Source organism: Pseudomonas sp. GZD-209 (genome assembly GCF_049310485.1).
Taxonomy (GTDB): Bacteria; Pseudomonadota; Gammaproteobacteria; order Pseudomonadales; family Pseudomonadaceae; genus Aquipseudomonas; species Aquipseudomonas sichuanensis.
The window spans coordinates 1-42,519 of record NZ_JBMOWQ010000231.1 but is presented as its reverse complement, the minus strand read 5'-3'; the positions used below and the strand labels follow the sequence as shown (position 1 = coordinate 42,519).

The window sequence follows — 42,519 nt, the reverse complement described above, 5'->3', positions numbered from 1 at the left end:
CTGGGAAGCCAACCGCGCCCGCGAGAAAGCCAATGGCAAGCTGCAGAACAGCCGCCAGAGCCTGTACGACCTGGACAGCGAACAGCTGCTTGGCAGCGGCAAGAACGAATACAAGCAGCTGATCGAAGCGCGCCTGGGGCTGAACTTCGAACAGTTCACCCGCGCGGTAATGCTGGCCCAGAGCGAGTTCGGCGCCTTCCTCAAGGCCGACGACAAAGAGCGCAGCGAGCTGCTGGAAAAGCTCACCAACACGGCGATCTACACCCGCCTCGGCCAGCGCGCCTTCAGCAAGGCGCGGGAAACCGGCGAACGCCACAACGACCTGAAGAAGCAGGCCGAGCACCTGCTGCCGATGGCAAGCGACGCCCGCGCCCTGCTCGACCAGCAACTGGAGCAGGCCCAGCAGCAGTTCAAGGCCGACCAGGCCCGCCAGCGCCAGCTGGAACAGCAGCGCGTCTGGTTCGACGAACAACGCCAGCTGCAAGCCCAGCACGGCGAAGCCCATGCAGCCTTGCAAGCCGCCGAGCACAACTGGCAACAACTGGCCGAACCACGCCTCGACCTGCAGCGCCTGGAACGCCTTGCACCGCAGCGTCACCAGTTCCATCGCCAGCAGGATCTGGCCGGGCAGTTGGCGCCGCTGGCCGTGGCGATTGCCGAACAGCAGCGCCAACAAGGCGAACTGCATAGCCGCACCAGCGAACTCGAGCAGGCACTGGAAACGGCGCGCCAGGCCCTGGCCCAGCATCAGGCCCAGCACAGCGATAACGCCCCGCGCCTGCGCCAGGCATTCGCCGCCCAGGGCGACCTGGCCCGCCTCGACAAAGAGCTGGGCGAACAACGCGCAGCCTGCCAGCAGGCTGCGCAGGAAGTCAGCGACGCTGAGCAACACCTGCAGCAGTTGCAGGAAAACCAGCTGCGCAGCCAGCAGCAACTGGCGCAGATCGATGCGGCACTGACCGACAGTGAACACCTGGGTAGCCTGGCCAACGCCTGGCAGGCCTATCTGCCGCAATTGAAGCAAGTGATGCTGATCGGCGGCCGGCTGGCCAAGGGCCGCGAGGAGCTGCCCGGCCTGCAGGCCCAGGTGAGCCAGGCCAATGCCCAGCTGCAAACCCAGCGCGACAACTTCGAGATGCTGTTCCGCGAAGCCGGGGCCGAACCCCATGCACTGGCCGAGCAGATCGACCTGCTCGGCGGCATGCTCCAGGACAACCGCAAGCAGCAGCGCGCCGTCGAGGAACTTGCCCGCCTGCATGGCCGTGAGCTGGAACTGCGCCAGGCGATCGACGCCCTGCGCGATCGCCAGCAGCAGGCCATGCAGCAGCGCCAGCAACTGATCGGCGCAGGCACCGCGGCCAAGAGCGAGCTGGAAAGCGCCGAGCAGGCCCTGACACTGACCCGCCAGTTGCTTGATCGCCAGCGCCTGGCGCGCAACACCAGCGTCGAAGAACTGCGCGCCCAGCTGCGCGATGGCGAGCCGTGCCCGGTATGCGGCAGCGCCGAGCACCCGTTCCACCAGCCAGAAGCCTTGTTGCACAGCCTGGGCCGCCACGACCAGGCCGAGGAGGAGGCAGCGCAGAAACACGTCGAACACCTCAACGCCAGGCTGGTGGAACTGCGTACCGAGTTGGGCGTGGTCAACGCCCAGCTCAAGGATTATCAACAGCAACAGCTCACGCTGGGCGAACAGCTACAGCCGTTGCTCGAGCAGGTTCAGGCCCATGCCCTGTGGCCGGCGCTCGCGCCCCAGGATGACAAGGCTCGCAGCGCCTGGCTCGACAGCCAGTTGCGCCGCCTGGGCGACGAGATCGACCGCGACGAGAAACGCCAGGGCGCCCTGCTCGCCTTGCAAAAGGACGCCGCTCGCCTCACCCAGCAGCTACAGGCTGCCAGCGAGGCCCAGCAGCAGGCCCAGCGCCACCTCGACCAGCAACACCAAGCCCTGGCTGCCGACCAGCAGCAGCTGGAGCAGGGCCTGAACGACCTGGCCAGCGTGCTGCCCCAGGACATTCTCCAGGCCCTGCGCGACGACCCGGCCCAGGCTTTCCTCGGCCTTGACCAGCAGATTGCCCTGCGCCGCCAGCAACTCGACCAGCGCAAGGACGAACAGGAAGAACAACAGGCCCGCCAGCAGCAGCTGGACAAGCTGCGCGACCAGCAACAGGCCCGGCAGCACAATCAGCAGCAACTGCTGGAGAAAATCGCCGCACTGGACGCACAGCGCCAGCAGGCCCAGGCCACCCTTGGCGAGCTGCTCGGCGAGCAGGCCAGTGCCGAAGCCTGGCAGCAACATATGGAAGCGCAGCTGGAACAGGCTCGCGCCGCCGACGCCGACACTGCCCAGCGCTTGCAGGCATTGCGTACCCAGGGCGTGCAACTGGCCGCTGAACTCAACGCCAACAGCCAGCGCCAGCAGGCCCTGGAGCACGAGCACCAGCAACTGCAGGGCGCAATCGCCCAATGGCGCAGCAGTCACCCCGAACTGGACGACGCCGGCCTCGACCGCCTGCTGGCCATCGACGACGCCCAGCTCGGTGAGCTGCGCCAACAGTTGCAGGCGGCGGAAAAAGCCATCGAGCAAGGCCGGGTGCTGTTGCAGGAGCGCGAGCAGCGCCTGCAGCAACATGCTGCCCAAGCCCAAGGCGAACTGCCGGTCGAAGCGCTGGAGCAGAGCCTCGCCGAGCTGCAACAGCAGTTGGTCGCCCAGGAGCAGCAATGCGCCGAACTGCGCGCCCAGCAGGCCGACGATCAACGCCGCCAGCAGGCACACCAGGCCCTGGCCGAGCAGATCGACCAGGCCTATCAGCAGTGGCAACGCTGGGCACGCCTGAGCGCCTTGATAGGCTCCGCCTCGGGCGATGTGTTCCGCAAGATCGCCCAAGGCTACAACCTCGACCTGCTGCTGCATCACGCCAACAGCCAGCTGCGTCAGCTGGCCCGGCGCTATCGCCTCAAGCGCGGCGGCAGTGCCCTGGGCCTGCTGGTGCTGGACACCGAGATGGGTGACGAACTGCGTTCGGTGCATTCGCTGTCGGGCGGCGAAACCTTCCTGGTCTCGCTGGCACTGGCCCTGGGCCTGGCCTCGATGGCTTCCAGTACCTTGCGCATCGAATCGCTGTTCATCGACGAGGGCTTCGGCAGCCTCGACCCCGAGTCGCTGCAACTGGCCATGGATGCCCTCGACGGCCTGCAAGCCCAGGGCCGCAAGGTGGCGGTGATCTCCCACGTACAGGAAATGCACGAGCGCATCCCGGTGCAGATCCAGGTGCGTCGCCAAGGTAACGGCCTGAGCGATGTCGAGGTGAGCGGGTGATCCTCTACTCGTTCCGCCGCTGCCCCTGGGCCATGCGTGCGCGCCTGGCCCTGCGCTATGCGCAGTGCCCGGTGGCGATTGTCGAGGTGGCGATGAAGAACAAGCCGGCCGAGCTGCTGGCACTGTCGCCCAAAGGCACGGTGCCGGTGCTCGATACCGGCGATGGGGTGCTGGAAGAGAGCCTGGATATCATGCGCTGGGCCCTTGCCCGGCATGACCCCGAGGACTGGCGTCTGCTGGCCGACCCAGCGGCGGCACAACGGGCCGATGCGCTGATCGCGCGTAACGACAGCACGTTCAAGGCCCAGGTGAACCTGTACAAATATGCCGAGCGCTACCCCGAGCATTCCCGGGAGCATTACCGGCAACAGGCCGAGGCGTGGCTGGTGGAGCTGGAAAGCCTGCTCGAAGGCAGGCCCTACCTGCTGGCCGAGCACCCGAGCCTGGCCGATGCCGCTTTGCTGCCCTTGATGCGCCAGTTTGCCGGGGTCGAACCTGAGTGGTTCGCCGAGGCGGCTTATCCGCGGGTGCGGAGCTGGTTGCAGGGCTGGCTGGAATCGGACCTGTTCAAGGCCATCATGGCCAGGTAAGGCACCTCAAAGCGCCAGGATCGGCGCCGACATCAGCAACAGCACTACCGCCGTGATACGCCACATCATGCTCTGCCCCTTGGAGAGTCAAAAATTTAGCGTCAAATTAAATCACATGGCGTTGTGCTATTACCAATGGCTTTACACACTCAATTGGAGTGCTTGCTCAGGGCGGCGTGGAAATGCGCGCTCTGTTGCAGGTATTTGTCGGTGTAGCTGTGGGTAGTGGACGGCTTGCTGCTGTGTTCGGCCTGCGCGTGTGCTGGCAGCACGACCGAGGCGGAGATGGCGGAAGCGGCGATGAGCGAGAAGAGATTGAAGTTCATGTGGGCGGACCTCGACTTCGGTGGTTTGACGTTGGCCCGTCGGGGCCTTGGGTCAAAACTTACGCCGATGGGGGCGCCTGCTGAAATTCATTGCGGCAGTAGCGAATATCACTTGGATCGATAGTAGCCTGCTCCCACCTGACCGCGCCGAACTCAAGACCTGCACTCTACCTGTGGGAGCGGCGGTTCGCCGCTGCGATTTACCCGCGAAGATGAACCTAGGTGCCTGGCACGGGCTTTGCCCGTGTTCGCGGGTAAACCCGCTCCCACAGAAATCGCGCAGCTGTTTGAATGGCGAGCAAGACAGTTGCCCCCACAAGCAAGACTTATCACTCGAGGAACTTGAGGTCCGACGGCGCCGGCTGGTCGAACTTCTGTACGGTCTGGCCCAGGGTGCCCTTGCGCGGATCGCGGTGCATGACCACGATCTGGTTGCTCTTCTGGTTGGCTACCAGCAGGAAGTCGCCACTGGGGTCGAGGGTGAACTCCCGGGGATGATCGCCCTCCACCGAGCGGCGCTGCAGCAGGGTCAGCTGGCCGTCGTTCTTGCCCACCTCATACACCACGATCTCATTGGCCGTGCCACGGTTGCTGACGTAAAGGAAACGGCCGTCCGCCGACAAGTGCAGCCCGCCGGCGGCTTTGGCGGCGGGGTCCTTGAGGTCGGTCAGCGGCAAGCGCTGGCGCTCGGTGAGCGCGCCATCCTGGGCATCGAAAACCACCACTTCGGCGCTCATTTCCAGGGTCAGGTAGGCGTGCTTGCCCTTGGCGTCGAACAGCAGATGCCGCGGCCCGCTGCCCGGCGGCAGGTCGACCGCTGGCGGGATCGCCGGGCTCAGCGGGTGTTCGGGGCTGGCGCCGTCGTAGCGGTAGATGAACACCTTGTCCGCGCCCAGGTCGCAGGCGTACAGGTGGCGACCATCGGGCGACAGCACCAGCGAATGCACATGGGCACCGGCCTGGCGCTCGGGGTTGACCTTGCTCGGCGCATGCCGCGCCTGCTGCACCACCGCTTTGAGCTTGCCGTCCTTCGCCACCGGGATCACCACCAGGCTGCCGCCGGGGTTGGGGGCGACGGCGTAGTTGGCAACAAACAGGTAGCGCTGGTCGTGGCTGAGGCTGGCGTGGGTCGGCTCGTCGCCCTGGCTGGGTACCTGGTTCAGCGGTTTGATCTCGCCCTTGCTGCTCAGCGAAAAGCTGCTGGCATGGCCTTGCGCAGTCTCGTTGACCGCGAACAGCAAGCGCTGGTCGGCGGACAGCACCAGCCATGACGGGCTGACCGCCTTGACCACTTGCTGGGGCTTGGCATCGATGTGGCCGTTGCGCTCGTCAAAACCGTAGCGGTAGATGCCCTGGCTGGGGCCATCGGTGTAGCTGCCCACCAGCAAGGTGGCGGCGTTGGCATTGATTGCAAGGGTCATGAGGCTAGCGGTCAGCAGGCTCGTCCACGTCCGATTCATCGTCTTCTTCATCCGGGGCTCTGAAAGCACTCATACAGACTAGACGATGCTCGCCCTCGGCAGAGGCCAGCTGCCAGTCGTCGCCCGCGCCAGTGGCCGCGGCGACTTGCTCGGGGGTGAAGGTCCAGCGGCGCAGCTGGCGGCCGTCCATGCACTCGATCACAAGGCCGGTTTCGTCGAAGGTGAAGTCGAAGGCGTGCAGGCCGTCGATCAGCAGCATGTCGCAGGCTGCGAGGGTGGTGGCGAGGGTAGTCATGGGGTCACCAGGGCAGAAAAGGTGGCCATTATATCCTCCGGAGCCACCGCACAGGCTGTCGGCTTGCCAGCCATCAACTGCCACGCCGAACGTGGGAGCGGGCTTGCCCCGCGATGACGTCAGCCTGGGCATCATCACCGCCTGACCGACCGCCATCGCGGGGCAAGCCCGCTCCCACATACGTCAATGGGCGAAGATCGACCCGCCCTCCTTGCCCGCCAGCTTCTCCGGCTTGATCAGGAACCGCGCCAGCGCCGGCAGCAGCCACAGTGCACCGAACATGTTCCACAGCAGCATGAAGGTCAGCATGAGGCCCATGTCGGCCTGGAACTTGATGGCCGAGAAGATCCAGGTGCACACGCCGATGGCCAGGCACAGGCCGGTGAACAGCACCGCCTTGCCGGTGGAGCGCAGCGTCTGGTAGTAGGCCTCCTGCAGTGGCAGGCCTGCGCGCAGGAAGCTTTCCAGACGGCTGTAGATGTAGATGCCGTAGTCCACGCCGATCCCCACACCCAGCGCAACCACCGGCAGCGTGGCGACCTTCACGCCAATGCCCATGAACGCCATCAGCGCGTTGCCCAGCACCGAGGTGAGCACCAGCGGCAGCACGATGCACAGGGTGGCGGCGAAGGAGCGGAAGGTGATCATGCACATCACCGCCACGCACAGGTAGACCAGGATCAGGATGGTCAGCTCGGCCGACTTGATCACTTCGTTGGTCGCTGCCTCGATACCGGCGTTACCCGCCGCCAGGAGGAACTGCAGGCCGTCCTTGTTGTGGCTGTCGGCAAAGGCCTTGGCCGCGGCGGTGACCCGCTCCAGGGTTTCGGCCTTGTGGTCGTTGAGGAACACCAGCACCGGTGCCAGCGAGCAGTCGCCGTTGTACAGGCCGTCGGCACGGGCGATGGAGTTGTTGAGGATGCCCGGGTTGCGCGACAGCGTCTCCCACTTCAGGCTGCCCTCGTTCATGCCCTTGATGACCTGTTTGGACACGGTCACCAGGGAGATGGTCGATTGCACGCCCGGGGTGTTGTCCATGGTCCACATCAACTCGTCGATGGGCGCCATGGTCGAGTGGATCGAGCAGCTCTCGGCCGGGGTCTTGACCATGATCACCAGCACGTCGGAACTGGTCGAGTAGTTGCTGATGATGAAGCGGTTGTCCTGGTTGTAGCGCGAGTCGGGGCGCAGTTCCGGGGCACCCTGGTCGAGGTCGCCGATCTTCAGGTTCTGGCTGTACCAGAGGCCGCCGGCGAAGGCCAGCAGTGCCAGCACGATGGACACCGGCGCCACCTTGGGGCTGGCGAAGTTGGCCAGCAGGCGCCAGAACGGATGCTCGCGGGTAGCGTCCTTCTTGCTGCGGGCAATGGCCTTCTGGCTGATGCCGACATAGCTGATGGCCACGGGCAGCAGGATCAGGTTGGTGAAGACGATCACCGCCACGCCGATCGAGGCGCCGATGGCCAGCTCGCGAATCACCCCGATATCGATGATCAGCAGGGTGATGAAGCCCACGGCGTCGGCCAGGATGGCGATCATCCCCGGCAGGAACAACTGGCGGAAAGTACGCCGGGCTGCGGTCAGGGCATTGTCGGCGTCACTGGACTGCAAGGCGATGCCGTTGATCTTCTGCACCCCGTGGGAGATGCCGATGGCGAAGATCAGGAACGGCACGAGCATCGAATACGGATCGAGCCCGAAGCCCACCGCATGCATAAGCCCCAACTGCCAGACCACCGCCACCAGGGTGGTGATCAGCACGGCGATGGTGCTGCGGATGCACCAGGTGAACCAGTACAGCAGCGCCCAGGTGATCACCAGCGCGATGCCGAAGAACATCGCCACCATCACCAGGCCGTCGATCAGGTCACCGACCTTCTTGGCGAAGCCGACGATGTGGATCTTGACGTTGGGGTTCTGCGCCTGGAACTTGTCGCGGATCTTTTCTTCCAGCTGATGGGAGAACTGCTGGTAGTCGAGCTTGACCTGCTTGCCCGGGTCCTGGGGGTCGGGGAAGCTCTCCAGCAACGGAATGTCGACGATGCTGGACTTGAAGTTGTTGGCCACCAGGCGCCCGACCTGGCCCGACTTGAGCACGTTGTCGCGCAGGGTGTCGAGGCTGCCCTGCGAGCCGTTGTAGGTATTGGGGATCACCTCGCCGCCGGAGAAGCCCTCTTCGGTGACTTCGCTCCAGCGCACGCTGGGGCTCCACAACGACTTGAGGCCGGCGCGGTCGACGCCGGGGATGTAGAACACCTCGTCATGGATCTGCCGCAGCGTTTCCATGTAGTCCTTGTCGAAGATGTCGCCGTTGACCGCCTCGACCGAGATGCGCACGGTGTTGCCGAGGTTGGCCAGGTCGTTGCGGTGCTCCATCATCTGCTCGATGAAGGGGTGCTGCAGCGGGATCATCTTTTCGAAACTGGTGGACGGGCGGATCTGCGTGGCCTGCCAGAACAGGAACAGGCTCACCAGCACGCAGATGGCGATGACCATGGGGCGGTTGTTGAAGATCAGGCGTTCCAGCAGGGTGGCCTTGTCCTTGTGCTGCATGTCGAAGCTCTCCCGGCTGGTCATGGGCGCACCTCCTGGGTGCCGTCGGCCGATGCCAGGTGCACACCGCCCTGCCCTACCAGCAGCAGGCCGCCGCCGGCGAGGCCGCTGACCCCGGCCAAAGCGACGCGGTCGGCGCGGTTGCGCACGCTGAAGCTCTGCCCGTCGTCGTGGCTGCGCAGCACGCTGCCGCCGTTACCGACCAGTACCACGCTGCCGTCCTCGAGAAGCGTAGCGCTTGCCAGGCCGAATTCGAGCGGGCCACGCTCGGCCCGAAGCTCGATCGGCTGCCAGCTGTCCCCGAAATCGGTGGAACGGAACAAGTTGCCGCGCAGGCCGTAGGCCAGCAGGGTGTTGGGCTGGGCGGTACCGATCACGCCGAACAACGAGCCCTCGTAGGGGCTTTCGACTTTCGACCAGCTCTGGCCGTTGTCGCTGGAGCGGAACATGCTGCCCTGCTCGCCAACGATGAACAGGCCGGCGCCTTTCACCAAGGTGATGGCGTTGAGGTGCAATTGATCGGGGTTGTCCAGGCGCTCGCCGACGTCTTGCCAGTGCTGGCCACCGTCGAGGGTTTCGAGCACCGAGCCATAGGCGCCAACGGCAAAACCCTGTTGCGGGTCGAGCATGCGCACATCGAGCAGCGGGGCTTCGCGGGAGCGGTCTTCGAACTGCTTGCTCCAGGTCGCGCCGCCGTCGCTGCTGGCGAGGATCTGCGCATCATGGCCAACGGCCCAGCCGCGCTTGTCATCGAGGAAGAACACGGCGGTGAGCAGTTGCCGGGTGGGTACCCGGGCCTGAGTCCAGGTCTTGCCCTGGTCGTCGGAGAACAGGATATGGCCGCGATCGCCGACCACCACCAGGCGCTTGCCTGCGTGGGTGGCACCGATCAACAGGCTCTGGCTGGCCTTGGCCGACTCGACCGAGTATTCCTCGGCGGCTACCGCCGCATCGACGCTGCCCGCCCATGCCGCCAGTGCCAGCGCCAGCATCGCGCTGGCCGCCAATGGCCAGGCGCCGTACCGGCCCCGTGCCGTGATCCGCTCTCTCATGACTGCCCCTTTTGTGTTCTTGTGCTGGGTCAATCTATTGCCAGGTGCCGAGAAACCCTGTTCCAGAGCCCTGGAATAGCTTCGGGCCATCCTATCGGGGTAATCCGACAGAAAACAACGAGCGGGACGTTATGTTTTGTTAACCGGCAAAAACATCGCGGGGCAAGCCCGCTCCCACGCCGATCACCGTGGGAGCGGGCTTGCCCCGCGATAGAGCAGAACCAGGATTACGCCAGGCTCTTGCTCACCACCTCATACACATCACTGGACAGCGCGCCCGAAGCCAGAATCCGCTCCAGCTCACCCTTCATCAACGCCTGACGTTTATCGTCATACTTGCGCCAGCGGGTCAGCGGCGCCAATTGGCGCGAAGCGATCTGCGGGTTCAGTGCATTGAGTTCGATCACCAGGTCCGCCAGGAAGCGATAGCCCGAACCGTCAGCGGCATGGAAGTTGACCAGGTTCTGCCCGGCGAAAGCACCGACCAGTGCCCGCACCTTGTTCGGGTTCTTCAGGGTGAAGGCCGGGTGCTGCATCAGCGCCTTGACCCGCGCCAGCCCGCCCGGCAAGGCACTTGCCGCCTGCACGCTGAACCACTGGTCCATGACCAGCGGGTTGTCCTTGAAGTGCTCGGCGAAGGTTTCCAGGGCCTTGGCCCGCTCAGCCTCGAACGGCGAGTTGACCAGCACTGCCAGGGCGGTGAGGCGCTCGGTCATGTTGTCGCACTGTTCGAACTGCTCCAGGGTCGCTTCCACAACCTGCGGCTTGCCGCTCAACATCAGGTACGACAACGCAATGTTCTGCAGGCTGCGGCGCGCGAAGTGCTCGGCAGAGGCGACGTAAGGGGTCTTGCGCGACACTTCGCGGTTGGCCTGGTAACGGGCCCACAGGGCGTCGAACAACTGCGCGGCGATCTGCTGGCGGGCAAACTCGCGGGCAGCGTGGATGGCGTCCACATCGGCCACCTGGCTGATCTCGGTGAGGTAGGCCTCGCCCGGCAGCGAGAGCATCTCGGCGACCATGGCAGGGTCCAGCGACTCATTGCCGACCACAGTGCCCAGCGCGCTGATCAAGCGCTGATCAAGCGTGAGCGCTTCGCCACGCTGGTGCTGGCCGATCAGTTCCTGCAGCACCTGTACCGCCAACTGCTGCCCCGCTTCCCAGCGGTTGAAGCCGTCGCTGTCGTGCTGCATGAGGAACATCAGCTGGTCGCGGTCGTAGGGGAAGCTCAGCTTGACCGGGGCGCTGAAGCCACGCAGCAACGAGGGCAGCGGCTGGCTGGCGATACCTTCGAAGGTGAAGGTCTGCTCGGCTTCGGTCACCGACAGCACGCGGCTGGTGCCGCTGGCGGCGCTTTCGCCGGCCAGGCGCAGCGGCAGGTCATTGCCTTCGGCGTCCAGCAGGCCCAGTGCCACCGGGATCACGAACGGCAACTTCTCGACCTTGTCCGGGGTCGGCGGGCAGCTCTGGCGGAAGGTCAGGCTGTAGCGCTGCGCAGCGGCATCGTAAGCCTCGCTGACTTCCAGGCGCGGGGTGCCGGCCTGGCTGTACCAGCGCTTGAACTGGCTCAGGTCGACGCCGTTGGCGTCTTCCATGGCCTTGATGAAGTCGTCGGTGGTCACCGCCTGGCCGTCATGGCGCTCGAAATACAGGTCGCTGCCTTTGCGGAAGCCCTCGGCCCCCAGCAGGGTGTGGACCATGCCGACCACCTCGGCGCCCTTCTCGTACACCGTCAGGGTGTAGAAGTTGGAGATCTCGATGAAGCTGTCCGGGCGGATCGGGTGGGCCATGGGGCCGGCGTCTTCGGCGAACTGATGGGTGCGCAGGTAGGCGACGTCCTCGATGCGCTTGACCGTGCGCGAGTTCATGTCGGCGCTGAACTCGGCATCACGGTACACCGTGAAGCCTTCCTTGAGCGACAGCTGGAACCAGTCGCGGCAGGTCACGCGGTTGCCCGACCAGTTGTGGAAGTACTCGTGGGCGACCACGCCTTCGACGCGCTGGTGGGCGGCGTCGGTGGCGGTCTCGGCACGGGCCAGCACACAGCTGGAGTTGAAGATGTTCAGGCCCTTGTTTTCCATGGCGCCCATGTTGAAGTCGTTGACCGCGACGATCATGAAGATGTCCAGGTCGTATTCACGGCCGTAGACCTCTTCGTCCCAGCGCATGGACTTCTTCAGGCTGACCATGGCGTGGTCGCACTTGTCGAGGTTCTCTTCCTCGACATAGATACGCAGGGTCACGTCACGGCCGGACTGACGGGTGAATTCACTCTCGACACACCACAAGTCACCCGCCACCAGGGCGAACAGGTACGCCGGCTTCTTGAACGGGTCTTCCCAGGTGGCCCAGTGGCGGCCGTCTTCGGCCGGTCCGCTGCCGACCGGGTTGCCGTTGGACAGCAGCACCGGGTAGCGATGCTGCTCGGCGATCACCGTGGTGGTGAAGACGCTCATCACGTCCGGGCGGTCGAGGTAGTAGGTGATCTTGCGGAAGCCCTCGGCCTCGCACTGGGTGCAGAACATCTTGCCGGACTTGTACAGGCCTTCCAGCGCGGTGTTGCTTTCCGGGTGGATCTTCACGCTGGTGTCGAGGGTGAAGCGCTCGGTTTTCGGCTGCAGGGTCAGGCTGCTGTCGTCGACTTGGTAGTCGCCCGCTTGCAGTTCCTGGTCATCCAGCGAGGCGCGCAGCAACTCCAGCTGCTGGCCGTCGAGCACCAGTGGCGGCAAGCCCGCGCCACGCGCGGGGTTGCGGTGCATGACCAGTTGCGCGTGCACCAGCGTGTGGTCCTCGAACAGCTCGAAGGTCAGGTGCGTCTCGTCGATCAGGTACTCGGGGGCCTGATAGTCCTTGAGGTAGATCACTTGCGGTTGTTCGGTACGCATGGTGACGATCCTTTACTGGAGCACGGCCAGTTGATAGGCCGTGTACTTGCGAATGTTGATCACGCCGGTGTCGAAGATCAGGTACTGGCCCTTGATGCCCAGCAGCGTGCCTTCCACGACCGGGTCCTTGTCGAGGTTGAAGCTGACGATCTTTTTCGGGTAAGCCTCGACCGGGTAGCGCATCTGCACCACCTCGGCGTCGGGCAGCGGCTGGATGGCCTGCAGGCCAAAGCGCTCCTGCAGCCCACGGATACCGTCGGCGCAGGCGTCGAAAATCTGTTCGCGGATGGCCACCAGGTCGAGCACCTCGGCATCGCCCTTGAGCAATGCACGCCAGTTGGTGCGGTCCGGCACCTGGCTGCGCAGGATATCTTCGACCAGCCCGGACTGTTGCCGGGTGGCCACGCGCATGATCGGCAGCGCCTGGCTGGCGCCCTGGTCGAGCCAGCGGGTGGGCAGCTGGGTGGCACGGGTGATGCCGACCTTGATGCCCGACGAGTTGGCCAGGTACACCACGTGGTCGGTCATGCAGAACTGCTCGCCCCACGACGGCTCACGGCAGGTGCCGGCGTCGTAGTGGCAGCGTTCCGGGGCCATGATGCACACGTCGCACTGAGCCAGCTTGGTCATGCAGGGGTAGCAGTAACCCTGGCTGAAGCTGGTCTTGGTGCGCTTGCCGCAGTGGGTGCAGTGGATGGCGCCGAGGTACTCCAGGCGGATCGACTGACCGATCAGCGGGTTCACCGGCACCTGGGTGTCGTCCAGGCGGAAACTGTATTGAACGACCGGTGCTTCCAGACGCACCGCCATCTTGCTCAAAGAGCCACGAGCGAGTTCGATCAATGTACCGAGTCCGACTTGAACAGGATGTTGGCGATCGGCGCGGACTTCGATGCGCACTCTTGCGGGCCCATGTAGCCGGTGCGCTGGTCTTCGGGCAGGTTCTGGATTTCCCAGGCGATCACGGCCTGCAGCGACAGTTCTTTCTGCTCGGCGGTGAGCTTGCGGCCATCGGACCATTTGCCGATTTCGACGGCCGTTTTCAGGCTTTCGTAGATCTCGGGGGTGATGTTTTCGATCATTTGCGCGAACGTGGACATGGTGTCTCCTCAGTCAGGCGGACAGTTTACGCCGGGCGAGCCATCCACCCAAGAGGCCGGTCAGGCAACCGATGAGCAACCCGCCGACATGGGCGGCATTGGCGATCTGGCCGAAGCCGAGCTGGCCGACCACACCGCTCAGGCACACCAGCAGCCAGATCAGCATCATCGCCAGCACGCCCCGGGGCAGGCTGAACTGCGGGTTGGGCGCCAGCTTCTGGTACAGCCAGACATGCCCGAGCAAGCCGTACAGCACGCCGGACAAGCCACCGAACAGGCTCGGCCCGCTGGTGAAGTGCTGGGCCAGGTTGGACACCAGGCTGAACAACAGGGTCAAAGACAGCAGCATCCACGGGCCCTGGCGCAGTTCGATGCGTTTACCCAGCTCCCAGTACCACATCCCGTTCATCGCCAGGTGCAGTACGCCGAAGTGCAGCAGCATGGGCGATACCAGGCGCCACCACTGGCCTTCGCCGAGTGCCTGCAGCAGCGGGGTGAAATACAGGTATTCGCCCTGCACCTGGAACGGCAGGAAGGTGAACCAGGCGATGGTGGTCAGGTTGTCGCCCAGGCCGGTCAGGCCGGCGACCACCAGGCACAGGAACAGCACGCTGGCGGTGACCTTGCAGGCGATGGCCTGTTCTTTCAAGGAGGGCGCAGGCGCAGGCAAGCTGCCTTGCGCAGGCTCCGGGATGGCTTGCAGGTCGGCATTGCCGTCGGGGTAGCGCGTGTACAGCTCGCGAACATCCTCGGCAATGGCCGGCGGCACCCACAGCACCTGCTCCCCGCCCTCCTCGACCACCCGGTGCGGCACCTGCAGGCGCCGCAGCAGGGCGACGAAACCGCTGAGGTCGACCGCCAGCGGCAGGCGCAGCACTTCGATCACGTTCATTGATTGGCCTGTGGGCGTTCGACGTCGACCCAGACGAACTTGTGCGGGTCGATGCGGGTTTCGTCATCCAGCCGGTACGCGGCCAGCTTGCCGTACAGCACGGCACTGTAGTCCAGGCAGGCCAGGTTGCCGCGGATCGGCGCCGGGCGGCCGCTGCGCCAGTAGTGGCCAACGAACAGCAGCGGTTCATCCTCGGTGTAGCGCAACAGGGCGTTCTTCTGGTGATGGCTGAGCGGCGCACGCGCCACCTCATCGGGCAACGCGTCGGGCTGGAAGACGATATCGCCGTAGGTCTGCGGGTCCTCTTCCCAGAACTTGGTGCGGAAGAAGGCGCGGGTCAGGCCATCGCCGCCAGTCAGCGTCAGGCCGTCCGGCAGGCGCATGTCGGTGCCGCGCAGCAGGCGATTGCACACGGTAGCGGCGAAGCTGCCGGACACTGCCGAGGCCTGCACGAAGTGCTCGTCGATGCAGCCGTTGGGGTACTGCTTACGCAGCGGTTCGATCAACTGCGGGTCCCAGCAGGCGTGCACCAGGCGGAAACGCCCGGCGTCGACGAACAGCGGCAGCTCGTAGAACCACTGGATGAAGTCATGCCAGTCGCCGGGGTGCTGGGCGAACTGGGTGAGGGTTTCGTCGATCAGCCGGGCATGCCGTGGCGTGTGCTCGCGCACGTAGGCCTTGCCACTGCCCGGCAGGGCCGGCGTGACCCAGCCCAGGGCGTTGTATTCGTGGTTGCCCATGATGCAGAAGGCCTGGCCGGCCTCGACCATGTCGTGGACGATGTGCAGCGCTTCGCGAATGCGCGGGCCGCGGTCGACGATATCGCCGAGGAACAGCGCCTGGCGCCGTGGGTGCCGCCAGACACCGCCGATGCGTTTGTAACCGAGGGCGTCGAGCAGGCGCTCGAGGGTGAGCGCACAACCGTGCACGTCACCGATGATGTCGAAACTGCGCGCCGGATCGAGCATCAGTCGTCCCTGCCCCCCAGGCGGCTGCCCCAGCCAAGCTTGGTGCGGCAGACCTCGTAGTAGTTGTGGTCGAGCGGATGGATCAGGCGCAGCTTCTGCGGCTTCTTGCTCACCGTGATGGTGTCGCCGGGGGCGCAGGTGAAGTGGTTCTGGCCATCACAGGAGACCTGCGGGTAGATCTGCAGGTCGTTGGACACCACGATCTTCAGCTCGCTGTTGCCATCCACCACGATCGGCCGGCCCGACAGCGTGTGCGGGTACATCGGCACGATGACGATGGCGTCGAGCTTGGGGTGCATGATCGGCCCGCCGGCGGACAGCGCATAGGCCGTGGAACCGGTGGGGGTGGCGACGATTAGGCCGTCGGCCTTCTGGCTGCAGACGAACTGGCCGTCGATGTAGATCTCGAACTCGATCATCCGCGTCGATTTGCCCGGGTGCAGCACCACGTCGTTGAGCGCATCGCCCTGGCCGATGGCCTCGTGGTGGCGGCGTACCTCGGCCTGCAGCAGGAAGCGGTTCTCTACCAGGTAGTGGCCGTCGAGCACTTCGGCGACTTTCTGCTCCAGCTCATCTGGGCGGATATCGGTGAGGAAACCCAGGTTGCCGCGGTTGATGCCCAGCACCGGGATGTTGTGCCGGGCCAGGGCGCGGGCGGCACCAAGCAGGCTGCCGTCGCCACCGACCACGATGACCAGGTCGCACACCTCGCCCAGCAGCTTGCGGGTGGAGGTTTGCAGGCCGTGGCCGGGCAGCACTTCGGCGATGGTGTCCTCGAGGATCACGTGCAGGTGGCGCTCGAGGAGGAATTTTTTCAGTCGGCGAATGGTGTCGAGCACCTGGGAGCTGCCAAGGCGTCCGATGATACCGATATTGCGAAATTGCTCCATGGTGCTCCTGCAAGGCTCTGCGGCGGGGTGACTATGCCGGGATTATGGGCGAAAGCACCGGGCAGCGGCAAACCGGCTATGCTCGCGGGATGATGCCCTTCGCCGACCTCGCCCCCCTGCCCCGCCAGTTGCGCCACCCCGCGGTGCGCGACCTGGCCTGGACGATCCTGTCGCCGCCCCTGCTGCAAGACACCCCGCAGCCACAGCGCCACCCGCTCCACGCCAGCGCCTGGGCCGACGACCCGGCGCGCCTGGCCGACTGTCTGCGCGCACTCGACCAGGCCCCGGCGCCGTTGCTCGAAGGGCTGGCACGCCTGAGCAGCCGTCGGCTGGGGCTGTACTACGAAGCGCTGTGGCAGTTCGCCTTGCGCCAGGCGCCGGGCATCGAGCTGCTGGCGGCCAACCTGGCGATCCGCGATGGCGGGCACACCCTCGGCGAGCTGGACATCCTGCTGCGCGACCGCGAAGGCGATCATCACCTGGAGCTGGCAATCAAGCTTTACCTGGGGCCCAGTACGGGTGAGGGCAGCGATCCGGCCGACTGGCTTGGGCCTGGCTGTCATGACCGGCTGGGACAGAAACTGGCGCACCTGGCGCACCACCAGTTGCCCATGTCGAGTGGCCCGCACAGTCGTCAGGTGCTCGACGCGCTGGGCGTGGACAAGCTGCAGGCACACCTGTGGCTGGGCGGTTATCTGTTCTATCCCTTGGCAGGCCCGGCAGCCCGACCGCCCACCGGCAGCAACCCCGAACACCTGCGCGGCGGCTGGCTGCATCGGCGAGACTGGGCCAACGACCCGGCGCAGCGCTGGCAGCCCCTGCCCCGCAATGCCTGGCTGGCACCGGCACGCCTGGCGCCAGGTGACTGTTTGAGTGCAGCGCAATTCCAGGCGTGGCTGGGGGAGCTGGATGCCCACGCACCCGCGCAACTGCTGGCCAGAATGGCGCAGCAGGCAGACGGGGCCTGGGAAGAGGTCGAGCGGGTATTCCTGGTGGCCGATAGCTGGCCACACCTGCCTGGGTGATGAGCCCAGGCCCCTTCAGCGGCTAACCCGTGAAGAGGCCCGGCAGGCGCGAGGGAAGATCAGGAAGCCTCGGCCACAGGCTCAGGCGCCGGGCAATGTGCCTGGGCATCCTGCGGCCACAGCACCTTGCCTTTGCCATCCACTACCTGCTCCGCACCGCACGGCAGACGGTTGGTGTCGAACACCACGGTGCCGTCCAGGCGGTACAGGGCACGCAGGGTTCGCACGGCGTCGTCGCCATTGCCCTCGACCCGGTAGCCGAAGATCGCACCCTTTGCTTCGTCAACCTGCAGGTCTTGCCATTTGGCCGGCACCAGCAGCTTGCCGTCGAGGTCGTACAGCGCCCGCGAAGCGTCCGAAGTGCTGCCCTCGGAAGCCACCAGGTAATGCCCGCCCGCCGACAGCTTGAGCATCACGAACTGCTCAGGCTTGATCAGCACCTTGCCCTGCTCGTCCATCAGGCCCACGGTGGCGGTCTCGCTCGGCATGCCGAGGAACGTCACGGTCTTGCGCGGCGACTTCAGTTCGGTGAAGGCAAAGCGCTTGGGGGTGATCACGCCGATCTGCTGGTAGGTGGGCTGGACCAGCACTTTGCCCTGGTCCAGGTCGATGGTGCCGTAGGTCGCCAGGAAGGCATTCTGCAGCTTGCCGATATGGTTGAAGCCCGGGCGATGGCCGCTCATGCCCATCAGGCCCAGGCCTGCGTCACCGACCGAATCGTATTCGGGCTGGATCAGCCACTTGCCGTCGTGGCCGATCATGCCGGCCTTGCCACGATCTTCCTCGGTGCGTGGCACCTGCACCATGGCGCCGGTCTTGCCGAAGGTTTCGCAGCTCTGGTATTGCGCCTCGATGATCACCTTGCCTTGGTAGTCGAGGTAACCACAGGGTTTGTCGTAACCATCGCGATAACCCACCAGGCCAGCGCCCGGGGTGCCCATCCAGTATTTACCGAGCGGGATCACCAGATCGCCTGCGGCATTGGCCAGGCCGACACCGGTTTGCCCTTCGCGGGAGACCACCAGGAAACCATCCGCCGCGCTGGTAATGGTGTCGAAATCAAGCTTGCGCAGCACCTTGGTCTGCAGGTTGTAGCCCCAGTTTTCACTGCCTTTCTGGGCGAGCACCCAGTTGCCGCGTTTGGCGAAATCGTCGCGCACGTACATCGAGTCGAACACCGCTTCGCTGACCTTCTCGCCCTTTGGCGTAAGGATGCCGCGCCGCTCATCCAGCTCAACGACGATGAAGTCATTCTCGCCACCGACATAGATGCTATCGAACGCGGCCGGCAGGACTTCCTTGCCCTGCTCGTCCATCACCCCGGACTTGCCATCGCGCACGAAGCCGAACAGGCCCGGCGTCAAGGGGAAGACCTCATCGGTGAGCTCGGCGCGCAGCACCTGCTTGCCGTCGCCACTGGCCAGGTTCCAGTAGTCGCCTTTGCCGAAGATGAAGGCATTGGTGAAGGGCTGGGTGTAGATCAGGTCGTAGTCGTTGTCGGGGCCAACGCGGAAGGCGCCATTTTGATCCAGTACCGCGCACTGGTCGTTGACGCACAGCGGAATGGTCATCTGAGCAACCGGCGGCGTCTTGACGGGCGGGGCTTGCTCACAACCGGCAAGCAGCAGGGAAAGGGAAGCGAACAGCGCCGCCCGAGGGGCGGTAATCAGGGGTTTCATTGAACACATCATCCTTGTGCGATAGAAAACAGGCGCAGGCCCATGGCCACCGCCTGGTTCGCTATGTCGGCTGCGCTTGATAGATCTGAAGCAAGCCGTTTTTCACGCCAGCGATTAAAGTTGAGGGCAGGCGCCAATCAAGAGCGCCCCTCCAGACCTGATGACGAGGATCCACCATGGTTTCATCCACCCCCGCAGCCCATTACTCGCGGCTGTCGATCACCCTGCACTGGCTGATGCTGGTACTGCTGGCCGCCGTCTACGCCTGCATCGAGCTGCGCGGCCTGTTCCCCAAGGGCAGCGCCGAACGCGATGTGATGAAGGACCTGCACTTCATGCTTGGCCTGAGTGTGTTCGTGCTGGTGTGGCTGCGCCTGGCCCTGCGCCTGTCGCGCCCCACCCCAGCGATCGTGCCCAAGCCACCGGCCTGGCAGACCGGGTTGTCGCACCTGGTGCACCTGCTGCTGTACCTGATGATGATCGGCCTGCCGCTGGCCGGCTGGGCGATCCTCAGCGCCGCCGACAAGCCGATCCCCTTCTATGGCCTGGAGCTGCCGGCCATCGTCGCGCCGGACCCGGACCTGGCCAAGTTCATCAAAGGCTGGCATGAACGCATCGGCAGCTGGGGCTACTGGCTGATCGGCCTGCACGCGCTGGCCGGGCTGTATCACCACTACGTGCGCCGCGACAACACCCTGCTGCGCATGCTGCCCTACAAGTAACCGCGTCGCCCCTGCAGGCCACCGCTGTGCAGGAATACCAGGCGGGTGCCGGGCCTGAAGCGCCCGGCCGCCACCTGGTCACGCAGGGCCAGCAGCGCCTTGCCGGTGTACAAGGCTTCCAGCGGTATGCCCGCCTGCCGTTCGCTATCGGCGACGAACGCCAGCAGCTCGTCGTCGATCCGGGCAAAGCCGCCACGGCTGGCTTCATGCAGCGTGTATCCGTACGGACCCGCCAGGGCCGCCACGGTTTGCGGCACGCCATGATCCAGGGGCACGGCCAGGGCGCCATGCACCGCATGCCTGCCCTGCTCCGCCAGCACCAGCCCCGCCAGGGTGGTGCCGGTACCGGCGGCCAGCCACCAGGCGTCGTAATCCTGCCAACCCAGCGCGGCCAGTTGTGCCCGGCACTGCTCGACGATCAGCGCGCAGCCCTGGGCACCGGCGGGGCCGCCGCCGCCTTCGGGGATGCAGTGCCAGCCTGGATAACGGGCCTGCCAGGGCTGCCAGAAACCCGCCTGGTGCCGGTCTCGGTAACCTGCGTAACCCAGCCAGTGCAACTGCATGCCCAGCGCCCGAAGGTCGCGCACGGTCGGCGTGTCCTGCTCATGGCCACGCAGCAGCCCGGCGGTGGCGAAGCCGAAGCGTTTGCCGGCAGCGGCCAGGGCATGCAGGTGGTTGGAGTGGTTGCCGCCCAGGCTGATCAGGCCCGGTGATCCGGCTTGCCGGGCTTCGAGCAGGTGGTGGCGCAGCTTGAACCATTTGTTGCCGCTGATCAGGGGGTCGATCAGGTCAAGGCGCAGGACGGCGGCCTCCAGACCTGCATGCTGGAGCCAGGGCAGGTCGAGGCGTTGCAGGGGGGCTTGGGGCAGGGAGAATTCGGGCATGGCGCGAGTTTATCAGTAGCCCGGACAAACGCATCGCGGGGCAAGCCCGCTCCCACGATAGCCCGCGGGAGCGGGCTGGCCCCGCGATTGCGATGGATCAGAGCTCGGCGGCCAACCTCGACCCCTGGTTGATCGCGCGCTTGGCATCCAGCTCGGCAGCCACGTCCGCGCCACCGATCAGGTGCACCGACTGCCCCGCTGCCAACAACCCTTCATGCAACTCGCGCAGCGGGTCTTGCCCTGCGCAGACGACGATATTGTCCACCGCCAGCAACTGCGGCTCGCCTTCACCGACGCGCACATGCAAGCCGGCATCGTCCACGCTCAGGTACTCGACGCTGTTGAGCATCTGCACCTGCTTGTTCTTCAGCCCCGTGCGGTGGATCCAGCCGGTGGTCTTGCCCAGGCCGTCACCGACCTTGGTTTTCTTGCGCTGCAGCAGGTACACCTGACGCGCCGGGGCATGCGGTTCGGCCTTGATACCGGCCACGCCGCCACGGGCCTGCAACTGGCCGTCGATGCCCCACTCCTTCCAGAACGCCTCGCGGTCCTGGCTGGTGGCCACGCCCTTGTGCACCAGGTACTCGGACACATCGAAACCAATGCCGCCGGCGCCGATCACCGCCACCCGCTCGCCCACCGGCTTGCGCTCCAGCAGCACGTCCAGGTAACTGAGCACCTTGGCGTTGTCGATGCCAGGGATGGCCGGGGTGCGCGGTGCGATGCCGGTGGCCAGGATGATTTCGTCGAAACCGCCCTCGACCAGCGCCGCCACATCGACCCGCGTATCGAGCCGCAGGTCGACGCCGGTGCTCTTCACCTTGTTACGGAAGTAGCGCAGGGTCTCGAAGAACTCCTCCTTGCCCGGCACACGCTTGGCCACATTGAACTGCCCGCCGATTTCACTGGCGGCATCGAACAGGGTCACCTGGTGGCCACGCTCGGCAGCCACGGTGGCGGCAGCCAGGCCCGCAGGGCCGGCGCCGACCACGGCGATGCGCTTGACGTTGAGCACTGGCAGGTAGTTGAGTTCGGTCTCGTGGCACGCACGCGGGTTGACCAGGCAACTGGTCAGTTTGCCGCCGAAGGTGTGGTCCAGGCAGGCCTGGTTGCAGCCGATGCAGGTGTTGATCTCGTCGCCGCGGCCTTGGGCGGCCTTGTTGACGAAGTCCGGGTCGGCCAGGAACGGCCGGGCCATCGACACCATGTCGGCATCGCCTTCGGCCAGCACGGCCTCGGCAACCTCAGGGGTGTTGATGCGGTTGGTGGTGATCAGCGGAATGCTCACCGCGCCGCGCAGCTTGGCGGTGACCTTGCTGAATGCCGCGCGCGGCACTTTGGTGGCGATGGTCGGGATGCGCGCCTCGTGCCAGCCGATGCCGGTGTTGATCAGGGTGGCGCCGGCCTGCTCGATGGCCTTGGCCAGCAGCACGATCTCTTCCCAGTTGCTGCCGCCCTCGATCAGGTCGAGCATCGACAGGCGGAAGATGATGATGAAGTTCGGCCCTACCGCCTCGCGGACCCGGCGCACGATCTCCACCGCCAGGCGCATGCGGTTCTCGTAGCTGCCGCCCCAGCGGTCGCTGCGGTGGTTGGTGTGGGCCGCCAGGAACTGGTTGATGAAGTAGCCTTCCGAACCCATGATTTCGACGCCGTCATAGCCGGCGCGCTGGGCCAGGCTTGCACAGGTGACGAAGTCGGCGATCTGCTTCTCGATGCCCTCCTCGTCCAGCTCCTTGGGCTTGAACGGGTTGATCGGCGCCTGGATGGCACTGGGCGCCACCTGCTTGGGGCTGTAGGCATAGCGGCCGGCGTGAAGGATCTGCAGGCAGATCTTGCCACCGGCTGCATGCACGGCCTCGGTGACGATCCGGTGCTTGTCGGCCTCGGCTTCGGTGCTCAGCTTGGCCGCGCCGGAATACACCCCGCCCTCGTCGTTGGGGGCGATGCCGCCGGTGACCATCAGGCCGACGCCACCGCGGGCACGCTCGGCGAAGTAGGCCGCCATGCGCTCGAAGCCGCCTGGGCGCTCTTCGAGGCCGGTGTGCATCGAGCCCATCAGCGTACGGTTGCGCAAGGTGGTGAAGCCCAGGTCGAGCGGGGCCAGCAGGTGCGGATAAGGGGTGTTGGCCATGGATAAGCTCCACAGGTGGCGTGATCACGGAATGCGGGAACCTCGAAGGCGGGCCCCGTCGTTTGTCTGTGGCCGACATTAAACAGGCGTTTGAATGCGCTCAATGATCGAAACTGACAACTTATTGATCCTGCTGCACAGCAGGCTTACCCTAACCTCCTCTTTCCCCACTGCGCTGAACCGCTCCATGCGAAAACTGCTAGCCGGCGCCCTGGCGCTGGTCATCATCGCCGGCCTTTGCGGCTATGGCTTCTGGACCCTGCAACGACCGGAAGGCCACTACCTGTCCGACCTGCGTATCGAGCTGGCGCTCAACCAGGGGGTGCCGGGCGAGCACGGCAACCTCCTGGGTGTGGAGCCGCTGCTGTACCCAGGCGATTACCAGAACCTTGCGCGCCTGCACCGCAAGCTGTCGGCGTACCTGCAACAGGCCCGCGACCAGGGCCTAGTGAATGCCCGTACCGTGGTGGTGCTGCCCGAACATATCGGCACCTGGCTGTGGGCCCGCGGCGAGAAGAACGAGCTGTACCAGGCCACCCGCGACCGCGAGGCCTGGCAATGGCTGGAGTTGAGCAACCCGCTGCGCTACGGCCTGGCGATGCTGTCGGCCAGCGGCGACGACCGGCGCAGCGATGCGCGCCTGCGCATGAAGGCCGCGCAGATGGCCGCCGACTACCAGCAGCTGTTCGGCGGCCTGGCGCGGGAGTTCGGGGTCACCCTGGTGGCCGGTTCGATCGTCTTGCCCGCCCCTTATGTGAAGAACGGCGTGCTGCATGCCGGCAGCGGCCCGCTGTTCAACAGCAGCCTGGTGTTCGCCGCTGACGGCAGCGTGCTGGGGCAACCGCAATACCAGCGCTACCCGGACAGCGAAACCCGCCGTTACATCCACCATGGCCGCCAGCAGCCGCTGCAAGTGCTGCAGACGCCCGCCGGGCGCCTGGGCGTGCTGGTCGGCAGTGACAGCTGGTACCCGGACAACTACCGGCTGCTGGCCGGGCAGTCGGTACAGTTGATCGCCAACCCGGTGTTTCTCAGTGGCAAGCAGCGCTGGCAACTGCCCTGGCGCGGCAACCGCCACCAGGCCGCGGCGGCCGAATTGCCGTTGCAGCGTGGCGAGGTCAGCGAGCAGGAGGCCTGGCAACGGCTGACCCAGACGGCCAGCGACGGCGCCGCCAGCATGAGCGTGTTCATGCGCGGGCAGTTCTGGGAGCAGAGCGGTGGCGGCCAGGGCTTTGCCAGCGAGGCCGGCACCTTGTGGGCGGGCAGCGCCAGCCAGGGCGCCCGCCTGCTGAACCTGTGGCTGTAACGCCATGCCCCGTCAGCGCGTGCGCCTGGGTGAGTTGTCGGTAGGCTTCGTCCAGCCCCTGGCCGAAGCGCTCGGCCAGCTCGGCCACGATCCGCAGCCCCTGCTGCTGCGTTATGGGCTGGATAATCGGCGCCTGGCCGAACCCGGGGCGCGCCTGTCGATCCCGCGCTACATGCACCTGGGCCACGCCGCCATCGCCTTGAGCGCTGAGCCTGCCCTGGGTTTGCACATGGGCCAGCTCAGCCGCCTGGCCCAGGCCGGGTTGGCCGGCGTCACCGCTGCCCAGGCACCGACCCTCGGCGAGGCCGCACGCACGCTGCTGCGCTTCGAACCGCTGTATGCCGCCAACTACCGTGGCCAGTCGAGCTTTCACCAAGACCCGCAAGGCGCCTGGCTGCGCTTCTACTCCATCAGCCCGTACAACGCCTACAACCGCTTCGTGGTCGACTCGCTGCTCGGCGGCTGGCTGGCGCAGCTGTCAAGCCTGGCCGGCAGGCCGATCCAGGCCGAGCGGCTGGAGATCGAGTTCGAAGCGCCGGCTTATGCCGATCAATACCAGCGCCTGTGCAGCACCACCGTGCAGTTTGGCGCCGCGGCCAACCAGTTGCGCCTGGGCCAGGCCACCCTGGCCCTGGCCAACCCGCAACACTGCCCGAGCACCTGGCAGCACTTGTTGCAGCTGTGCGAAACGGAGCTGGCCCAGCGCACCCGGGTACGCAGCCTGGGCGAACGCATCACCCACTTGCTGGGGCCGCTACTCAATGGCGGCCGCGAACCGGATCTGGAGGAAGTGGCGCAGCACCTGCAGATGCCCACCTGGACCCTGCGGCGCAAACTCGCTGAAGAAGGCACGCGCTATCGCAACCTGCTCAACGACACACGCCGCGACCTGGCCGAGACCTACATCCGCGACACGGAGCTGGCCTTCGGCGAAATCGCCTATCTGCTGGGGTTTGCATCGGCCGAGGCCTTCCAGCGCGCATTCAAGCGCTGGACGGGCGTAACGCCGGGGGAGTTTCGCCGCCATCAGCGGCAGGTGGGTTAGAGCTCGGTGGCGTCGTCCGCCGGCTCTGGCACATCCAGTTCATAAGCCTGGAATTCGAGCAATTCTTCCTGGTAGTCGTCCATCTGCCTGCTTCCTCGTTCTTCATTCATGGGTTCCACCGCCACCCTAAGCGCTTCGGATGACGGAACCATTACAGCCCCATGAACGGTAAACGTAGCAGGCCTGTGGGAAGTTAGCGACAGCTCACGGCGAAGCCGGTGCCGCTTCGCTCTGCGCAGGCTGTTGCTGGGCCTGGATCGGGGCCGCCTCGACGGGCGGTGCAACCGGTTGCGAACCGTGGCTGTCATCCACCACCGGGGCTGCCGGCGCTTCGTGAACGGGCACGGCGGGGGCCGGCTCAGGCGCGACAGGCGCGCTGGCCTGGGCTGCGGCAGGCACGGCCACCGGGGCGCTTGCCGCCAGCGGCGCCGCATCTGGCTGGGCAGGTGTCAGCGGGGTTGGCGCAGGCTCGGGCAGCCCCAAGGCCGGCGCTGGTTGCTCCACTTTCGGCGGCTCAGCAGGAGTATCGGCCTTCTTCACCTTTTTCGGCTTCGGCAGGTAGCCCTCCACCAAGGCGAAATACCGCTCGTAGAACTGTGGCGCGGCCACTGTCTCGCTGGCGACCTTGACCATCGAGTCGTCGCTGGAGCCGATCGGCATCGACACCGAGCCCAGCACCCCGACGCCCAGGCTGGCAGAGGTGTTGGATTTTTTCAGGGTGTAGCGGTCCTGCAGGGCGTTGGCGAACATGGTCGAACGCTGCTTGTCGCTCATGTCCGGCACGCAGGTGATGTTGAAGCTGATCTGCATGTGGTTTTCGGCGCTCTGCTGAAAACTCTTGTTGCCGGCCACCTGGTTGGCATCGCTGCTGGTGATGATGTAGCCCTGGCTGAGCAGCGCACGCCGGGCAGCTTCGCAGGAGCCCGCTTCGCTGACCGGGAAACTGCGTGAGAAGGTGCCCGAGTCGTCGAAGTTCTCGTGCTCGTACACGGTAGCCTTCTTCGAGGAGCAACCGGATACGCCCGCCAGCACAAGGGCCAGCCCGAGCGCACCGTAGACGGATGATCTGGACATCGTGAATTCCGGGTAAATCGAACGGTGCCTATTGTGCAACACATCCACAAGTCACCGAAACCTTGAAAGGGCCAACATTGTGCAAGGTTCATGTAAAGGCCTGGAGAACGCCGGCCAAAGCACCGGGAACCTTCTCGCGATCATTAGCGATTTTTCGTACACCAGTCGCAAGAACCTCCTAACCAGACAAGGAAATTCCCTCGCTAGACTCATTCGCCCGTTCGAATGCCCAAGGAAATCGCTGATGAAGAATCTGCCGGTCCGCCTGAAACTCTTGCTTAGCCTCTCCCCACTGGTCTTGCTGGCGGCCCTCCTCGTGCTGACCGCGATCTTCACCCTCGGCACCCTGACCCATCGGGCTGAACGCCTGGTCTCGGTCAACTACATTCTCGACAACCTCAACGACATCCGCGCGACACAGATGGCCTATGCGCTGAACGGTGAACATGCAGAGCTGGAAAACCTGCACCAGGCCTACCGAAAAGTGAACGGGCTGATCGACGAAAATCTGACGCAGATGCCCGCCCCCCAGGCGCAGGCCCATCTTGGCGCCACACGCAAGATCATGGGCAACTACATGAGCAATCTGCAGCACAGCCTCGAGGCAGGTACCGAGACACTGTCCGGCCCCACGGGCAAACAGCTCACCACGCAAGTGCTTGCGGCCATCGAACACATCAACCAGCTGATCACCCAGCAGAACCAGGTCAGTGCCGCCGAGCTCAGCCAGCGCCGGCGCCTCATGCTCGCCGTGTTCTGCGGCACCCTGCTGCTGGCCTGCCTGGTAGCCTGGTTGCTGATCCGGCAGATCTGCTCCCCCCTGCAACAGGCCCTGGACATGGCCCGGCGCATTGGCGAAGGCGACCTGAGCGCCAGTGACCTTGGCCCACGCCGCGATGAGTTCGGCCAACTGCTCCAGGCCCTTGAGCGCAGCAGCGCCAATCTGCGCGGTATATTGCGCCGGATCGGCCAGGCCTGCGGGCAGCTTTCTCAGGCCTCGACGGCCCTGGCTTGCGTGATCGAACGCACCAGCAGCGGCGCCGCCAGCCAGCAGAGCGAAACCCGTCAGGTGGCGGCGGCGATGAGCCAGATGGCCTGCGCCGTGCAGGAGGTGGCGCACAACAGTTCGCTGGCCAGCGAGGCAACCCGCCAGGCCACTGACAAGGCCGAACTCAGCCAGCAGGTGGTCTGCGATACCCAGCGCCAGGTTGCCCAGCTGGCCAGTGACATCAGCAGCAGCACCGAGGCCGTGCAACAGCTGTGCACCTCTGCCGAGCAGATCAGCTGCATCATGGCGGTTATCCGCTCGGTGGCCGAGCAGACCAACCTGCTGGCCCTGAACGCAGCCATCGAGGCCGCCCGCGCTGGCGAAGCCGGGCACGGCTTCGCGGTGGTGGCCGACGAAGTGCGCGGTCTCGCCCTGCGTACCCAGCGCTCCACTGCCGAAATCGAAACACTGGTTACCCGCCTGCAGGACGGTGCCCGCCAGGCGGTGGAATGCCTGCAAGGCAACCGCCGCGTGGCCAGCAGCACCGTTGAGCTTGCCAATCAGGCGAGCGAGGCCCTGCAGGTCATCACGACCAGCGTTGATGATATCCAAGGCATGAACCAGCAGATTGCCGCCAGTACCGAGCAGCAAAGTACGGTCGTAGTGACCATTCGCCGTAATGTGGAGCGGGTGCGCGATGTCGCCGGCCACTCACTCTATGCCAGCCGGCAAATCGAGGAGGCGTCTATGGAACTTGAGCGGGTGGGCGCTGAGCTGAAAGGGTTGATCGGTAATTTCAGGCTCTGAAACAGGCAACCTGCCGACCGCCAGAAATGAAAAAAGCGACCCTAAGGTCGCTTTTTTGTTGTTCCGAGCTGTTCAAGGGGCTCAGAACTGAAGATGGCGCAGCGGACGGGACTCGAACCCGCGACCCCCGGCGTGACAGGCCGGTATTCTAACCGACTGAACTACCGCTGCGTATCGCTCGGGCTTGCACCCGATTGAAACTGGGATCCAGGCTTTCAAGCATCTAGGACGCGAAAGCCAGGCACAAAAAAAGCGATGCGAGATCGCCTTTTTTGTTTTGCTTCGAACTGTTCAAGGAGTTCAAAACACAAGATGGCGCAGCGGACGGGACTCGAACCCGCGACCCCCGGCGTGACAGGCCGGTATTCTAACCGACTGAACTACCGCTGCGTATCGTTCAGGTTTGCACCTGATTGAAACTGGGATCAGCCTCAGGCATATTTGCCTTCGACTTCAGACCGGTGCCAGGCACCCATCTGATACTGAAAAATGGCGCGGCGGACGGGACTCGAACCCGCGACCCCCGGCGTGACAGGCCGGTATTCTAACCGACTGAACTACCGCCGCGCAGTGTGGACTTGCGTCCTGTTCCTCTCTGACATTCAGCTTCGTTAGAAGCACCCTGTACCAGGAACATTCTCAGGAAGTGGTGGGTGATGACGGGATCGAACCGCCGACCCTCTGCTTGTAAGGCAGATGCTCTCCCGGCTGAGCTAATCACCCCCGCGATGTTGCTTGTTGCGTTTGCTTCGCTGAGGCCGCGAAATTTACGCAGGTACCGATGCTAAGTCAATAGCCCCATTGAATTTTTTTTAAAAAAGGGCAAAAAAGCAGAAGGTGGCCAGGTGGTCGTCCAGGCTGGGACTGCCGGGCCCATCGCGGGGCAAGCCCGCTCCCACGGGACATAGGCAACAAAAAAGGGCCTTACGGCCCTTTCTCTTGTTTCTCAATAACTTACAGCTCAGGTGTAGATCATCTTGCGGGTCATGCCGCCATCGACCACGAATTCCTGGCCGGTGACGAACCCTGCCTGGCGCGACAGCAACCATGCCACCAAGGCCGCCACGTCCTCCACCGTCCCTACCCTGCCCGCCGGATGCTGGGCATGGTCGGCCTCAGTCAGGGGCTCGGCTCGACGCTGCGACGGGTCACGGGCATCGATCCAGCCGGGGCTGACGGCATTGACACGGATCTCCGGCCCCAGGCTCATCGCCAGGGCGTGGGTCAGTGCCATCAGCCCGCCTTTACTTGCCGCATAGGCTTCCGTATCCGGCTCGGACTGCCGGGCACGGGTAGAGGTCAGGTTGACGATGGCACCGCCATGGGCGCGCAGGTACGGTGCGCAATGCTTGGCCAGCAGCATCGGACCATTGAGGTTGACCGCCAGCACACGGTTCCACTGGCTGAGCGACAGGCTTTCCAGCGTCTGGTTGTGCGGATTGGCGATGGCCGCATTGCTCACCAGCGCATCCAGCCGGCCGAACTGCCCGAGCACTTCGGACACCCCGGCACTGACCTGGGCTTCGTCGGCAACATCCATGCTGACGAACCAGGCATTGTCGCCCAGCGCCTTGGCCACCCGGGCGCCACGCTGGCGGTCCAGGTCACTGAGGACGACTTGCCAACCTTCGCAGATCAGCCAGGCGGCGATGCCCAGGCCGATGCCGCGCGCGGCACCGGTAACCAGGGCCACCCGGCCGTTATGGCCAGGCTCGCCACCCTTCCAGTCGATCACAGCGCCGCCAGACCGCGGGCAAGATCGGCTTGCAGGTCAGCCACATCTTCCAGGCCGACGGCGACGCGGATCAGGCTGTCACGGATGCCCGCCGCTTCACGCTCCTGCGCCGACAAGCGGCCGTGGGAGGTGGTGGCCGGGTGGGCGATGGTGGTCTTGCTGTCGCCCAGGTTGGTGGTGATCGAGATCACCCGAGTAGCATCGATGAAGCGCCAGGCGCCCTCTTTGCCACCTTTGACCTCGAAGCTGACCACCGCGCCGAAACCGCTCATCTGGCGCTTGGCCAGCTCATGCTGCGGATGGCTCGGCAGCCCGGCGTAGTGCACCTTCTCCACACCGTCCTGCTGTTCGAGCCACTCGGCCAGGCGCTGGGCGCTCTCGCAATGGGCACGCATGCGCAGCTTGAGCGTCTCCAGGCCCTTGGTGAAGATCCAGGCATTGAACGGGCTGAGGGTCGGGCCGGCGGTGCGCAGGAAGCCCACCACTTCTTTCATCTGTTCGCTGCGCCCAGCGACCACGCCACCCATGCAACGGCCCTGGCCGTCGATGAACTTGGTGGCCGAATGGAACACGATGTCGGCGCCAAGCTTGAGCGGCTGCTGCAAGGCCGGGGTGCTGAAGCAGTTGTCCACCACCAGCATGGCACCACGGGCATGGGCAATCTCGGCCAGCGCGGTGATGTCCACCAGCTCGGCCAGCGGGTTGGACGGCGACTCGACGATCAACAGCTTGGTGTTGGCCTTGATGGCCTGCTCCCAACCGTTCAGATCGACCAGCGGCACATAGTCCACCTGCACGCCGAAGCGCTTGAAGTACTTTTCGAACAGGCTGATGGTCGAGCCGAACACGCTCTGCGACACCAGCACGTGGTCGCCGGCACTGCACAGCGACATCACCACGGCGAGGATCGCCGCCATGCCGGTGGAAGTACCCACGGCCTGCTCGGCACCTTCCATTGCCGCCAGGCGCTCTTCGAAGGCGCGCACGGACGGGTTGGTGTAGCGCGAATAGACGTTGCCCGGCGTCTCGCCGGCGAAACGCGCGGCGGCGTCGGCGGCCGTGCGGAAGACATAGCTGGAGGTCAGGAACAGCGCTTCGCTGTGCTCGCCCTCCGGTGTGCGGTGCTGACCGGCGCGGACCGCCAGGGTGTCGAAACCGACACCCTCGAGGTCACTGTCCAGTCGCCCGGCATCCCATTGATCCGTCATGCCGTCGCTCCCAAAGTCAGTTGTTGTACAGGTCGATGATCGCGCTGACTGCCTGGGTCTTCACCTTGGCCAGGTCGTTACGGGCCTGCTCGATGCGCTCGAGGTAGGCATCGTCGATGTCGCCGGTGACATACTCACCGTTGAACACCGCGCAATCGAAGTGCTCGATCTTGATCTTGCCGCCACCGACCGATTCGATCAGGTCCGGCAGGTCCTGGTAAATCAGCCAGTCGGCGCCGATCAACTCGGCCACCTGTTCGGTGGTGCGGTTGTGGGCGATCAGTTCGTGAGCGCTCGGCATGTCGATGCCGTAGACGTTGGGGTAGCGCACCGCGGGGGCCGCGGAGCAGAAGTAGACGTTCTTGGCGCCGGCTTCACGGGCCATCTGGATGATCTGCTTGCAGGTGGTGCCGCGCACGATCGAGTCGTCCACCAGCATCACGTTCTTGCCGCGGAATTCCAGCTCGATGGCGTTGAGCTTCTGGCGCACCGATTTCTTGCGCGCAGCCTGGCCGGGCATGATGAAGGTACGGCCGATGTAGCGGTTCTTGACGAAGCCTTCGCGGAACTTCACGCCCAGGTGGTTGGCCAGCTCCAGCGCGGCGGTGCGGCTGGTGTCCGGGATCGGGATGACTACGTCGATGTCATGGTCCGGGCGCTCGCGCTGGATCTTCTCGGCCAGTTTCTCGCCCATGCGCAGGCGCGCCTTGTACACCGAGACGCCGTCGATGATCGAGTCCGGGCGGGCCAGGTAGACGTGCTCGAAGATGCACGGCTGCAGCTTGGGGTTGTTCGCGCACTGCTGGGTGAACAGCTGGCCTTCTTCGGTGATGTACACCGCTTCGCCTGGTGCCAGGTCACGGATCAGGGTAAAGCCGAGCACGTCGAGCGCGACGCTTTCCGAGGCGATCATGTACTCGACGCCTTCGTCGGTGTGACGCTGGCCGAACACCACCGGACGGATGCCGTTGGGGTCACGGAAGCCGACGATGCCGTAGCCGGTGATCATCGCCACCACCGCGTAACCGCCGACGCAGCGGCTGTGCACGTGGGAGACCGCGGCGAACACGTCTTCCTGGGTAGGCTGCAGCTTGCCGCGCACCGCCAGTTCATGGGCGAACACGTTCAGCAGCACTTCGGAGTCGGAGTTGGTGTTGACGTGGCGCAGGTCGGACTCGTAGATCTCCTTGGCCAGCTGCTCGACGTTGGTCAGGTTGCCGTTGTGCGCCAGGGTGATGCCGTACGGCGAGTTGACATAGAACGGCTGGGCCTCGGCCGAGGTGGAGCTGCCGGCGGTCGGGTAACGCACGTGGCCGATACCGATGGTGCCAACCAGGCGCTGCATGTGGCGCTGCTGGAAGACGTCGCGCACCAGGCCATTATCCTTGCGCAGGAACAACCGGCCGTCATGGCTGGTCACGATACCGGCAGCGTCCTGGCCGCGGTGCTGGAGGACCGTAAGCGCGTCATACAGCGCCTGATTGACGTTCGACTTACCGACGATACCGACGATGCCACACATGCGACGCAACCCCTACTTTGATGAAACTTGAGTGAATAGCGCTCAGGGCTTTGCAGGCCCGAGCAGCTGTTCCTTGAACGGAAGGTCAACGGGTGCGCTGACCCCACTGGACATCCACTGGCCGGTGAACCCGAGAATCAGGTTTTTCGACCAGTCGGCTACCAATAGAAATTGTGGTATCAGGCGAGATTCCTGCCACCACGGATCCTGTTGTACCGGCCCCAGGCTGAGCAGCCCGACAGCCACCACCACCAGCAAGGCCCCGCGCGCGGCGCCGAACGCCGTGCCGAGGAAGCGATCGGTACCGGACAGCCCGGTCACGCGGATCAGCTCGCCGATGAGGAAGTTGAGCATTGCCCCCACCAGCAAGGTGGCGACGAAAAGAATGGCGCAGCCGGCGATGGTGCGCATCGAGGGCGTCTGGATGTAGCTTTCGAGATAGACCGAGAGCGAGCCACCGAACATCCAGGCCAGCGCCCCGGCGACAATCCAGATGACCAGAGACAAGGCTTCCTTGACGAAGCCGCGCTTGAGACTGATCAGTGAGGAAACGGCGATGATCGCGATGATCGCCCAATCAACCCAGGTAAATGCCACGGTGCTGCCTGCCGACGTTTGAGGCGGCGCATTTTACCAGAGCGGAGGGCTTGGGGTAAGCGGAATGTCAGGTGTTTGAAGGGCTGCAGGCTGACTCCAGGGACAGCTTTGCACCTTGCAGTTCGGGCCGTAGCGCCTGCCGAGGCCCTATCGCCGGCAAGCCGGCTCCCACAGGGATCACATGACCTTCAGGACTAATGCCATACCTGTGGGAGCTGGCTTGCCAGCGATAAGGCCAGCACAGGCAACAGCAGACAGTTGCTCCCACAGGGATTGCACAACCCTCAAAACCCGTGGGAGCGGCGGTGCGCCGCTGCGACCTGCCCTGCGATGACTTCAGCCGCGCTCGGGCTGGAAGCGCACCAGAATCCCCTTGAGATTCTGCTGGCGATTGATCACGTCACGCACGCGCTCGGCCTCGGCGCGCTCGATCAACGGCCCCACATACACCCGGTTCATGCCACCGGCCGAACGGATGTAGGCGTTGTAGCCCTGGCTACGCAGGGTGTTTTGCAGTTTTTCGGCACCGGCGCGGTTGGACAGGCTGGCCAGCTGGATCGACCAGCTTACCGGCAGACCGTTGACGTCGATCTTGCCTGGCACGGCCGGCTTGCTCGCCGCCGCAGTGACTGCCGGGGCAGGTGCGGGCGCTGGTGCTGGGCGGGCTTCAACCTTTGGCGTCGGCACCGGCGTCTGCGGCTTGGGCGCAACAGCCACCTGGGCCTGAGGCACTGGCGCGATGGGCTGGCTTGGCGTGGTTACTGGCGCCGTCGATTCATCGATCACCACCGGCGCTGGATCAACCTGCTCCGGCAATGGTTGCGGCTCCGGCACCGCTACCGGCTCGACCTGCACCTGAGGCAGGCTCGGCATGGCAGGCGCCTGGGGCGCCTCGACGCGCACCTGGCGCATCTCGTCCTCGCGGGTGAACAGCATCGGCAAGAAGATCACCGCCAGCGCCACCAGTACCAGCGCACCGACCATGCGCTGCTTCATCCCTTTATCCAGCACTGCCATCTACTCCATCCTCTGGGGCCTGCCGTTCAAGCCAGGCCAGGGCCTCGCCGACGCAGAAAAACGAACCGAACAGCAGGATCTGGTCATCCGCCGTCGCCTGGGCGCACTGCCCTTCCAGGGCAGCATCGACGCTGGGGTGAGACTTCACTGTCGCACCGAGGTTCGTCAAGGCCTTGGCCAGTTCCTCAGCCGGGCGGCTGCGCGGCGTATCCAGCGGCGCCACTGCCCAATGCCCGACCAGCCCCTGCAAAGGCTCGATCACACCCTGCAGATCCTTGTCGGCCAACAGCCCGAAAACAGCCAGGCGTCGACCTTTCGGCGGACGGGCCGCCAGGCGACGCGCCAAATACTCGGCCGCATGCGGGTTGTGCCCCACATCCAGCAGCAACTCAACGCGCTTGCCCTTGAATACCAGCGAGCGCCGATCCAGCCGACCGGTGATACGGGTGTCCAGCAGCGCCTGCTTCACCAGTGCCTCATCCCACGGCAGGTCCATCAGCGCAAAAGCCTGCAGGGCTAGCGCTGCGTTCTCCATGGGCAGGTCGAGCAACGGCAGGTCGCGCAATTCAAGCTGCGTTCCGTCGGCCTTGCTGCCGCGCCAATGCCAGTGGTTGTCGGTACTGGCCAGGTCGAAGTCGCGCCCGCGCAGGAACAACGGGCAAGCCAGCTCGCTCGCCTTGTCCAACAAGGGTTGCGGCGGGTCCAGGTCACCGCACAGGGCCGGTTTGCCCTGGCGGAAGATCCCGGCCTTCTCGAAGGCCACCAATTCGCGGGTGTCCCCCAGGTAGTCGACATGATCGACACCGATGCTGGTGACCAGCGAAATGTCGGCATCCACCACATTGACCGTATCCAGCCGGCCGCCCAGGCCCACCTCGAGCACCACGGCATCCAGTTGCGACTGGCTGAACAGCCAGAACGCCGCCAGGGTACCCATCTCGAAATAGGTCAGCGAGGTAGCGCCGCGCGCCGCCTCGACGGCGACAAAGGCTTCGCACAGCTGCTCATCGCTGGCTTCGACGCCATCGATGAGCACGCGCTCGTTGTAACGCAACAGGTGCGGCGAGCTGTAGACCCCGACCTTGAGCCCCTGGGCGCGCAGCAGCGAGGCCACGAAAGCACAGGTGGAGCCTTTGCCGTTGGTGCCGGTGACCGTCACCACGCGAGGCGCCAGCTTGCCCAACTGCAGGCGCGCCAGCACCTGCCGGGAACGCTCCAGGCCCATGTCGATGGCCGTAGGGTGCAACTGTTCGAGGTAGGCGAGCCACTCGCCCAGGTTGCGCTGGCTCATCACGCTACCGCAGCCGCCTCACGGGCTTCTGCCGGGGTAGCCTGGCCGGTCATCTGGGCCAGCAGGCGGGCCAGGCGCGGACGCAGCTCGTCACGGGAGATGATCAGGTCGATGGCGCCGTGCTCCAGCAGGAACTCGCTGCGCTGGAAGCCTTCTGGCAGTTTCTCGCGCACGGTCTGCTCGATGACCCGCGGGCCGGCGAAGCCGATCAGTGCCTTGGGCTCGCCGACGATCACGTCACCGAGCATTGCCAGGCTGGCGGAAACGCCGCCATAGACCGGGTCGGTCAGCACCGAGATGAACGGGATGCCTTCTTCACGCAGGCGCGCCAGCACCGCCGAGGTTTTGGCCATCTGCATCAGCGAGATCAGCGCTTCCTGCATGCGCGCACCACCGGAGGCGGAGAAGCACACCATCGGGCAGCGGTTCTCCAGGGCGTAGTTGGCAGCGCGCACGAAGCGTTCGCCGACGATGGCACCCATCGAACCACCCATGAAGGAGAATTCGAAGGCGCTGACCACGATCGGCATGCCCATCAGGGTGCCGCTCATGGAGATCAGTGCGTCTTTCTCGCCGGTCTGCTTCTGGGCAGCGGTCAGGCGGTCCTTGTACTTCTTGCCGTCACGGAACTTCAGACGGTCGACCGGCTCCAGGTCGGCACCCAGTTCGGCACGGCCGTCCTGGTCGAGGAAGATGTCGATGCGCGCACGTGCGCCGATGCGCATGTGGTGGTTGCACTTGGGGCAGACATCGAGGGTCTTTTCCAGCTCCGGACGGTAAAGCACGGCCTCGCAGGACGGGCACTTGTGCCACAGCCCTTCGGGCACCGAGCTCTTCTTCACCTCGGAACGCATGATCGAAGGGATCAGTTTGTCTACCAACCAGTTGCTCATGCTTTCTTTCTCCAGTAATGGCGGGCGGGAGGCGTTGCCTGCCCCACCCTGCCCTTGAGCTCAAATTCTGCTTTGAAACGACGATGGGCCGGCCATGACTGCGCCATGTACCGCCCCACCTCCAATAATTACGCCGATGGCCTGAGCCGCTGCCTTGCAGGCGCGGCCTGGCAGCATCGGGCTGCGAAACCTATGGACGATGGCGCGCGGCCAGCCGTCACATCCGCCATCACGCCTGGCGCACTGCCTGCATGAAGGCCTCGATCTTCACGGCATCCTTGATGCCCTTGGCCTGCTCCACGCCACCACTGACATCCACCGCGTACGGGCGCACCTGGCGGATGGCCTGGGCGACATTGTCGGCCGACAGGCCGCCAGCCAGGATGATCGGTTTGCTCAGGTGTTGCGGTATCAAAGACCAGTCGAACGCTTCGCCGGTTCCCCCCGGGATGCCGGGCACATAAGCGTCCAGCAGGATGCCGCGGGCGCCGGCGTAGAGCTTGCAGGCCGCCTCGAGGTCATCGCCGGGGCGTACACGCAGGGCTTTGATCCAGGGGCGATGGTAACCCTCGCAGTCAGCCGGGCTTTCATCGCCGTGGAACTGTAGCAGGTCCAGTTGAACGACTTCGAGGATCTCGTTCAGCTCGCAACGCGAGGCATTGACGAACAGGCCCACGGTCGTCACGAAGGGCGGCAAGGCCTCGACGATCGCCCGGGCCTTGCGCACGTCCACGGCCCGCGGGCTTTTTTCATAGAACACCAGGCCGATGGCATCGGCGCCGGCCTCGACAGCGGCGAGGGCGTCCTCGATGCGGGTAATCCCGCAGATCTTGCTGCGAACCTTGCTCATGGACAGCGAACCTTGAGTGATCGATGAAAGCGCCGATGGTAGCAAATGACCTTTGCTCCGTCAGTCCGACAACGCCTCGAAACCGGTGAGAAAGTGTGGGCCGATGTAACGCTGCGGCAGCTCGTACTCGGGCGGGTACTCGACCTTCACCAGGTACAACCCATAAGGGTGCGCGGTCACCCCCGCCGCGCGGCGATCACGCCCCTCGAGCACCTCGCGGGCCCATTCCACCGGGCGCTCGCCGGTTCCGATGGCCATCAGCATGCCGGCGATGTTGCGCACCATGTGATGGAGGAAGGCGGTGGCACGCACATCGATCACGATCATCTGGCCATGGCGGGTAACGCGCAGGTGATGGATGTGCTTGACCGGCGACTTGGCCTGGCACTGGCTGGCGCGGAAGGCGCTGAAGTCATGGGTGCCGAGCAGGTACTGCGCGGCTTCGGCCATGCGCGTGACATCCAGCGGCCGATGGTTCCAGGTCACTTCCTCGGCGAGGTGGGCCGGACGGATCGGGTCGTTGTAGATGACATAGCGGTAGCGCCGCGCATTGGCTTTGAAGCGGGCATGGAAATCCGCAGGCATCGGCCTGGACCAGACCACGCTGATGTCGTGGGGCAGGTTGAAGTTGGTGCCCAGGGTCCAGGCGCGCTCATCGCGCACGGCCTGGGTATCGAAATGCACGATCTGCCCGCAGCCATGCACCCCGGCGTCGGTGCGCCCGGCACAGATCACGCTGATCGGTTCGTTGGCCACCTTCGACAGCGCCTGCTCGAGTGCTTGCTGGACGCTGGGCACACCACTGGCCTGGCGCTGCCAGCCGCGGTAGCGCGAACCTTTGTATTCCACGCCCAGGGCGATGCGGGTGAAACCTTCGGCCGCTGATTCGGCGGCGGCGTTGTCGATGATGTCCAAGAACGTGAAACCTGATGATGAAACGAAAAGGCGGGCAGTATAGCGGCAAACCGCATGATGGCCGAAACGATCGCGGGGCAAGCCCGCCCCCACGCGCCCCTCATTGCAGGGCTGTCGTGGGAGCGGGCTTGCCCCGCGATCGTTTCAGCGATCAGACCAGGCGCGAGAGCATCTCGTTGGCTTCCTGGCGCTGGTTCTCATCGCCATCCTTGGCCACTTCGTCGAGGATGTCGCGAGCGCCGTCATGGTCACCCATGTCGATGTAGGCACGCGCCAGGTCCAGCTTGGTGGCCACTTCGTCGGTACCGGAGAAGAAGTCGAAGTCCAGGTCATCCAGCGGTTCCGGCTCCTGGGCGGCGTCTTCGGCGGTGAAGCTTGGCGCATTGTCTGGCGCATCGAGGCTTTGCGACAGTTTGTCGAGCTCGGCGTTGACGTCGTCCAGTTCGGAAGCAAATTTCTGCGCCGCCGGCGAGTCGTCATCCAGCGACAGCGACAGGTCGAAGTCGTCCGGCAGCTCCAGCTCGGAAATCGGGTCGAACTCGGGCATGGCTTCGAAGGCCGCCAACTCGGCCGCCACATCCACTGCCGGCTCCTCGCTGCTGGCCGAGGTCTCTGGCTCACCCACATCAAGGTCGAAATCGGCGAGATCATCGAGGGCCTGCGGCTGCTCCGGGGCCTGAGCCTGGGCTTGGGCCAACAGGGCTTCAAAATCATCGTCGGCATCGGTTTCGCTGACGGCAGGCGCAGCATCGGCCTGTGGCAGCGCAGCAGCCGACACCGCCTCTTCCAGTGCAGTCAGATCGAGAGGGTCTTCTTCCGGCAGGTCATCACCCAGGCTCAAGTCGAAGGCACTGTCCAGATCGTCTTCAGCAACCGGGGCCGGTTCAGGCTCAGGCTCCGGGAAGGCCTCGGCAACGGCTTCGGGCTCCACTGCCGGCTCAGGCTCGGCTTCGACGGCAGCCGGCGCCGGGTCCTGCAACAGCTCCTGGACGTATTGTTCGTCCAGCTCGGCAGCCAGGGCTGCGGCACCAGCCGCCACCGCCGCGACGCCGAGCATCGCCGGGAAGCGCTCCTTGAGCGAGGCGACTTCGGCCTGATTCTGCTCGCCTGGCGCCAGCTTGCGCTCCTGGCCAGCAAAGGCATCCTGGTCACCCTGACGGGCATACACTTCCATCAGCTTCAGGCGCAGGTCACTGCGCTGCGGCTCGGAAGCGACGGCGGCTTCGAGCAGGTCGGCGGCATGGTTCAGGCGACCACGGGCCAGGCTCTCATCAACCTCGGCGAACAGCGCGGCGCGCGGGTCCACTGCGGGGGCGGCAGGCGCTGGCGCAGGCGCAGGTATCTCGGCAGCCGTTGCCGCCGCCGCCGAGGCGGCGACTACTGCAGGCGACAGGGTGACGCTGGGCGCCGAGACGTCCAGGCCGGCGAAGCTGTCCGGCGGCAGGTCCAGGTCCGGGGCACGCTCACCCTCTTCAGACAGGGCGCGAGCCATGCGCAGGTGTTTTTCAGCTTCCTGCTGGGCTTTGCGCTTGCGCGCCAAAAGCAGCAGCAACAGCAACAGGGCGAGGAACGCCGAGCCGGCGATCAGCCCCAGCAGCAGCGGGTTGCCCATCAGTTCATCGAGCGCGCCCTGCTCTTGGGCAGCAGGTGCTTCGCTGGTGGCCGGCGTGGTTGGCGGCGCGGTATCGACCGCAGCAGGCGCTGGCGCCACCACAGGTTCAGCGGGCGTCAACTGGGCGTTGAGGGCTGGCTGCGCCGGTGCAGGTTCACTTGGCTGTGCCTGCGGTGCCGCGCCTTGAGCTTCAAGGCGCGCCAACTGGTCGTTTTTCAGTTCGATCAGCCGCTGCAGCTTGTCCAGCTGGCTCTGCAGATCGGCCATGCGGCTTTTGAGCTCGTCGTTGTCACGACGGCTGGTATCCAGGCTTTCCTGGGCCACGGCAAGCTTGTCGTTCAGCGCCTTGGCCTGGCCAGCGGCGCCCTTGCCGCCGGGGGCCACCAGGCGCAGGTTGTCGCCCTGGGCGATACGCGCCGGAGCCTCGCCGGCCTGGCCACGGCGGGTGGCGTCCAGCTGGCGGGCGCGCGGCCCCAGGCGTCGGCCTTCACGCCAGGCGGCGTACTGCTCGGCCACTTCACGGTTGGCTTCGCCCTGGGCAATGCTCTGTACCTGCTGCTGATCAGGCAGGCGCAGCACCTGCCCGGTCTTGAGCTGGTTGATGTTGTTGCCGATGAACGCATCCGGGTTCAACGCCTGGATCGCCAGCATGGTCTGCTGGACCGAGCCGCCCTGGGTATTGCGCGCGGCAATCTGCCACAGCGTGTCACGGCGTTTGGTGGTGTAGCTGCCGGAGCTTTGCGCTGGGTTGATGTTGGCCTGGGACGGCTGGCTGCCCTGGGCCTTGGCCTGGTCGAGCAGCACGTTGTAGTCGCGCAGCAGACGCCCCTGCGGCCACATCACCTGGACCAGGAACTTGACCACCGGCTCCGGCAAGGCCTTGCTGGAGGTGACGCGCAGCACGCTGCGGCCATTGGGGTTGATCACGGGGGTGAAGGTCAGGTCTTCGAGGTAGGTCGGGTATGCCACCCCGGCCTTGGCGAACTCCTCCGGCGACGCCAGGCTTGGCGCCATCTCGGTTGCGGTGAGGTCGCGCACGTCGAGCAGCTCGATCTCGGCATCCAGTGGCTGGTTCTGTGCCGACTTCAGGGTCAGCTCCCCCAACCCCAAGGCATTCGCCACGCCGGACGACAGCGCCGAGGCTGCCGCGATGGCCAGTACCAGTTTGCGAATTCGAAGCATGAACTCTTCCCTTGTAAGAACCGTCCCAAAAACCCTGTTGTGGTGCAGGACAAAATTGCTGGTCAGTATCTTTTACGCCATGTGTTTAATCAACAATTGCGCCACCTGCACGGCGTTGAGTGCCGCGCCTTTGCGCACATTGTCGGTGGTCAGCCAGAGGTTGAGCTGTTCATCCTCATCTATCCCGTGACGTACACGACCAACATAGACCACGTCCTGGCCCACTGCGTCACCTACCGGCGTCGGATAATCGCCTGGTTCGACCAGTTCGATGCTCTCGGCCGCTTCGAGTGCGGTGTTCACAGCGCCCAGATCGACCGGGCGACGGCTCTGCACCGCCACACTGAAGCTATCGCCGAAAAACACCGGGACTTGAATGCAGGACACGGAAATCTTCAATTGCGGCAGGCCCAGCAGTTGGCGCAGCTCGCTGACCAGGCGCCGCTCCACGGCGGTGTGGCCCTGCTCGTCGGGTGCGCCGACCTGCGGCAACAGGTTGAAGGCCACCTGGCGGTCGAAGAAGCGCGGCTCCAGCGGGCGGGCGTTGAGCAGCTCGGCGGTTTGCCGGGCCAGCTCGCTGACCGCCTCCTTGCCTTGGGCCGAAACGGCCAGGCAAGCGTTGACCTGAACGCGCTCGATGTCGAGCAAGCCCTTGAGGGGCGCCAGCGCCACGGCCAGTGCCACCGCGCCTGCGCAGGGGCTGGTGATGAGGGCTGGCTGCGGCAAGTCGGCGATGCGCTCGGCGTTGGCTTCCGGCACCAGCGCAACGGCCCCGTCCAGCACGCCAGACAGGTCGATCACGGTGCAGCCGGCTTGCTGGGCTTTAGGTGCGAAGCTACGGCTGACGGCGGGGCTGGCGGCGAAGAACACCAGTTTCACTTGCTTGAAGTCGAAGCTGTCCACTTCACGGACTTTGAGCTTCTTGCCGGCGAACATGACGCTGCTGCCCGCCGATTCCATGCTGGCCAGCAGGTGCAGGGTGGCCACCGGGAAGGACAGTTCCTCGAGGATCTGCACGAGGGTTTCACCGACTGCGCCGGTGGCGCCTACTACGGCGATATCTACAGGGGTGGTCATGGCTCGGGTTCCTTCTTTGTTCAGCGGGTACGGCGGGGAGCGGCACTTTACTTGGATTGTGGGGTGGGAGATAGGTTTGGCTTTGAGAGTGTGGGTTTTGATAGATGTATGCGCATTCGTTGGCGATGGCGACGCTTAGTCACCTTTCCGCCCTTACGGCGGCCTACTTTTTTCTTGGAAAAAGTAGGCAAAACCGCTTGCTCCCATCATACGGCCCCTACGCTGCGCTTCGGGGTCCCCTCGCTCCGGTGCCTTCCGGGCCCGCGCGGCCTACGACTCGCTGCGCAAGTCTACATCTCGCGCCTTCGGCTTACGCCGAAGGGTGCTGCGCACCAGGGCCCTACAGTCACCTCCACTCGGCCTCCTGAAGTCGCAATTTGTGTTGCCTGAACTATTGCGCGCTTAGAAGCAAAAGCAAAAACAGATCAAGAGCAGATCAAGAGCAGTAATGCGGCTATCTAGGTTTGGCTGTTGTTTCTGTGTTGTTTGTTCGGGCCCTATCGCCGGCAAGCCGGCTCCCACAGGTACAGCGCAAGGCTGAAAGTTCGCACTAACCTGTGAGAGCTGGCTTGCCAGCGATTGCAATCCTGAGTTCCCACCCAATCCAACTAGCGACAGCTAACGCCAGCCCAGGCGCCGCCCCTAACTTCGCGACTTCAGGAGGCTGA

At 64.9% G+C, this 42,519-nt stretch carries 33 protein-coding genes and 4 tRNA genes; 7 read left to right on the top strand and 30 right to left on the bottom strand.

The features are described 5' to 3' along the window. Both ACO6VM_RS23300 and ACO6VM_RS23295 read left to right on the top strand, forming a co-directional pair. On the top strand, positions 1-3,316 hold a 3,316-nt coding region (locus ACO6VM_RS23300; RefSeq protein WP_422403865.1), incomplete at its 5' end, for an SbcC/MukB-like Walker B domain-containing protein. Continuing rightward, positions 3,313-3,906, top strand: a complete 594-nt coding sequence (locus ACO6VM_RS23295) for a glutathione S-transferase (RefSeq protein ID WP_401056804.1) — start codon at positions 3,313-3,315, stop codon at positions 3,904-3,906. The genes ACO6VM_RS23300 and ACO6VM_RS23295, both read left to right, overlap by 4 nt. 149 nt (positions 3,907-4,055) lie before the next feature. On the opposite strand, the gene ACO6VM_RS23290 is transcribed toward ACO6VM_RS23295, so the two are convergent. From ACO6VM_RS23290 to ACO6VM_RS23240, 11 genes are all read right to left on the bottom strand, one after another. Continuing rightward, positions 4,056-4,232, bottom strand: coding sequence for a hypothetical protein (locus tag ACO6VM_RS23290; RefSeq protein ID WP_167409860.1), 177 nt, complete (start codon positions 4,230-4,232; stop codon positions 4,056-4,058). A gap of 329 nt (positions 4,233-4,561) precedes the next feature. After that, positions 4,562-5,692, bottom strand: a complete 1,131-nt coding sequence (locus ACO6VM_RS23285; RefSeq protein WP_401056803.1) for a lactonase family protein — start codon at positions 5,690-5,692, stop codon at positions 4,562-4,564. Beyond that, positions 5,658-5,948 carry a DUF5629 family protein gene (locus ACO6VM_RS23280; RefSeq protein ID WP_401056802.1) on the bottom strand — a complete coding sequence of 97 codons (291 nt, stop codon included), beginning with the start codon at positions 5,946-5,948 and terminating at the stop codon, positions 5,658-5,660. The genes ACO6VM_RS23285 and ACO6VM_RS23280 overlap by 35 nt, the downstream gene beginning before the upstream one ends. A gap of 183 nt (positions 5,949-6,131) precedes the next feature. Continuing rightward, a complete protein-coding gene (locus ACO6VM_RS23275; RefSeq protein WP_125857933.1) occupies positions 6,132-8,525 on the bottom strand; it encodes an efflux RND transporter permease subunit in 2,394 nt (797 codons plus the stop codon). Further along, positions 8,522-9,553, bottom strand: coding sequence for a WD40/YVTN/BNR-like repeat-containing protein (locus tag ACO6VM_RS23270; protein ID WP_422402772.1), 1,032 nt, complete (start codon positions 9,551-9,553; stop codon positions 8,522-8,524). Before ACO6VM_RS23270 ends, ACO6VM_RS23275 begins: the two co-directional genes overlap by 4 nt. 227 nt (positions 9,554-9,780) lie before the next feature. Then, on the bottom strand, positions 9,781-12,438 hold the full coding sequence (gene pepN / locus ACO6VM_RS23265) for an aminopeptidase N (RefSeq protein WP_422403864.1): 2,658 nt from the start codon (positions 12,436-12,438) through the stop codon (positions 9,781-9,783). A 12-nt stretch (positions 12,439-12,450) separates the two neighbouring features. After that, on the bottom strand, positions 12,451-13,281 hold the full coding sequence (locus ACO6VM_RS23260; RefSeq protein ID WP_110995860.1) for a DUF2797 domain-containing protein: 831 nt from the start codon (positions 13,279-13,281) through the stop codon (positions 12,451-12,453). Next, on the bottom strand, positions 13,278-13,538 hold the full coding sequence (locus tag ACO6VM_RS23255; RefSeq protein WP_110995859.1) for a YeaC family protein: 261 nt from the start codon (positions 13,536-13,538) through the stop codon (positions 13,278-13,280). Before ACO6VM_RS23255 ends, ACO6VM_RS23260 begins: the two co-directional genes overlap by 4 nt. A 13-nt stretch (positions 13,539-13,551) precedes the next feature. Beyond that, entirely contained in the window at positions 13,552-14,430 is an 879-nt protein-coding gene (locus ACO6VM_RS23250; protein ID WP_322359291.1) for a rhomboid family intramembrane serine protease, read from the bottom strand. Beyond that, the gene (locus ACO6VM_RS23245) at positions 14,427-15,398 is read right to left on the bottom strand and encodes a metallophosphoesterase (protein ID WP_125463276.1); all 972 of its coding nucleotides are present in this window, start codon (positions 15,396-15,398) and stop codon (positions 14,427-14,429) included. Before ACO6VM_RS23245 ends, ACO6VM_RS23250 begins: the two co-directional genes overlap by 4 nt. Beyond that, positions 15,398-16,288, bottom strand: coding sequence for an NAD(+) kinase (locus tag ACO6VM_RS23240; RefSeq protein ID WP_110995856.1), 891 nt, complete (start codon positions 16,286-16,288; stop codon positions 15,398-15,400). Before ACO6VM_RS23240 ends, ACO6VM_RS23245 begins: the two co-directional genes overlap by 1 nt. A gap of 44 nt (positions 16,289-16,332) precedes the next feature. Here ACO6VM_RS23240 and ACO6VM_RS23235 point away from each other — a divergent pair, with 44 nt between their 5' ends. Then, positions 16,333-17,313, top strand: coding sequence for a DUF1853 family protein (locus ACO6VM_RS23235; protein ID WP_422403863.1), 981 nt, complete (start codon positions 16,333-16,335; stop codon positions 17,311-17,313). 59 nt (positions 17,314-17,372) lie between these two features. Here the strand turns inward: ACO6VM_RS23235 and ACO6VM_RS23230 are convergent, their stop codons facing one another. Beyond that, entirely contained in the window at positions 17,373-18,992 is a 1,620-nt protein-coding gene (locus tag ACO6VM_RS23230) for a WG repeat-containing protein (protein ID WP_422403862.1), read from the bottom strand. 176 nt (positions 18,993-19,168) lie between these two features. Between ACO6VM_RS23230 and ACO6VM_RS23225 the strand changes: the two genes are divergently transcribed. Beyond that, positions 19,169-19,714, top strand: a complete 546-nt coding sequence (locus ACO6VM_RS23225) for a cytochrome b (protein WP_110995853.1) — start codon at positions 19,169-19,171, stop codon at positions 19,712-19,714. On the opposite strand, the gene ACO6VM_RS23220 is transcribed toward ACO6VM_RS23225, so the two are convergent. After that, positions 19,705-20,598, bottom strand: a complete 894-nt coding sequence (locus ACO6VM_RS23220; RefSeq protein ID WP_422403861.1) for a 1-aminocyclopropane-1-carboxylate deaminase/D-cysteine desulfhydrase — start codon at positions 20,596-20,598, stop codon at positions 19,705-19,707. The genes ACO6VM_RS23225 and ACO6VM_RS23220 overlap by 10 nt on opposite strands. Before the next feature lie 97 nt (positions 20,599-20,695). Beyond that, on the bottom strand, positions 20,696-22,732 hold the full coding sequence (locus ACO6VM_RS23215) for an FAD-dependent oxidoreductase (RefSeq protein ID WP_422403860.1): 2,037 nt from the start codon (positions 22,730-22,732) through the stop codon (positions 20,696-20,698). Positions 22,733-22,919: 187 nt separating this feature from the next. Here ACO6VM_RS23215 and ACO6VM_RS23210 point away from each other — a divergent pair, with 187 nt between their 5' ends. Both ACO6VM_RS23210 and ACO6VM_RS23205 read left to right on the top strand, forming a co-directional pair. Continuing rightward, complete coding sequence (locus tag ACO6VM_RS23210; protein ID WP_401056795.1) at positions 22,920-24,038, top strand: nitrilase-related carbon-nitrogen hydrolase; 1,119 nt, start codon at positions 22,920-22,922, stop codon at positions 24,036-24,038. Positions 24,039-24,042: 4 nt separating this feature from the next. Continuing rightward, a complete protein-coding gene (locus tag ACO6VM_RS23205) occupies positions 24,043-25,083 on the top strand; it encodes an AraC family transcriptional regulator (RefSeq protein WP_422403859.1) in 1,041 nt (346 codons plus the stop codon). 204 nt (positions 25,084-25,287) lie between these two features. On the opposite strand, the gene ACO6VM_RS23200 is transcribed toward ACO6VM_RS23205, so the two are convergent. After that, on the bottom strand, positions 25,288-26,157 hold the full coding sequence (locus ACO6VM_RS23200) for a DUF2242 domain-containing protein (RefSeq protein WP_401056793.1): 870 nt from the start codon (positions 26,155-26,157) through the stop codon (positions 25,288-25,290). Between the two features lie 244 nt (positions 26,158-26,401). Here ACO6VM_RS23200 and ACO6VM_RS23195 point away from each other — a divergent pair, with 244 nt between their 5' ends. Then, on the top strand, positions 26,402-27,952 hold the full coding sequence (locus tag ACO6VM_RS23195) for a methyl-accepting chemotaxis protein (RefSeq protein ID WP_422403858.1): 1,551 nt from the start codon (positions 26,402-26,404) through the stop codon (positions 27,950-27,952). A 94-nt stretch (positions 27,953-28,046) separates the two neighbouring features. Here ACO6VM_RS23195 and ACO6VM_RS23190 read toward each other — a convergent pair. The 15 genes from ACO6VM_RS23190 to ACO6VM_RS23120 all read right to left on the bottom strand — a co-directional run bounded on the left by ACO6VM_RS23190 (position 28,047) and on the right by ACO6VM_RS23120 (position 41,851). Beyond that, positions 28,047-28,123 (bottom strand) — tRNA-Asp (locus ACO6VM_RS23190). Positions 28,124-28,265: 142 nt separating this feature from the next. Next, positions 28,266-28,342: transfer RNA gene (locus ACO6VM_RS23185), tRNA-Asp, on the bottom strand. Between the two features lie 100 nt (positions 28,343-28,442). Next, positions 28,443-28,519 (bottom strand) — tRNA-Asp (locus tag ACO6VM_RS23180). Between the two features lie 80 nt (positions 28,520-28,599). Beyond that, a tRNA-Val gene (locus ACO6VM_RS23175) sits at positions 28,600-28,675 on the bottom strand. Positions 28,676-28,913: 238 nt separating this feature from the next. Next, positions 28,914-29,687, bottom strand: coding sequence for an SDR family oxidoreductase (locus tag ACO6VM_RS23170; protein WP_125857920.1), 774 nt, complete (start codon positions 29,685-29,687; stop codon positions 28,914-28,916). Then, positions 29,684-30,895, bottom strand: a complete 1,212-nt coding sequence (locus tag ACO6VM_RS23165; RefSeq protein WP_422403857.1) for an O-succinylhomoserine sulfhydrylase — start codon at positions 30,893-30,895, stop codon at positions 29,684-29,686. Before ACO6VM_RS23165 ends, ACO6VM_RS23170 begins: the two co-directional genes overlap by 4 nt. Positions 30,896-30,911: 16 nt before the next feature. Continuing rightward, positions 30,912-32,417, bottom strand: a complete 1,506-nt coding sequence (gene purF, locus ACO6VM_RS23160) for an amidophosphoribosyltransferase (RefSeq protein ID WP_401056791.1) — start codon at positions 32,415-32,417, stop codon at positions 30,912-30,914. Positions 32,418-32,459: 42 nt separating this feature from the next. Further along, positions 32,460-33,014: a CvpA family protein gene (locus ACO6VM_RS23155; protein ID WP_125463266.1), complete on the bottom strand. Its 555-nt coding sequence runs from the start codon at positions 33,012-33,014 to the stop codon at positions 32,460-32,462. Between the two features lie 336 nt (positions 33,015-33,350). Then, complete coding sequence (locus tag ACO6VM_RS23150) at positions 33,351-34,031, bottom strand: SPOR domain-containing protein (RefSeq protein WP_401056790.1); 681 nt, start codon at positions 34,029-34,031, stop codon at positions 33,351-33,353. Then, positions 34,015-35,322 carry a bifunctional tetrahydrofolate synthase/dihydrofolate synthase gene (gene folC / locus ACO6VM_RS23145; protein ID WP_422403856.1) on the bottom strand — a complete coding sequence of 436 codons (1,308 nt, stop codon included), beginning with the start codon at positions 35,320-35,322 and terminating at the stop codon, positions 34,015-34,017. The genes ACO6VM_RS23150 and folC overlap by 17 nt, the downstream gene beginning before the upstream one ends. Continuing rightward, positions 35,322-36,215: an acetyl-CoA carboxylase, carboxyltransferase subunit beta gene (gene accD, locus ACO6VM_RS23140; protein WP_110995840.1), complete on the bottom strand. Its 894-nt coding sequence runs from the start codon at positions 36,213-36,215 to the stop codon at positions 35,322-35,324. Before accD ends, folC begins: the two co-directional genes overlap by 1 nt. Positions 36,216-36,444: 229 nt before the next feature. Continuing rightward, on the bottom strand, positions 36,445-37,065 hold the full coding sequence (locus ACO6VM_RS23135; protein ID WP_401056788.1) for a phosphoribosylanthranilate isomerase: 621 nt from the start codon (positions 37,063-37,065) through the stop codon (positions 36,445-36,447). A 60-nt stretch (positions 37,066-37,125) separates the two neighbouring features. Further along, positions 37,126-37,980: a tRNA pseudouridine(38-40) synthase TruA gene (gene truA / locus ACO6VM_RS23130; RefSeq protein ID WP_401056787.1), complete on the bottom strand. Its 855-nt coding sequence runs from the start codon at positions 37,978-37,980 to the stop codon at positions 37,126-37,128. A gap of 151 nt (positions 37,981-38,131) precedes the next feature. Next, positions 38,132-40,774: a FimV/HubP family polar landmark protein gene (locus ACO6VM_RS23125; protein WP_401056786.1), complete on the bottom strand. Its 2,643-nt coding sequence runs from the start codon at positions 40,772-40,774 to the stop codon at positions 38,132-38,134. Between the two features lie 72 nt (positions 40,775-40,846). Beyond that, complete coding sequence (locus tag ACO6VM_RS23120) at positions 40,847-41,851, bottom strand: aspartate-semialdehyde dehydrogenase (RefSeq protein ID WP_422403855.1); 1,005 nt, start codon at positions 41,849-41,851, stop codon at positions 40,847-40,849. Positions 41,852-42,519 lie beyond the last annotated feature (668 nt).

Bases quoted from the DNA above. Each gene is read 5' to 3' on its own strand.
- purF (WP_401056791.1), bottom strand. From the start codon at position 32,417: ATGTGTGGCATCGTCGGTATCGTCGGTAAGTCGAACGTCAATCAGGCG.
- ACO6VM_RS23120 (WP_422403855.1), bottom strand. From the start codon at position 41,851: ATGACCACCCCTGTAGATATCGCCGTAGTAGGCGCCACCGGCGCAGTC.
- ACO6VM_RS23225 (WP_110995853.1), top strand. From the start codon at position 19,169: ATGGTTTCATCCACCCCCGCAGCCCATTACTCGCGGCTGTCGATCACC.
- ACO6VM_RS23125 (WP_401056786.1), bottom strand. From the start codon at position 40,774: ATGCTTCGAATTCGCAAACTGGTACTGGCCATCGCGGCAGCCTCGGCG.
- ACO6VM_RS23215 (WP_422403860.1), bottom strand. From the start codon at position 22,732: ATGGCCAACACCCCTTATCCGCACCTGCTGGCCCCGCTCGACCTGGGC.
- ACO6VM_RS23290 (WP_167409860.1), bottom strand. From the start codon at position 4,232: ATGAACTTCAATCTCTTCTCGCTCATCGCCGCTTCCGCCATCTCCGCC.
- ACO6VM_RS23270 (WP_422402772.1), bottom strand. From the start codon at position 9,553: ATGAGAGAGCGGATCACGGCACGGGGCCGGTACGGCGCCTGGCCATTG.
- ACO6VM_RS23150 (WP_401056790.1), bottom strand. From the start codon at position 34,031: ATGGCAGTGCTGGATAAAGGGATGAAGCAGCGCATGGTCGGTGCGCTG.
- ACO6VM_RS23195 (WP_422403858.1), top strand. From the start codon at position 26,402: ATGAAGAATCTGCCGGTCCGCCTGAAACTCTTGCTTAGCCTCTCCCCA.
- ACO6VM_RS23255 (WP_110995859.1), bottom strand. From the start codon at position 13,538: ATGTCCACGTTCGCGCAAATGATCGAAAACATCACCCCCGAGATCTAC.
- ACO6VM_RS23280 (WP_401056802.1), bottom strand. From the start codon at position 5,948: ATGACTACCCTCGCCACCACCCTCGCAGCCTGCGACATGCTGCTGATC.
- ACO6VM_RS23220 (WP_422403861.1), bottom strand. From the start codon at position 20,598: ATGCCCGAATTCTCCCTGCCCCAAGCCCCCCTGCAACGCCTCGACCTG.
- ACO6VM_RS23135 (WP_401056788.1), bottom strand. From the start codon at position 37,065: ATGAGCAAGGTTCGCAGCAAGATCTGCGGGATTACCCGCATCGAGGAC.
- ACO6VM_RS23230 (WP_422403862.1), bottom strand. From the start codon at position 18,992: ATGAAACCCCTGATTACCGCCCCTCGGGCGGCGCTGTTCGCTTCCCTT.
- ACO6VM_RS23285 (WP_401056803.1), bottom strand. From the start codon at position 5,692: ATGAATCGGACGTGGACGAGCCTGCTGACCGCTAGCCTCATGACCCTT.
- ACO6VM_RS23165 (WP_422403857.1), bottom strand. From the start codon at position 30,895: ATGACGGATCAATGGGATGCCGGGCGACTGGACAGTGACCTCGAGGGT.
- accD (WP_110995840.1), bottom strand. From the start codon at position 36,215: ATGAGCAACTGGTTGGTAGACAAACTGATCCCTTCGATCATGCGTTCC.
- ACO6VM_RS23235 (WP_422403863.1), top strand. From the start codon at position 16,333: ATGGGCGAAAGCACCGGGCAGCGGCAAACCGGCTATGCTCGCGGGATG.
- ACO6VM_RS23275 (WP_125857933.1), bottom strand. From the start codon at position 8,525: ATGACCAGCCGGGAGAGCTTCGACATGCAGCACAAGGACAAGGCCACC.
- ACO6VM_RS23250 (WP_322359291.1), bottom strand. From the start codon at position 14,430: ATGAACGTGATCGAAGTGCTGCGCCTGCCGCTGGCGGTCGACCTCAGC.
- folC (WP_422403856.1), bottom strand. From the start codon at position 35,322: ATGAGCCAGCGCAACCTGGGCGAGTGGCTCGCCTACCTCGAACAGTTG.
- ACO6VM_RS23205 (WP_422403859.1), top strand. From the start codon at position 24,043: ATGCCCCGTCAGCGCGTGCGCCTGGGTGAGTTGTCGGTAGGCTTCGTC.
- ACO6VM_RS23200 (WP_401056793.1), bottom strand. From the start codon at position 26,157: ATGTCCAGATCATCCGTCTACGGTGCGCTCGGGCTGGCCCTTGTGCTG.
- ACO6VM_RS23210 (WP_401056795.1), top strand. From the start codon at position 22,920: ATGCGAAAACTGCTAGCCGGCGCCCTGGCGCTGGTCATCATCGCCGGC.
- pepN (WP_422403864.1), bottom strand. From the start codon at position 12,438: ATGCGTACCGAACAACCGCAAGTGATCTACCTCAAGGACTATCAGGCC.
- ACO6VM_RS23245 (WP_125463276.1), bottom strand. From the start codon at position 15,398: ATGCTCGATCCGGCGCGCAGTTTCGACATCATCGGTGACGTGCACGGT.
- ACO6VM_RS23240 (WP_110995856.1), bottom strand. From the start codon at position 16,288: ATGGAGCAATTTCGCAATATCGGTATCATCGGACGCCTTGGCAGCTCC.